General features: G+C 55.9%; 62 protein-coding genes (1 of these 62 cut by a window edge). 20 read left to right on the top strand and 42 right to left on the bottom strand.

Features of this window, described 5'->3' with window-relative positions:
* Positions 1-253: 253 nt before the first annotated feature.
* Entirely contained in the window at positions 254-727 is a 474-nt protein-coding gene (locus I6L58_RS14795; protein WP_088209519.1) for a prepilin peptidase, read from the top strand.
* Here the strand turns inward: I6L58_RS14795 and bfr are convergent.
* The 11 genes from bfr to fkpA form a co-directional block, all read right to left on the bottom strand.
* Positions 711-1,187: a bacterioferritin gene (bfr, locus tag I6L58_RS14790; RefSeq protein WP_006178925.1), complete on the bottom strand. Its 477-nt coding sequence runs from the start codon at positions 1,185-1,187 to the stop codon at positions 711-713. The genes I6L58_RS14795 and bfr overlap by 17 nt on opposite strands.
* A 72-nt stretch (positions 1,188-1,259) precedes the next feature.
* Entirely contained in the window at positions 1,260-1,454 is a 195-nt protein-coding gene (bfd, locus tag I6L58_RS14785) for a bacterioferritin-associated ferredoxin (protein WP_003863268.1), read from the bottom strand.
* A gap of 177 nt (positions 1,455-1,631) precedes the next feature.
* Positions 1,632-2,816 carry an elongation factor Tu gene (tuf, locus tag I6L58_RS14780; protein WP_039274549.1) on the bottom strand — a complete coding sequence of 395 codons (1,185 nt, stop codon included), beginning with the start codon at positions 2,814-2,816 and terminating at the stop codon, positions 1,632-1,634.
* A 69-nt stretch (positions 2,817-2,885) separates the two neighbouring features.
* Entirely contained in the window at positions 2,886-5,000 is a 2,115-nt protein-coding gene (gene fusA, locus I6L58_RS14775) for an elongation factor G (RefSeq protein ID WP_006177819.1), read from the bottom strand.
* A gap of 96 nt (positions 5,001-5,096) precedes the next feature.
* Complete coding sequence (rpsG, locus tag I6L58_RS14770; protein WP_004106370.1) at positions 5,097-5,567, bottom strand: 30S ribosomal protein S7; 471 nt, start codon at positions 5,565-5,567, stop codon at positions 5,097-5,099.
* Between the two features lie 96 nt (positions 5,568-5,663).
* On the bottom strand, positions 5,664-6,038 hold the full coding sequence (rpsL, locus tag I6L58_RS14765) for a 30S ribosomal protein S12 (protein WP_000246815.1): 375 nt from the start codon (positions 6,036-6,038) through the stop codon (positions 5,664-5,666).
* A gap of 124 nt (positions 6,039-6,162) precedes the next feature.
* Positions 6,163-6,450, bottom strand: a complete 288-nt coding sequence (gene tusB / locus I6L58_RS14760; protein ID WP_006177823.1) for a sulfurtransferase complex subunit TusB — start codon at positions 6,448-6,450, stop codon at positions 6,163-6,165.
* A gap of 7 nt (positions 6,451-6,457) precedes the next feature.
* Positions 6,458-6,817 (bottom strand): sulfurtransferase complex subunit TusC, encoded by a 360-nt coding sequence (gene tusC / locus I6L58_RS14755; RefSeq protein ID WP_088209202.1) that lies wholly within the window; start codon positions 6,815-6,817, stop codon positions 6,458-6,460.
* Positions 6,817-7,203 carry a sulfurtransferase complex subunit TusD gene (tusD, locus tag I6L58_RS14750; protein ID WP_058609455.1) on the bottom strand — a complete coding sequence of 129 codons (387 nt, stop codon included), beginning with the start codon at positions 7,201-7,203 and terminating at the stop codon, positions 6,817-6,819. Before tusD ends, tusC begins: the two co-directional genes overlap by 1 nt.
* A complete protein-coding gene (locus I6L58_RS14745) occupies positions 7,203-7,925 on the bottom strand; it encodes a helix-turn-helix transcriptional regulator (RefSeq protein WP_058609456.1) in 723 nt (240 codons plus the stop codon). Before I6L58_RS14745 ends, tusD begins: the two co-directional genes overlap by 1 nt.
* 165 nt (positions 7,926-8,090) lie before the next feature.
* Positions 8,091-8,912 carry an FKBP-type peptidyl-prolyl cis-trans isomerase gene (gene fkpA, locus I6L58_RS14740; RefSeq protein WP_006177827.1) on the bottom strand — a complete coding sequence of 274 codons (822 nt, stop codon included), beginning with the start codon at positions 8,910-8,912 and terminating at the stop codon, positions 8,091-8,093.
* Between the two features lie 236 nt (positions 8,913-9,148).
* Between fkpA and I6L58_RS14735 the strand changes: the two genes are divergently transcribed.
* Positions 9,149-9,367 (top strand): protein SlyX, encoded by a 219-nt coding sequence (locus tag I6L58_RS14735; protein WP_042321599.1) that lies wholly within the window; start codon positions 9,149-9,151, stop codon positions 9,365-9,367.
* 54 nt (positions 9,368-9,421) lie between these two features.
* Here I6L58_RS14735 and slyD read toward each other — a convergent pair whose 3' ends face one another.
* The 4 genes from slyD to kefG form a co-directional block, all read right to left on the bottom strand.
* The gene (gene slyD / locus I6L58_RS14730; protein ID WP_088209203.1) at positions 9,422-10,015 is read right to left on the bottom strand and encodes a peptidylprolyl isomerase; all 594 of its coding nucleotides are present in this window, start codon (positions 10,013-10,015) and stop codon (positions 9,422-9,424) included.
* A gap of 94 nt (positions 10,016-10,109) precedes the next feature.
* On the bottom strand, positions 10,110-10,310 hold the full coding sequence (locus I6L58_RS14725) for a YheV family putative zinc ribbon protein (RefSeq protein ID WP_003861689.1): 201 nt from the start codon (positions 10,308-10,310) through the stop codon (positions 10,110-10,112).
* A 13-nt stretch (positions 10,311-10,323) separates the two neighbouring features.
* Positions 10,324-12,129 carry a glutathione-regulated potassium-efflux system protein KefB gene (gene kefB, locus I6L58_RS14720; protein WP_006177832.1) on the bottom strand — a complete coding sequence of 602 codons (1,806 nt, stop codon included), beginning with the start codon at positions 12,127-12,129 and terminating at the stop codon, positions 10,324-10,326.
* Positions 12,129-12,680, bottom strand: a complete 552-nt coding sequence (gene kefG / locus I6L58_RS14715) for a glutathione-regulated potassium-efflux system ancillary protein KefG (protein ID WP_042322241.1) — start codon at positions 12,678-12,680, stop codon at positions 12,129-12,131. The genes kefB and kefG overlap by 1 nt, the downstream gene beginning before the upstream one ends.
* 141 nt (positions 12,681-12,821) lie before the next feature.
* Between kefG and I6L58_RS14710 the strand changes: the two genes are divergently transcribed.
* The 7 genes from I6L58_RS14710 to I6L58_RS14680 all read left to right on the top strand — a co-directional run bounded on the left by I6L58_RS14710 (position 12,822) and on the right by I6L58_RS14680 (position 18,471).
* Entirely contained in the window at positions 12,822-14,726 is a 1,905-nt protein-coding gene (locus I6L58_RS14710) for an ABC transporter ATP-binding protein (RefSeq protein ID WP_088209204.1), read from the top strand.
* Between the two features lie 15 nt (positions 14,727-14,741).
* Complete coding sequence (locus I6L58_RS14705) at positions 14,742-15,683, top strand: LysR family transcriptional regulator (protein WP_058609457.1); 942 nt, start codon at positions 14,742-14,744, stop codon at positions 15,681-15,683.
* Positions 15,684-15,796: 113 nt separating this feature from the next.
* Positions 15,797-16,918 carry a DUF6883 domain-containing protein gene (locus I6L58_RS14700; RefSeq protein ID WP_088209205.1) on the top strand — a complete coding sequence of 374 codons (1,122 nt, stop codon included), beginning with the start codon at positions 15,797-15,799 and terminating at the stop codon, positions 16,916-16,918.
* A gap of 10 nt (positions 16,919-16,928) precedes the next feature.
* Positions 16,929-17,135: a DUF4926 domain-containing protein gene (locus tag I6L58_RS14695; RefSeq protein WP_088209206.1), complete on the top strand. Its 207-nt coding sequence runs from the start codon at positions 16,929-16,931 to the stop codon at positions 17,133-17,135.
* A 136-nt stretch (positions 17,136-17,271) separates the two neighbouring features.
* Positions 17,272-17,562, top strand: coding sequence for a hypothetical protein (locus I6L58_RS14690; protein ID WP_140418824.1), 291 nt, complete (start codon positions 17,272-17,274; stop codon positions 17,560-17,562).
* Positions 17,559-18,065: a YrhA family protein gene (locus I6L58_RS14685; protein WP_088209207.1), complete on the top strand. Its 507-nt coding sequence runs from the start codon at positions 17,559-17,561 to the stop codon at positions 18,063-18,065. The genes I6L58_RS14690 and I6L58_RS14685 overlap by 4 nt, the downstream gene beginning before the upstream one ends.
* A 106-nt stretch (positions 18,066-18,171) precedes the next feature.
* Entirely contained in the window at positions 18,172-18,471 is a 300-nt protein-coding gene (locus I6L58_RS14680) for a DUF6966 domain-containing protein (RefSeq protein ID WP_088209208.1), read from the top strand.
* Positions 18,472-18,574: 103 nt separating this feature from the next.
* On the opposite strand, the gene mdcH is transcribed toward I6L58_RS14680, so the two are convergent.
* The 8 genes from mdcH to mdcA all read right to left on the bottom strand — a co-directional run bounded on the left by mdcH (position 18,575) and on the right by mdcA (position 25,619).
* Positions 18,575-19,471 carry a malonate decarboxylase subunit epsilon gene (mdcH, locus tag I6L58_RS14675; protein WP_058609461.1) on the bottom strand — a complete coding sequence of 299 codons (897 nt, stop codon included), beginning with the start codon at positions 19,469-19,471 and terminating at the stop codon, positions 18,575-18,577.
* Complete coding sequence (locus I6L58_RS14670; RefSeq protein ID WP_006177840.1) at positions 19,471-20,088, bottom strand: malonate decarboxylase holo-ACP synthase; 618 nt, start codon at positions 20,086-20,088, stop codon at positions 19,471-19,473. The genes mdcH and I6L58_RS14670 overlap by 1 nt, the downstream gene beginning before the upstream one ends.
* Before the next feature lie 2 nt (positions 20,089-20,090).
* Entirely contained in the window at positions 20,091-21,050 is a 960-nt protein-coding gene (locus I6L58_RS14665) for an AEC family transporter (protein WP_006177842.1), read from the bottom strand.
* Between the two features lie 121 nt (positions 21,051-21,171).
* A complete protein-coding gene (gene mdcE, locus I6L58_RS14660; protein ID WP_088209276.1) occupies positions 21,172-21,972 on the bottom strand; it encodes a biotin-independent malonate decarboxylase subunit gamma in 801 nt (266 codons plus the stop codon).
* Complete coding sequence (locus I6L58_RS14655) at positions 21,972-22,805, bottom strand: biotin-independent malonate decarboxylase subunit beta (protein WP_088209209.1); 834 nt, start codon at positions 22,803-22,805, stop codon at positions 21,972-21,974. The genes mdcE and I6L58_RS14655 overlap by 1 nt, the downstream gene beginning before the upstream one ends.
* Positions 22,798-23,097 (bottom strand): malonate decarboxylase acyl carrier protein, encoded by a 300-nt coding sequence (gene mdcC / locus I6L58_RS14650; RefSeq protein ID WP_006177845.1) that lies wholly within the window; start codon positions 23,095-23,097, stop codon positions 22,798-22,800. Before mdcC ends, I6L58_RS14655 begins: the two co-directional genes overlap by 8 nt.
* Before the next feature lie 9 nt (positions 23,098-23,106).
* Positions 23,107-23,964: a triphosphoribosyl-dephospho-CoA synthase gene (locus tag I6L58_RS14645; protein ID WP_006177846.1), complete on the bottom strand. Its 858-nt coding sequence runs from the start codon at positions 23,962-23,964 to the stop codon at positions 23,107-23,109.
* Entirely contained in the window at positions 23,964-25,619 is a 1,656-nt protein-coding gene (gene mdcA, locus I6L58_RS14640; RefSeq protein ID WP_040078326.1) for a malonate decarboxylase subunit alpha, read from the bottom strand. Before mdcA ends, I6L58_RS14645 begins: the two co-directional genes overlap by 1 nt.
* 227 nt (positions 25,620-25,846) lie before the next feature.
* Here mdcA and I6L58_RS14635 point away from each other — a divergent pair, with 227 nt between their 5' ends.
* From I6L58_RS14635 to I6L58_RS14625, 3 genes are read left to right on the top strand one after another with little or no spacing between them, the layout of a single operon-like run.
* Complete coding sequence (locus I6L58_RS14635) at positions 25,847-26,869, top strand: hydrolase (RefSeq protein ID WP_088209210.1); 1,023 nt, start codon at positions 25,847-25,849, stop codon at positions 26,867-26,869.
* Positions 26,866-27,084: a YheU family protein gene (locus tag I6L58_RS14630; RefSeq protein WP_006177849.1), complete on the top strand. Its 219-nt coding sequence runs from the start codon at positions 26,866-26,868 to the stop codon at positions 27,082-27,084. The genes I6L58_RS14635 and I6L58_RS14630 overlap by 4 nt, the downstream gene beginning before the upstream one ends.
* Before the next feature lie 30 nt (positions 27,085-27,114).
* On the top strand, positions 27,115-27,984 hold the full coding sequence (locus I6L58_RS14625; RefSeq protein WP_006177850.1) for a phosphoribulokinase: 870 nt from the start codon (positions 27,115-27,117) through the stop codon (positions 27,982-27,984).
* A gap of 84 nt (positions 27,985-28,068) precedes the next feature.
* Here the strand turns inward: I6L58_RS14625 and I6L58_RS14620 are convergent, their stop codons facing one another.
* A complete protein-coding gene (locus I6L58_RS14620; RefSeq protein ID WP_058609467.1) occupies positions 28,069-28,473 on the bottom strand; it encodes an OsmC family protein in 405 nt (134 codons plus the stop codon).
* A gap of 311 nt (positions 28,474-28,784) precedes the next feature.
* Here I6L58_RS14620 and crp point away from each other — a divergent pair, with 311 nt between their 5' ends.
* Positions 28,785-29,417, top strand: coding sequence for a cAMP-activated global transcriptional regulator CRP (gene crp / locus I6L58_RS14615; RefSeq protein WP_000242758.1), 633 nt, complete (start codon positions 28,785-28,787; stop codon positions 29,415-29,417).
* A gap of 57 nt (positions 29,418-29,474) precedes the next feature.
* Positions 29,475-31,562, top strand: a complete 2,088-nt coding sequence (locus I6L58_RS14610) for a YccS/YhfK family putative transporter (RefSeq protein WP_006177852.1) — start codon at positions 29,475-29,477, stop codon at positions 31,560-31,562.
* 426 nt (positions 31,563-31,988) lie between these two features.
* Here the strand turns inward: I6L58_RS14610 and argD are convergent, their stop codons facing one another.
* From argD to ppiA, 5 genes are all read right to left on the bottom strand, one after another.
* Positions 31,989-33,209 (bottom strand): bifunctional acetylornithine/succinyldiaminopimelate transaminase, encoded by a 1,221-nt coding sequence (argD, locus tag I6L58_RS14605; protein WP_171007421.1) that lies wholly within the window; start codon positions 33,207-33,209, stop codon positions 31,989-31,991.
* Between the two features lie 86 nt (positions 33,210-33,295).
* Positions 33,296-33,859 (bottom strand): aminodeoxychorismate synthase component 2, encoded by a 564-nt coding sequence (gene pabA, locus I6L58_RS14600; protein WP_058609469.1) that lies wholly within the window; start codon positions 33,857-33,859, stop codon positions 33,296-33,298.
* A 30-nt stretch (positions 33,860-33,889) separates the two neighbouring features.
* Positions 33,890-34,492 carry a putative adenosine monophosphate-protein transferase Fic gene (locus tag I6L58_RS14595; protein ID WP_058609470.1) on the bottom strand — a complete coding sequence of 201 codons (603 nt, stop codon included), beginning with the start codon at positions 34,490-34,492 and terminating at the stop codon, positions 33,890-33,892.
* The gene (locus tag I6L58_RS14590) at positions 34,482-34,649 is read right to left on the bottom strand and encodes a YhfG family protein (RefSeq protein ID WP_006177858.1); all 168 of its coding nucleotides are present in this window, start codon (positions 34,647-34,649) and stop codon (positions 34,482-34,484) included. The genes I6L58_RS14595 and I6L58_RS14590 overlap by 11 nt, the downstream gene beginning before the upstream one ends.
* A gap of 106 nt (positions 34,650-34,755) precedes the next feature.
* Positions 34,756-35,328, bottom strand: coding sequence for a peptidylprolyl isomerase A (gene ppiA, locus I6L58_RS14585; RefSeq protein ID WP_006177859.1), 573 nt, complete (start codon positions 35,326-35,328; stop codon positions 34,756-34,758).
* A 278-nt stretch (positions 35,329-35,606) separates the two neighbouring features.
* Between ppiA and tsgA the strand changes: the two genes are divergently transcribed.
* Positions 35,607-36,785: an MFS transporter TsgA gene (tsgA, locus tag I6L58_RS14580; RefSeq protein ID WP_058609471.1), complete on the top strand. Its 1,179-nt coding sequence runs from the start codon at positions 35,607-35,609 to the stop codon at positions 36,783-36,785.
* Positions 36,786-36,794: 9 nt separating this feature from the next.
* Here tsgA and I6L58_RS14575 read toward each other — a convergent pair whose 3' ends face one another.
* Positions 36,795-38,111 (bottom strand): cytosine deaminase, encoded by a 1,317-nt coding sequence (locus I6L58_RS14575; RefSeq protein WP_088209214.1) that lies wholly within the window; start codon positions 38,109-38,111, stop codon positions 36,795-36,797.
* Between the two features lie 240 nt (positions 38,112-38,351).
* Here I6L58_RS14575 and nirB point away from each other — a divergent pair, with 240 nt between their 5' ends.
* From nirB to I6L58_RS14555, 4 genes are all read left to right on the top strand, one after another.
* Positions 38,352-40,895, top strand: coding sequence for a nitrite reductase large subunit NirB (gene nirB, locus I6L58_RS14570; protein ID WP_088209215.1), 2,544 nt, complete (start codon positions 38,352-38,354; stop codon positions 40,893-40,895).
* The gene (gene nirD / locus I6L58_RS14565; RefSeq protein ID WP_006177864.1) at positions 40,892-41,218 is read left to right on the top strand and encodes a nitrite reductase small subunit NirD; all 327 of its coding nucleotides are present in this window, start codon (positions 40,892-40,894) and stop codon (positions 41,216-41,218) included. The genes nirB and nirD overlap by 4 nt, the downstream gene beginning before the upstream one ends.
* A gap of 135 nt (positions 41,219-41,353) precedes the next feature.
* Positions 41,354-42,727: a siroheme synthase CysG gene (gene cysG / locus I6L58_RS14560; protein WP_088209216.1), complete on the top strand. Its 1,374-nt coding sequence runs from the start codon at positions 41,354-41,356 to the stop codon at positions 42,725-42,727.
* A 145-nt stretch (positions 42,728-42,872) separates the two neighbouring features.
* Positions 42,873-43,043, top strand: a complete 171-nt coding sequence (locus I6L58_RS14555) for a YhfL family protein (RefSeq protein WP_020884583.1) — start codon at positions 42,873-42,875, stop codon at positions 43,041-43,043.
* 67 nt (positions 43,044-43,110) lie between these two features.
* Here I6L58_RS14555 and trpS read toward each other — a convergent pair whose 3' ends face one another.
* The 12 genes from trpS to pilM all read right to left on the bottom strand — a co-directional run bounded on the left by trpS (position 43,111) and on the right by pilM (position 53,079).
* Positions 43,111-44,115 (bottom strand): tryptophan--tRNA ligase, encoded by a 1,005-nt coding sequence (trpS, locus tag I6L58_RS14550; protein ID WP_006177867.1) that lies wholly within the window; start codon positions 44,113-44,115, stop codon positions 43,111-43,113.
* The gene (gene gph / locus I6L58_RS14545) at positions 44,108-44,869 is read right to left on the bottom strand and encodes a phosphoglycolate phosphatase (RefSeq protein WP_088209217.1); all 762 of its coding nucleotides are present in this window, start codon (positions 44,867-44,869) and stop codon (positions 44,108-44,110) included. The genes trpS and gph overlap by 8 nt, the downstream gene beginning before the upstream one ends.
* Entirely contained in the window at positions 44,862-45,539 is a 678-nt protein-coding gene (gene rpe, locus I6L58_RS14540) for a ribulose-phosphate 3-epimerase (RefSeq protein WP_006177869.1), read from the bottom strand. The genes gph and rpe overlap by 8 nt, the downstream gene beginning before the upstream one ends.
* A gap of 41 nt (positions 45,540-45,580) precedes the next feature.
* The gene (gene dam / locus I6L58_RS14535; RefSeq protein ID WP_006177870.1) at positions 45,581-46,393 is read right to left on the bottom strand and encodes an adenine-specific DNA-methyltransferase; all 813 of its coding nucleotides are present in this window, start codon (positions 46,391-46,393) and stop codon (positions 45,581-45,583) included.
* A 67-nt stretch (positions 46,394-46,460) separates the two neighbouring features.
* A complete protein-coding gene (damX, locus tag I6L58_RS14530; protein ID WP_088209218.1) occupies positions 46,461-47,762 on the bottom strand; it encodes a cell division protein DamX in 1,302 nt (433 codons plus the stop codon).
* Between the two features lie 92 nt (positions 47,763-47,854).
* Positions 47,855-48,943, bottom strand: coding sequence for a 3-dehydroquinate synthase (gene aroB, locus I6L58_RS14525; RefSeq protein ID WP_006177872.1), 1,089 nt, complete (start codon positions 48,941-48,943; stop codon positions 47,855-47,857).
* Between the two features lie 57 nt (positions 48,944-49,000).
* Positions 49,001-49,522 (bottom strand): shikimate kinase AroK, encoded by a 522-nt coding sequence (aroK, locus tag I6L58_RS14520; RefSeq protein ID WP_006177873.1) that lies wholly within the window; start codon positions 49,520-49,522, stop codon positions 49,001-49,003.
* A gap of 286 nt (positions 49,523-49,808) precedes the next feature.
* On the bottom strand, positions 49,809-51,047 hold the full coding sequence (gene hofQ / locus I6L58_RS14515; RefSeq protein WP_088209219.1) for a DNA uptake porin HofQ: 1,239 nt from the start codon (positions 51,045-51,047) through the stop codon (positions 49,809-49,811).
* Positions 50,989-51,354, bottom strand: coding sequence for a HofP DNA utilization family protein (locus I6L58_RS14510; protein WP_006177876.1), 366 nt, complete (start codon positions 51,352-51,354; stop codon positions 50,989-50,991). The genes hofQ and I6L58_RS14510 overlap by 59 nt, the downstream gene beginning before the upstream one ends.
* Positions 51,344-51,799: a HofO family protein gene (locus I6L58_RS14505; protein WP_254082120.1), complete on the bottom strand. Its 456-nt coding sequence runs from the start codon at positions 51,797-51,799 to the stop codon at positions 51,344-51,346. Before I6L58_RS14505 ends, I6L58_RS14510 begins: the two co-directional genes overlap by 11 nt.
* A 3-nt stretch (positions 51,800-51,802) precedes the next feature.
* Positions 51,803-52,306, bottom strand: coding sequence for a PilN domain-containing protein (locus I6L58_RS14500; protein ID WP_088209220.1), 504 nt, complete (start codon positions 52,304-52,306; stop codon positions 51,803-51,805).
* Complete coding sequence (gene pilM / locus I6L58_RS14495) at positions 52,303-53,079, bottom strand: pilus assembly protein PilM (protein WP_088209221.1); 777 nt, start codon at positions 53,077-53,079, stop codon at positions 52,303-52,305. The genes I6L58_RS14500 and pilM overlap by 4 nt, the downstream gene beginning before the upstream one ends.
* Positions 53,080-53,199: 120 nt before the next feature.
* Between pilM and mrcA the strand changes: the two genes are divergently transcribed.
* Positions 53,200-54,158: the beginning of a peptidoglycan glycosyltransferase/peptidoglycan DD-transpeptidase MrcA gene (mrcA, locus tag I6L58_RS14490; protein WP_088209222.1), read on the top strand. The gene runs 1,594 nt beyond the window's last position; only the first 959 of its 2,553 coding nucleotides appear in the window; its start codon is at positions 53,200-53,202; the stop codon falls past the right edge of the window.

The raw sequence follows: 54,158 nt of genomic DNA, 5'->3' as shown, positions 1-54,158 counted from the left end.
CACTCCGGTTCTGATTGAACCCGCCGTCAATTACGACAAGCCCGCGCATTATACGTAAATATGCGCAAGACGCAAGTGTCGTTTAGAAAATAAGCGCCAGAGAGTCATTATGCTCAGCCCCTCGCAAACTTTCTGGCAACGCCTCGCTTTTCAACTCTTTCCTTGAAGCCGCCACGCAGGACTCCATTTTTCAATTTGCTAGCCGTCAACGTTGTGAGGAAGATGCGCAAAACCTCTTTTCAAGGATGATGACATGCTGACTGCCCTGCCCTTTCTCCTCATCTATTTATTGCTTGCGGCTTTACTGGTACGCGAAGATGTTCGCTCCGGGTTACTACCGGACCGCTACGTGTGCCCGCTCCTCTGGACAGGACTGCTTTTCCAGCTTTGCCTTCACCCGCAGTTTCTCCCCAGCGCAGTGGCTGGCGCGATGGCAGGCTATCTGGGTTTCGCGGCAATTTACTGGGGGTATCGACTGGTTTGTCATCGCGAGGGGTTGGGCTATGGCGACGTAAAATACCTGGCAGCGCTAGGTGCATGGCATGGCTGGTGCATTTTGCCCCTTCTGGCACTCGTTGCAGCGCTGATGGCGCTCCTTTATCTTCTTATTCTCTCTTTATGGCATCCTGAAAAAGAGCCATTAAAAAACCCACTGCCTTTTGGACCATTTCTGGCAGCAGCGGGTTTATGCGTCGGCTGGCAAAGTCTGATTAACTTTCCACTTTGATCTGCGACTGAAGATAGTTCGGCAGGCCTATTTTGCTAATCAGATCCAGCTCGGTTTCAAGCCAGTCGATGTGGCCTTCTTCATCGGCAAGAATCTGAATCATCATGTCGCGGCTAACGTAATCATGGACGCTATCGGCATAGGCGATAGCTTCACGCAGGTCTTTCGCCCCTTCAAGCTCAAGATTCAGATCGGAACGGAGCATCTCCTCGACGTCTTCGCCGATGCCCAGTTTGCCGAGATCCTGCAGGTTAGGAATGCCTTCAAGGAATAAAATACGCTCGATGTACTTATCGGCGTGTTTCATCTCATCGATGGATTCGTGGTATTCAACATCGTTGAGGCGCGTCAGGCCCCAGTTTTTGAACATTCTTGCATGAAGAAAATACTGGTTGATTGCGACAAGCTCATTTCCCAATAATTTATTGAGATAACTTATGATTTTAACATCACCTTTCATTATATAGTCCCTCCGCTTCCACTCATTGAAGCGTAGAACGGGCTACAGGGATGTCAAAAAAAAGAGAGGCGCTCAGGCAATCTCTTTGAATTCTGGGATCTGCATCAGTTCATCCTGCATGATCTCACGGGCAGCACGAACGCACTTACCGCATTGATTTCCCACTGGAACAAACTTGCGCAGCTGCTGGAAGGATTGTGGCTGAAATTGACGAACGGCCTGACGAATTTTTTTATCACTCACACCATTACAAAGACAAACGTACATACACACTCCCGTTCAAAATATGCGCAAAGTGTAAGTGAGAATGGTTATGATTACAATAGCACAAGCCGCAGGATACGCGTCGGGAGAGTACAAAAAATGCGAAAATTTGTGACAGCACTAAATCGCAGAAAACAAAAAAGGACGCCGAAGCGTCCTTTTTAATTCAGGGATAATTAATTAGCCCAGAACTTTAGCAACAACGCCCGCGCCAACGGTACGGCCGCCTTCACGGATTGCGAAACGCAGACCGTCGTCCATCGCGATTGGGTGGATCAGCGTCACAACCATCTTGATGTTGTCGCCTGGCATTACCATCTCTACGCCTTCTGGCAGTTCGATGGTACCGGTCACGTCAGTTGTACGGAAGTAGAACTGTGGACGGTAGCCTTTGAAGAACGGAGTATGACGGCCGCCTTCGTCTTTGGACAGGATGTACACTTCAGATTCGAACTTGGTGTGTGGCTTGATTGAGCCTGGCTTCGCCAGAACCTGACCACGTTCGATTTCTTCACGTTTGATACCACGCAGCAGAACACCAACGTTCTCACCAGCACGGCCTTCGTCCAGCAGTTTGCGGAACATTTCAACGCCAGTACAGGTAGACTTAGCAGTCTCTTTGATACCAACGATTTCAACTTCTTCACCAACTTTGATGATACCGCGCTCTACACGACCGGTAACAACGGTACCACGACCGGAGATGGAGAATACGTCTTCGATTGGCAGCAGGAATGGCTTGTCAATCGCACGCTCTGGTTCTGGGATGTAAGAATCCAGGAAGCCAGCCAGTTCGATGATTTTCTCTTCCCACTCTGCTTCGCCTTCCAGCGCTTTCAGCGCGGAACCACGAACGATTGGGGTGTCGTCGCCTGGGAAATCGTACTGAGACAGCAGTTCACGAACTTCCATCTCTACCAGTTCCAGCAGCTCTTCGTCATCAACCATGTCGCACTTGTTCAGGAACACGATGATGAAAGGAACGCCTACCTGACGACCCAGCAGGATGTGCTCACGAGTCTGAGGCATTGGGCCGTCAGTCGCAGCAACAACCAGGATCGCGCCGTCCATCTGCGCAGCACCGGTGATCATGTTTTTAACATAGTCGGCGTGGCCTGGGCAGTCTACGTGTGCGTAGTGGCGAGTCGGGGTGTCATATTCAACGTGGGACGTGTTGATGGTGATACCACGCGCTTTTTCTTCTGGTGCGTTATCGATCTGGTCGAATGCACGAGCAGCACCGCCGTAGGTTTTAGCCAGTACGGTAGTGATTGCAGCGGTCAGGGTAGTTTTACCATGGTCAACGTGGCCGATAGTACCAACGTTGACGTGCGGTTTTGTACGTTCAAATTTTTCTTTAGACACGGCTATATTCCTTACTATAGTGCTCTCCCCTTCGGAGAGAGCACGGGACTTAGGTTTTAATCCTGTGGATTACTTACCACGGGCTTCGATAACGGCCTGAGCAACGTTGTTAGGCGCATCATCATACTTCAGGAATTCCATGGTGTATGATGCACGACCTTTGGTCAGAGAACGCAGCTGAGTTGCATATCCGAACATTTCAGACAGCGGAACTTCAGCGTGGATCTTAACGCCAGTTACTTCGGATTCCTGACCGCGCAGCATACCGCGACGACGGCTCAAGTCACCGATAACGTCACCGGTGTTCTCTTCAGGAGTCTCTACTTCAACCTTCATGATTGGCTCAAGCAGAACTGGTTTCGCTTTCTTAAAGCCTTCTTTAAAGGCAATAGACGCAGCCAGTTTAAACGCCAGTTCAGAGGAGTCAACGTCGTGGTAAGAACCGAAGTGCAGACGAACACCCATGTCAACAACCGGGTAACCAGCCAGAGGACCAGCTTTCAGCTGCTCCTGGATGCCTTTATCAACGGCAGGGATGTATTCACCAGGAATTACACCACCTTTGATGTCGTTGATGAACTCGTAACCTTTAGGGTTAGAGCCCGGCTCCAGTGGGTACATGTCGATCACAACGTGACCGTACTGACCGCGACCACCAGACTGCTTAGCGTGTTTACCTTCAACATCGGTAACTTTAGAGCGAATCGCTTCACGGTAAGCTACCTGAGGTTTACCCACGTTCGCTTCAACGTTGAATTCACGCTTCATACGGTCAACGATGATGTCCAGGTGCAGTTCACCCATACCAGCGATGATGGTCTGGTTAGATTCTTCATCAGTCCATACGCGGAATGATGGGTCTTCTTTAGCCAGACGGCCCAGAGCCAGACCCATTTTTTCCTGGTCAGCTTTGGTTTTTGGTTCAACGGCGATAGAGATTACCGGCTCTGGGAATTCCATACGCTCCAGAATGATCGGGTGATCCGGGTTACACAGTGTGTCACCAGTAGTCACGTCTTTCAGACCGATTGCTGCAGCGATGTCGCCCGCACGAACTTCTTTGATCTCTTCACGTTTGTTAGCGTGCATCTGTACGATACGGCCAAAACGTTCACGCGCCGCTTTCACGGAGTTCAGGATGGTGTCACCGGAGTTAACCACACCAGAGTAAACGCGGAAGAAGGTCAGGTTACCCACGAATGGGTCGGTAGCAATTTTGAACGCCAGTGCAGAGAACGGCTCGTCATCACTTGCGTGACGCTCAGCCGGAGTATCTTTACCGTCGTCCAGGATGCCGTTGATCGCAGGAACGTCAACCGGGGATGGCAGGTAATCAATTACCGCATCCAGCATCGCCTGAACACCTTTGTTCTTGAACGCAGAACCACAGGTTACCAGGATGATTTCGTTGTTCAGAACGCGCTGACGCAGAGCTTGCTTGATCTCTTCTTCAGTCAGTTCTTCACCACCCAGGTATTTTTCCATCAGCTCTTCAGAAGCTTCCGCTGCGGACTCGATCAGGTTCTGGTGCCATTCGTCAGCCAGGTCCTGCATGTCTGCTGGGATATCTTCGTAAGTGAAGGTAACGCCTGCGTCTTCTTCGTTCCAGTTGATGGCTTTCATTTTCACCAGGTCGATAACGCCGGTGAAAGCTTCTTCAGCACCAATTGCCAGCTGCAGCGGAACAGGGTTCGCGCCCAGACGGGTTTTGATCTGACCAACAACTTTCAGGAAGTTAGCACCCATACGGTCCATTTTGTTAACGAACGCGATGCGTGGAACTTTATATTTGTTCGCCTGACGCCATACGGTTTCAGACTGTGGCTGAACACCACCAACTGCGCAATAAACCATTACTGCGCCGTCAAGAACACGCATGGAACGTTCTACTTCGATGGTGAAGTCAACGTGCCCTGGGGTGTCGATGATGTTTACGCGATGCGGTTCGTACTGCTTAGCCATACCTGACCAGAATGCAGTAGTCGCTGCGGAGGTGATAGTAATACCACGCTCCTGCTCCTGTTCCATCCAGTCCATGGTGGCTGCGCCGTCATGAACTTCACCGATTTTATGGTTTACACCGGTGTAGAACAGAATACGTTCGGTAGTAGTGGTTTTACCGGCGTCGATGTGCGCACTGATACCGATGTTACGGTAGCGTGCGATGGGTGTTGTACGAGCCATTTGATTCCTCGTTTATATCTTTAGGCGTTCAGTTAAGTAACCCAGAGCGGGCGGCTTCTCTGAAGCGCCCGCCTGGTGACTATGACTCCGAAGGGATTACCAACGGTAGTGTGCGAACGCCTTGTTGGCTTCTGCCATACGGTGAACGTCTTCACGTTTCTTAACTGCAGTACCTTTGTTGTCTGCAGCATCAGAAAGTTCGTTCGCCAGACGCAGAGCCATGGATTTATCACCGCGTTTACGAGCAGCTTCAACGATCCAACGCATTGCCAGAGCATTACGACGAACCGGACGAACTTCAACTGGAACCTGGTAAGTAGAACCACCAACGCGGCGAGACTTAACTTCTACAGTCGGGCGCACGTTGTCGAGAGCGACTTCGAAAGCTTCCAGTTCATTTTTACCAGAACGCTGAGCCAGGGTCTCAAGCGCGCTGTATACGATTGCTTCTGCAGTAGATTTTTTACCATCTACCATCAGGATATTTACAAATTTTGCCAGCAGTTCTGATCCGAACTTCGGATCTGGAAGAATTTTACGCTGACCAATGACGCGACGACGTGGCATGGGAATACTCCGTTGTTAATTCAGGATTGTCCAAAACTCTACGAGTTTAGTTTGACATTAAGATAAATCAGTTTGGCCTTACTTAACGGAGAACCATTAAGCCTTAGGACGCTTCACGCCGTACTTGGAGCGAGCCTGCTTACGGTCTTTAACACCAGAGCAGTCAAGCGCACCACGAACGGTGTGGTAACGAACACCCGGAAGGTCTTTAACACGACCGCCACGGATCAGGATCACGGAGTGCTCCTGCAGGTTGTGACCTTCACCACCGATGTAGGAAGTCACTTCAAAACCGTTAGTCAAACGCACACGGCATACTTTACGCAGTGCGGAGTTTGGTTTCTTAGGAGTGGTGGTATATACACGAGTACATACGCCACGTTTCTGCGGGCAGGCTTCCAGCGCAGGCACGTTGCTTTTTGCAACTTTGCGAGCGCGTGGTTTGCGTACCAGCTGGTTAACTGTTGCCATTAAATAGCTCCTGGTTTTAGCTTTTGCTTCGTAAACACGTAATAAATCGACCTCATACAATATGAGGACGCGAAATTTTAGGGCCACGTCGAAAAGGTGTCAAGAAATATACAGCGATCTCAAATCACCAGTTCATTTGACTGGCATGCTTCACAGTAAGATTGACGAAATCAGTATAGCCAACCACGTCAATTTTGGCTGAAATTTGACCAGTAAGACCTCGCGCGTCCAGATCGTCTTTAAGCGCAGAGAGGGATATGGGGGCATTGCTGAGAATTTCAACGAAGCGACTGCCGTCGAGCGCTGCGATGACCCCATCCTGTATCAGCAGGAGATCATCACCTTCGCGCAGCATGCTCAGTAGCGCGTCGATATCACATTGCCAGGGTGAATGACTCAGGGTATGGAGCATGACGGCCTCAGAAAGTCAGAACAGTATCATAGTGAGAAAGGTGGTCGCGCAGCGCACCGGATGGCAGGATCGTCGCATCCAGCACAAAAGGCGTCTTATCATTGAGCCCGCGAGCGGCTAATGAATCCGCGCACACATAATATGTATCAATGTCGTAGAGCGGCAGCACCTTAAAGGTCGCGATGTAATCGCGCGCGAGGATAGCCTGCGGGTGTTGGCCTGCCAGCAGCTGGAAAACCCCGTCGCCCAAAAAGAACACGCCGATATCTTCCGTTAAGGCTGACGTCGCCAGTAACGCGTCCAGCCCTTCTCTGCCTGACGTGCTCCCGTGGGGCGCCGAGGTAAATACAAAAGCGACACGTTTCATCAGAATTGCACCACTCTGTCGCAGGTCAGCGCAGCCTGCGCCAACGCGCCCAGGCCACTGAGAGAAAATCCAGGCTGCAGGTTCGCGCCAGGTAACTCAAGACGTTCGGCTTCTGCGGCATCGGTAATGCCGCGGCGCAGCGCGGCGGCCACGCAGATGTGCAGCTCAACGCCCTGCGTTTCATTTAACGCCTGCCAGGCACGCACCAGGTCAAACTCATCATTCGCCGGCGACGTAAACCGGTTGGCGTTATAGACCCCTTCCCGATAGAAAAAGACGCTCGCCAGCTCGTGCCCGGCTTCAATGAGCGCATGGGCGAACTGCAACGCGCTGCTGGCCTGCTGGGTGCCGTATGCCGGGCCTGTCACCATTAACGCAAAACGCATTACTTATCTTGCCCTGCGAAATCACCGCTTTTGAACTGACGGATGTACAGATAAACGGTGTGCTTAGAGATATTCAGACGGTCGGCCACCTGGTTAATGGCATCTTTGATATCAAAAATCCCTTTCTCGTAGAGATTCAGCACGATCTGACGATTCTTGGCGTTGTTGGAGACGTTGCGATCGGCATTCACTTCTTCGATAGTGAACTCCAGCGTCTGGGTCACAAGATCTTCAACCGATGAGGCAAAGTTCACGGACGAGCCAACGTCTGGTGTCTCCGGCGGAACGAAGGTGCTCATAATTTGCGAGAACGGCACATCAAGGTTCATGTTGATGCACAGCAGCCCGATAACGCGGTGCTCGCGGTTGCGAATGGCGATGGTTTCAGATTTCATCAACACGCCGCTTTTGGCGCGGGTGAAATAGCATTTAGAGACGCTGCTGTCCGCGCCGGTCATATCATGCAGCATACGCAAAGCAAGGTCGGTGATGGGCGAACCAATTTTACGGCCGGTATGTTCACCGTTCGCAATACGGATGGCGGAACACTTCAAATCTTGCAAGGAGTGCAAAACGATTTCGCAGTGGGACCCAATGAGCATCGCTAACCCGTCCACCACCGCTTCGTAGGATTTCAGAATATCGAAGTCGGTCTGATCGAAAGGACGTTGATCCAGCAAATCAAGCTCACTGGTTTCGTTGGTTAAAAGCGACCTGGACATGAAAAAAACACTCCTTTTCAGGAGCCTGTCGTTACGTTGTCAGGGCAGGCTCATTATCTACACGGACAACTAAATTAATACAGCGTGTATAACGCTTTCCAGTGTTAATTATCTCTGCCCCACAATAAAAAAACCGCCGCCTTAAAGGCGGCGGCGTTTATCGCATTACTTCTTCGCGTCTGCTGCTGCTTTTTGGTCAGCTGCAGCGTCTGGTTTCGCATCCGCTTTCGGAGCCGGTTTGATGTCCAGCAGCTCTACATCAAAGACCAGCGTAGAGTTGGCAGGGATACCCGGAACGCCCGTTTTGCCGTAAGCCAGATCCGGTGGAATGACCAGCTTGATTTTGCCGCCTTTCTTGATGTTCTTCAGGCCTTCAGTCCAGCCAGGGATAACACCATCCAGACGGAAGGAGAGCGGTTCACCACGGGTATAGGAGTTATCGAACTCTTTACCATCGGTCAGCGTACCTTTGTAGTTAACCACTACGGTATCGCTGTCTTTCGGAGACGCGCCGGTACCTTCTTTCTCTACTTTATAGACCAGGCCGGTAGAGGAGGTTTTTACGCCTTTTTCTTTAGCAAAGGCATCGCGGTAGGCTTTACCTTTTGCTTCGTTATCTTTCGCATCTGCTTCCATTTTGGTCTGAGCTGCGCCTTTCACGCGTGCTTCAAACGCCTGCAGAGTTTGCTCGATTTCCTGGTCAGACAGTTTGCTCTTGTTGGCAAACGCATCCTGAACACCCGCGATCAGCTGAGTTTTGTCCAGTTTGATGCCCAGTTTTTCTTGCTCTTTCAGAGAGTTTTCCATGTAACGACCCAGAGACGCGCCGAGTGCATAGGCGGATTTCTGGTCGTCATTTTTAAACGCCGCTTTGCTGTCTGCAGTCGCAGCAGGCTTCGCAGCAGTATCAGCAGCGAAAGACAGCGGTGCGTTCAGCGCAACTGCCATCGTGGTCGCCAGCAGCGTAACTTTAAACAGTGATTTCATCCATATCTCCAGGGCCTGGGGACTCTCACCCCAGCATTAAACGTAAATGAGTGACGTACTATAAATCGTTGCGGAAGAAATCTACAGACAGACACTTCCAATTCTCGCCTCTTTTCAGACTATTTTTGTTTAAATAAGTTTCTTGCCAAGGGGATGGATACTGTACTTAAGGATAAACTCAGTTAAACTTCGCCGCCGCTGGCCCACGAAAGCGTTAGATATAAACGAGGTGAATGATGAAGGACACAATGATTGAAGCGAGACTGGCTGAACTGGAAAGCCGCCTGGCTTTTCAGGACATCACCATCGAAGAGCTTAACCAGACGGTGACTGCGCACGAACTGGAAATGGCAAAACTCAGGGACCTGATGCGACTGCTCACTGAAAAGGTGAAGGCCACGCAGTCATCGCACATTGCCTCTCAGTCTGAAGAGACGCCCCCACCTCATTATTGAGGCGTAAAAAAAGCGGGATAACAATCCCGCTTTTTTATTTTCCGCGTATCGGAATTAATGGCAGCCGCAGCCACCATTGCCGCCGCAACCACCTTTACCGTGCTCGTGACCATGGTCGTGATCGTGGCCGTGACCACCGCAGCAGCCGTCATGACCGTGATCGTGGTCATGGTCGTGACCGTTCGCACCGTGAACGTGGCCATGAGCCAGTTCTTCTTCGGTTGCTTCACGGATCGCAACAACTTCAACGTTGAACTTCAGGTTCTGGCCAGCCAGCATGTGGTTGCCGTCAACCACAACGTGGTCGTCTTCAACTTCAGTGATCTCAACCGGTACTGGACCCTGGTCAGTTTCAGCCAGGAAGCGCATGCCAACCTGCAGCTCGTCAACGCCCATGAACACGTCTTTAGGAACGCGCTGAACCAGGTTGTCGTCGTACTGGCCGTAAGCGTCGTTTGCGCCAACAGCAACGTCAAATTTATCGCCAACTTCATGACCTTCCAGCGCGGTTTCCAGGCCGGAGATCAGGGAACCGTGACCATGCAGGTAGTCCAGCGGCGCACTCACCGGAGACTCATCAACCAACACACCGTCTTCTGTACGTACCTGATAGGCCAGGCTGACCACCAGGTCTTTTGCTACTTTCATGATATCTCCTGAGCGTGGGAAAATTACTGGCGCAGATTGTAGCGGAAATCTGCACCCGTGTACCCTTTAGCTTAAAAAAACTCAGGGCATATCGCTAGTCCGGATGAAAAATGCCGATCACTTGCTCTTCTTTGCGAACGTGATCGCGGGCCTCTTTGTCAGCCTCGCGCATCTGATGGCCGCACTTAACACACTCAACAATATCGATATTATTTTCACGCCACATGGCCAGCGTATCTTGCGCCTGGCAGGATGGGCATTTTGCGCCCGCGATAAAGCGTTTACGTACAGCCATCTTTCGTTACCCTTTATTCAAATTCATCCCAGCCGTCGAGCTGGCGTCGTTCCTGCTGCATCTCGCGCTGAAAAATTTCTTCCAGCTCGCGACGCGCTTCCCGCACGCGGGAGATCTGCGCCGTATCTGAATGCACCGGCATCAGCTCGCGCAGCATGCGCATATCAAGCCTGCGGAAGTGCATCTGTGCGCGCTGGGCCTGGTGAGGATGCATCCCCAGCGACACCAGCGCTTTACGCCCCAACTCCAGGGCGCTTGAGAAGGTTTCGCGGGAGAAGTGTTTCACACCCGCCTGCAAAAGTTCGTGAGCTTCCACACGTCCGCGCGCACGCGCCAGAATGTGCAGGTGCGGGAAATGCTGCTGGCACAGTTCCACCAGCTTCATCGTGTCTTCCGGATCGTTACAGGTGATAACGATCGATTCCGCCGCTTCCGCACCGGCGGAGCGCAGCAGTTCAAGCTGCGTGGCATCGCCGTAGTAAACCTTATAGCCATATTTTCGCATCAGATTCACCGCGCTGATATCCCGCTCCAGTACGGTGATACGCTTTTTGTTGGCCATTAACAGGCGGCCAATCACCTGCCCGAAGCGACCAAAACCCACGATAATCACCTGCGGTTTATCGTCCTCCACCCACGGGGTTTCCGCTTCGTCGTCCACCGGGTTCAGTCGGCGCGACAGCAGTTTATCCACCAGCTTCATCAGCAGCGGTGTGGTCATCATCGACAGCGTCACCGTCACCAGCAGCAGCGCCATCTGGTCGTCTTTAAACAGCTTCTGCGACGATGCCGTCGAGAACAGCACAAACGCGAATTCACCGCCCTGGCTCAGCACGCTGGCGAACTGCATTCTCTCCGAACTGCGCAGCCCGTAAATGCGCGCCAGCACATACAGCACCAGCGTTTTCACCGCCACCAGCACGGCCACGCTCATTATCACCCACAGCAGATGGGTATAGAGCACGCCAAGGTTGAGCGCCATGCCCACCGAAATAAAGAACAGCCCTAACAGCAGGCCTTTGAATGGATCGATGGCCGTTTCCAGCTCGTGGCGGTACTCGCTTTCCGCCAGAAGCACGCCTGCGATAAATGTCCCGAGCGCCATCGACAGCCCCAGCGCATCCATAAACAGCGCCGAGCCAAGTACCAGCAGCAGCGTCGCGGCGGTAAATACCTCGCGCACGCCGGAGGCGGCAATAAACCGAAACACCGGGCGTAATAAAAAGCGTCCACCAATCAACATGCCCGCAAAGGCGAGCACCTTCATGGAGATTTTGACCCAGTCGAAACTGTCATCACCCGATCCCGCGAGCAGCGGCACCAGCGCCAGTGCCGGGATAACCGCCAAGTCCTGGAACAGCAGCACCGAAAAGCCCAGTTGGCCTGCTTCGTTGCGGTTCATGCCTTTATCGCGCATCAGCTGCAGTGCCATCGCGGTGGAGGACATCGCCAGCCCGATCCCGCCAATGACGGCGGCCTGCCACGAAAAGTCCGTCAGCATTAGCAGCACGGCAAGTATCGCGGCGCTGCATAACACCTGCGCGGCCCCCACGCCGAAGATCGAGCGCCGAAGCTGCCACAGCTTGGACGGGTTCAGCTCAAGGCCGATGATGAACATCAGGAACACCACGCCCAGCTCGGAGAAGTGGAGGATTTCATCCACGTCGCTGATGAATCCCAGCCCCCAGGGGCCGATGGCGATACCCGCCAGCAGATAGCCCAGCACCGCACCGATGCCGATCCGGGCAGCCAGCGGCACGGCAACGACCGCCGCAAATAAAAAGAGCACGCCGGCTAACAGTAAATTGGAACCTTCCATCAGCGTCCTCCCGCCTGAATCGGCGATGCCAGCCAGTCGCCATACGCTTTGGCATGGCTCGCCAGCGCCTTCGGATCCTGACGTCGCGCCCAGTAGACAATAATTGGGCTCAGCCAGTGCATACGGCACATCGCTGCCGTCAGCTCAAACGGGCGCAGGATATCGCTCATCGGATAGCGGTTGAGACCATCGTGACGGTAGGCGCTTTCCGGCTCCCCGGTGGTAATCACGCTACGCCAGTACTTTCCCGCCAGCTGGTTGCCCCCTACCCCACTTGAAAAGCCCCGGCTGAGCACGCGGTCCAGCCACTCTTTCAGCAGCGCCGGGCAGCTATAGGTATAAAGCGGATGCTGGAACACGATAACGTCATGCTGACGCAGCAGTTCCTGCTCGTGGGGAATATCAATAAAGAAATCAGGATAGTGCGCGTAGAGATCGTGCACTGTTACGTTGCTGAGCTGTGTCGCCGGCTTAAGCAGCACCCGGTTCGCCACCGAGTCCTGAGATTCCGGATGGGCATACAGCAGCAGCACTTTGGCTGTCTGAGACATCATTCCCCTCCCGGTCCTGTTTCTGTTTTTGTGTATCGTTGTTGTTTTGGGCTACCATGGCGGCCCGGTGCGGCGGCAAATGGTCCACACCTTACATTATCATAATGACAAATTAACATAGTCGGAACATACGGCGCTTCTATGATTGTTTTCTCCTCGTTACAAATTCGTCGCGGCGTGCGCGTCCTGCTGGACAACGCCACTGCCACCATTAACCCTGGCCAGAAGGTCGGGCTGGTCGGCAAAAACGGCTGCGGTAAATCCACCCTGCTGGCGCTGCTGAAAAACGAGATTAGCGCTGACGGCGGGAACTTTACCTACCCCGGAAACTGGCAACTCGCCTGGGTTAACCAGGAGACGCCCGCGCTGAGCGAACCGGCGCTCGACTATGTGATTGACGGCGACCGCGAATACCGCAAGCTGGAAGCGGAGCTCAATGCCGCAAACGAGCGCAACGACGGCCACGCCATCGCCACCGTTCACGGCAAGCTGGACGCCATCGACGCGTGGACCATCCGCTCCCGCGCCTCCAGCCTGCTGCACGGCCTCGGCTTTAGCAACGACCAGCTCGAACGCCCGGTGAGCGACTTCTCCGGCGGCTGGCGTATGCGCCTTAACCTGGCGCAGGCGCTGATTTGCCGCTCTGATTTACTGCTGCTTGATGAACCGACCAACCACCTCGATCTCGATGCGGTTATTTGGCTGGAGAAGTGGCTCAAGAGCTATCAGGGCACTCTGATTCTGATTTCCCACGACCGCGACTTCCTCGATCCGGTGGTGGATAAAATTATCCATATCGAACAGCAAACGATGTTCGAATACACCGGCAACTACAGCTCCTTCGAGCGCCAGCGCGCAACGCGTCTTGCCCAGCAACAATCGATGTATGAAAGCCAGCAGCAGCGCGTGGCGCACCTGCAGAGCTTTGTCGACCGTTTCAAAGCGAAAGCTTCGAAGGCCAAGCAGGCGCAAAGCCGCATTAAGATGCTGGAACGCATGGAGATGATTGCGCCTGCGCACGTCGATAACCCGTTCCACTTCAGCTTCCGCGCGCCGGAGAGCCTGCCTAACCCGCTGCTGAAGATGGAAAAGGTCAGCGCAGGCTACGGCGAGCGTACGATTCTCGACTCTATCAAGCTCAACCTGGTGCCGGGTTCACGTATTGGTCTGCTGGGGCGTAACGGTGCCGGTAAATCAACGCTGATCAAACTGCTGGCGGGCGAGCTTAACCCGGTCAGCGGCGAAATCGGTCTGGCGAAAGGCATTAAGCTTGGCTACTTCGCCCAGCACCAGCTGGAATTTTTACGCGCGGATGAATCGCCGATTCAGCACCTGGCGCGGCTGGCACCGCAGGAGATGGAGCAGAAGCTGCGCGACTACCTCGGCGGGTTTGGTTTCCAGGGTGATAAAGTCACCGAGAATACCGAGCGCTTCTCCGGGGGTGAAAAAGCCCGTCTGGTGCTGGCGCTGATCGTCTGGCAGCGTCCGAACCTGCTGCTGCTCGATGAACCGACCAACCACTTGGATCTCGACATGCGTCAGGCGCTGACCGAAGCGCTGATTGAGTTCGAAGGCGCGCTGGTGGTTGTCTCGCATGATCGTCACCTGATCCGCTCCACCACGGACGATCTCTATCTGGTGCACGACGGCAAGGTCGAACCGTTCGACGGTGACCTGGAAGACTATCAGCAGTGGCTGACGGACGTGCAGAAGCAGGAAAACCAGCCGGACGAGTCGGCAAAAGACAACGCCAACAGCGCGCAGGCGCGTAAAGACCAGAAGCGCCGGGAAGCGGAACTGCGCACCCAGACGCAACCGCTGCGTAAAGAGATCGCGCGCCTGGAAAAAGAGATGGAAAAGCTCAACGCCACGCTTGCGGCCGTTGAAGAGAAGCTGGGCGACAGCGAGCTGTACGATCAGAGCCGCAAGGCCGAGCTGACGGACTGCCTGCAAACCCAGGCCAAAACCAAATCCAGCCTCGAAGCGTGTGAGATGGCGTGGCTGGACGCCCAGGAACAGCTGGAAGCGATGCTACAGGCCGACTAAACCGCCGGGAGGAGTATGAGTTTCGATACCACGAGCGACATTACATTTCGCAAGCTCAGCATCTTCATGACGTTCATGGAGAAGGGCAATATCGCGCGTACCGCCGAAACTCTGGGCCTCAGCGGCGTCAGCGTGCACCGCGCGCTACACACCCTGGAAGAGAACGTGCGCTGCCCGCTCTTCACCCATAAGGGGCGCAACCTGATTGCGCTCCCCTCCGCCTGGACGCTGCTGGAGTATTGCCAGGAGGTGATGCAGGTCATGGCGCGCGGCGTGGAAGAGTCCCGTAAAATTGCCGGTATAGGTCAGGGGCGGCTGCGCGTCGGCACGCTTTATTCGCTAACGCTGGAGACCGTACCGCGCCTGATCATGGGCATGAAGCTGCGCCGTCCGGATCTGGAGATGGACCTGACGATGGGCTCCAACGAAACGTTGCTGCACATGCTGGACGAAGGCTCGCTGGACGCCATTTTAATCTCCATTTCCGAAAGCGATATCGATCGTAACAGTCTTGAAGTGCTTCCCCTGTTCCACGACGATATTTTCCTTGCCGCACCCGCGTCTGCGTCCCTCAACACCGGCGAGCTGGCCGACCTGCGTGATTATAAAGATCAGAAATTCGTCGCGCTGGCAGAAGGGTTCGCCACCTACGCCGGGTTCCAGGAAGCGTTCCACATCGCCGGATTCGAGCCGGAAATCGTCACGCGCGTGAACGACATTTTCTCTATGTTGAGCCTGGTGCAGGCGGGGGTCGGTTTTACGCTGATGCCGGGGAGGATGAAGAAAGTGTATGAGAACTCGGTTCAGCTACTGAAGCTGGCGCAGCCGTATCAGATGCAGCAGTTGATCGCCATCGTCTTTGCCCGCAACCGCGAGCAGGATCCCAGCCTGCGCGCACTAGCCGCCGAAGGACGGATGTATGCGCGAAGCCTCACAACAGATACCTCGGCCCCGTAGGCCTGGTGCATTCCCCCTGTTCCAGGGTTCACTAAAGCTGAACGCCACATTTGACTTATCATCCGTTATCTCTGAATATCCACAAAAATAACATGTCTTTAAGCAGGAACAGGATGTTCACACTCTACATGAAATGGGATGCTGGCTGTGATTTAGCACCGGCTGATATTCAGTTCATCCTTACGCCACGCGATGCACTGGAAATGGCGAGCGTATTTTACGAACTGGATTATCTAAAATATGCCCCTCAAACCCGTTTTCAACATTTCGCCATCCCCAAACGTCGTGACGGCGTATACCACCGCTTCGCGGCGCAACCATACAAACGCAAGCACCACACGGAATACGACGGCCTTTATGATGAAGTAAAATGGAATCTTGAGCAGGGCTGGATGGTTGGCGTAAACACCGCAGAGAAGTGGGACCGTTTCCGCAACCCCTTCTTCTTCGATGACGACGGTAATCTGGTTTATGACTGTTTCATGGACAGCTATAGCGACAGTTTCCAGCGGGAAGTACAAAATATTTACGAACATTGCCTGAACGCACACCCGGGACGAAAACCCGCTCCGACCATTAAACAGCATGATTCCGATGCTCCCATACAGCACGCACAAGCCACCAAAACCATCAACAGCAAAGCAGCCGGACGATTACTGGCGGCAGGTGGAATCTACAACGGCAACATTGAAGGCTTTAGGCAAACAGCGGAACAACTTGGTGGTGATGCACCAGCAGGTTACGATCAAGTGATGGAAAACAAAGGTATTATCATGGCCGGCGCTTCTGTTGCCGCTGGCTTTGGCCTGGGTCGGTTAGGAACAATAAGTGGATTATCAAACTACAGCAAAATACCGTCGTTTGCATCGCCATATGCCAATGGATTCACAACCGAATCAGGAGCATTAATCAATGCCGAACACGCCGTTGTAGATTACAGAAAACTATCAACTTACTCTTTAGATGTTACCCATCCAATTGGGGGGCATAAGGCGAGAGTATTTCAGTCGGCGCTGGGTTATAACCCGACAAATTCAGATGTGTTAGCCAGTAGAATCCGCGAGGGCATATTAACCACCCCAGCTAAAGTTTTGGAAGCAAACCAGTACGGGCAGCGAATGGCTGTAGACATGCCGATATTAGGCATTAACGGTGAGACGGTGATAGTGCGCAGCGGTTGGATTTATGAACCTGATGCCGTCGTTCCACGCATGACGACGATTTTTGTTAAGTGAGATACAGATTATGAGAAGAGAAGAATTTGAAGTGGTAGTGTTAGCGGAAGATTTGCCGGAGGAAGGGTTAACCAAAGGTATGCTGGGTGCCATAGTATTGATACATGAAAAACCCCATCTGGCTTATATGGTTGAATTTGTTGATGATGATGGGCGAACTATTGCGATGCCTTCACTGTTACCCAGTCAGGTGGCAGATTATATCCAACCGAAGTGAGAGGCAGGAACAATTGGGGAAGTGCTCAACAGAAACTGAACGCCACGTTTGACTTATCATCCGTTATCTCTGAATATCCACACTTATAACATGGCTTAAACCAGGAACAGGATGTTTACACTCAACAGGAATTGGGATGCTGAATATCATTTGGCGGCGGATAGTATTGACAACTGCAACATTTAGGATTCAGACAAACAGTAAAAAGATTAAAGGGCTATATGGGAAAATAAAAAACAATCTTGATGACGCAGGAACAAATATTTTTGAAAACCTAACGCTGATACAAAGTTCGCCCTATCATTACACGCTTTCAAAGGCCCAGGGCACGATAACTAAAGTTCTTCCCTATAATGAAAGCGCAAAAGTGTTATGGCCTGCTCCAAAAGATGTAATTTATCCCGCTGGCATTAAGGAGAAGAAATGAAGAATACCGATGAATTGTTAGACATATTCAAGGCCCTAATGACTGCTGATAACTACCCGATAGCCAATCCTGTCAATCCTGCCGTAATGGCAGATCTCATGCGCAATGCTCCACCCGCCGAATGGGGTCGTCAGAAAAGAACGGTTTACGAGGATATACAACGCCTGATGGTTACCCGATCTGACTACCTGAATATGTTCAACATTATGGATGGTCTGGAGTATAACGGACTGACTTTATATAACGTAGTTCAGGCAGAAAATGGTGTGCCATTATGGTCAAATATCTACATCCGCAACGTTGATACACGCACCGATGAAATCTATCTTGATCAGAATCTCACTGATAAGGTGCTCATTGGTGAGGATGGTATATCCGTTATTGTCTACAGTTTCGCTGATGACTGCTTTCAGATCCGTGATAAAGTCTCAACGGATTATGTAATAGAATCACATAACCAATTTCACGAATTGTTATCCGCACTAATTGATACGGTGAATTAATATGCGTCAAATCTCAACCTGGCAGTTTACACAAAAAACGACAAGTAGTCGTGCGTGAACCGTGGAGAATACCTGGTGTTAAAATACTGAGTAGTGGGGGTTTAAAATGATAAATGAAATAAAGAAAACGTTAACCAATATTATTAGCGTACTGCGCTCAAACAATGAGAATGCATGGGCCAAAACCTTTGAGGCTCTTGGTAGTGAACTTGACGTCGACTGTGAAACTTCAATATTCGCATTAAAAAAAGTTTATGGTGGAATGGGATCATTTAACGATATTGTTCTTCACAAAAATGGGCTACCGCTCCGTAAAGAGAATAACGAGCTGGAAGATTTGCGTCATAGGTTTTACCAGCAACTTGAGCAGGCAATCGATTTAATAAAAAAAGGGTGTTTACCCTAACACTCGTCATCAGCGTCGCTGACGCATGCTCAGGGAGATTTCCACCCTGAGCTATAAGTGCCTATCGTACCTTACGTTTTTCGAAAGCGCCGCCGGGCAAAACTCACCGCTGGAGCCGCCCCGCCAAATGTACCGCTACCTCAACCCCGCTGCGTTCCAGCGATATAGACTCCCCTTCCCACGCCGCCTGGCGCGTTAAGCAGGTCAAAATACCGCCGGGCGGCATCTCAATAGCCAGTCGCGCGTCGCGTTCGTTGGCGGAAATGACTGCCTCCTGCCAGCGCACGGTGCGGGCCATATTCATCGCCAGATCGTCGGCGATCTTCTCCGGCTGCCACAGCACGCGGCCGGTGCTGCCGCTAAGATACGCTAAGCGTGGGCGAGAGAGCGTCACTTTTTCAAACGCCGCCACAAGCTTCTGCGCCGGCTCCGCCAGCAGCGCGCAGTGCGATGGTACGCTGACCGCCAGTCGTTTGGCCTTGCTCGCCCCTTTCGCCAGCGCGCGCTCGGCTACCTGCGCCATCCCGTCATCACGTCCGGCGATCACAATCTGCGTTTCGGCGTTCAGGTTCGCAATATAGGTTCCGGTGCCTTCGATAAGCTGTTCCACCTGCGGCAGGGTCAAGCCCATAATCGCCGTCAGGCCATAGCCGTGCGGATACGCCTGCTCCATTAAATCGCCACGCAGCGCGACCAGCCTAAGCGCATCGGTGAAATCCAGCGCGCCCGCGATAACCGCCGCCGGGTATGCGCCAATGGACAGCCCGCTGACGATATCCGGCGTTACGCCGCGTCGCTCAAGCTCGCGCGCCCAGGCGACACCGGCTATCAGCAGCGAAAGCTGCACCGCGCGGGTATGGGATAACGAAGCAGCGCTATCCAGCGTATCAACCTCCGCCCCCAACACCTCGCGCGCCTGAGCCAGCTCGGTACCCGGCAGGTTTTGCAGCATGCCTTCATGCTGCGTGCCCTGCCCCGGAAAAGTAAACAGTATTTTCATCACGCCTCCCTGTGCCACGGGTCCGTCACCAGACGCGGCCCGCGGCGGGTTTTCAGCAGCGTTTTGCCGTCGCGCAGCCACTCCGCCAGCGCAAAGCCGCCCTCGGGCGTATCCACCTGCGTATCAGCCCGGCACAGCGCGCGGCTAAGCTGGGCCTGCCAGGCGGCAAACGCATCGGGGGAGAGAGGCTGCGGAGCGCGGATCAGCAGGTCGAGATCGCTGTCGGCATGGATAACCGGAATGCCGGTTGCCAGCGCGTAGCCGGTGCTGCCGGTAATGCCCCACGACCACGGCCACGGCTGCTGGGAAAGTTGCAGCGCCACCTGAACCGGCGGCTGCGTCACAAACGGCGAGCGCAGCAGATCGGCCGTTACGCTCAGTGATTCGGGCGTAACCACGCGCGTCACGCGTTCTGGCTTCACCCATCCGGCCGCCCGCTGGTCGCGGCGCAATCCGCGCACGCCAACGGGAATACGGCCTTCGCTATCAACATCACGCCGCACCACTACCGGCAGGCCGGTATGCCAGGCCGCCTCCACCCAGGATTCGGTGATGCCTTCCAGCGCGTCACGCGCGGTAAGCCAGATGAGGTCGTGGGGGCGTAATGTTGTGGTCATGATTACATTCCTGAAGTCAGCGAGATAAACAGCGGCAGCGACAGGATACACAGTACGGAGCTTAACAGCAGCACGGCTTCCGCATCCGGTGACTGCACGCCAAAGCGGTTACCGAACACCACGCCGAAGAAGCCCGCGGACAGCGCAATCATCAGGATAGCGGTGATCGCCACAGAACCGTGCAGACCGAAGATTAAGACGATACCCCAGGCAATCGCAGGCTGGATCAGCAGCTTGGCGATGGTGGAGGTGATCACCATGGTGTTGATCTGCAGCTTACGAGCAGAGAGGATCACCCCGGTCAGGAACAGCGCAGCTGCGGTGGCGGACAGCCCCAGCGGTTTAATCGCCGCGAGAACCAGTTCCGGCATTTTGATGCCGATAGCGGAGAGGATCACCCCCAGCAGCGGGCCCATAACGATCGGTTTTTTAATCGAGCGCCACATCAGCACCGGCAGCATGGAGAGGGTTGAGCCGGAGTTATTCCCTTCGGCGCGCGCTTTTTCACGCTCAAGGATCAGCAGGCAGAACGGCGTCATCAGTACGGAGCCGCAGGCGATGGAGACCGCCACGGAGAGCGAGGTAGAAGAACTTTCACCCAGCACGCTGCCCAGGATTGGCAGGCCGAGCGCCGCATAGTTCGGCAGGGCGACGGTCAGCGTCAGCACGGCCGCATCCTGCGGAGATTTTTTAAAGACTTTGGTGGCGAGGAAGTAGATGGCCGCATAGGTTATCCACATCGCCAGAGTCAGCACCAGAATCAGCGGCGACTGGGCCACGATGCCGGTCCACGGCGTTTGCACGGTGGCGCTAAACAGCGCGGCAGGCAGTGCAAAATCCATGACGAAAATATTAAGCAGGGAAACATTTTTGTTATCGACCATCTTTGCCTTACCGGCCCAGAATCCCAGCAGCATGATGACGAAAATCGGTGCAAGAGCATGAACAATTACGTAAGTCATAAATCACCTGTAGTAAAAAAGTTATAGCACTGGCGCGATGTTTATTATTTTCAGGATGCAGCCTCCCGCGTGGGCGCAACGTACGCCCACGGGGTTGTGCATCTGGCAGGTCTCTTTTTACTTACCAGCTGGCCCGCATGCGTTCGCGAACGAGTGCCGAGCTGCGGCGGTTGTCAGCGCCTAAGCGGTTTTTCAGGGTGGCGTCCTGACGCGCGTCGTTGATGGCCTGTTGCAGCGTGGTTTTCACCTGCGCCAGATCGTTATCGGTTGGGGCATCCGGGTTGCTGATGTCCAGCAGGCTGGAAAGCAGCCCCAGCGTGGCGTAGTTGCTGATGTCATACGCCATCGGCGGAATGGTGGCCGCCAGTTTTTCCAGCGCCTCCACGGTACGCAGGGTGATACGCGCCGCAGATTCTTTACCCATCGCGTGGATCAGCACGCCCTTGTCGTTGAAGGCGATCAGGCGGTTAGCCTGGTAGCCGTGCGCCAGAAACGCGCCGGACATCGCTTTGCCGACAATCAGGCCAATCACCGGATGACCGGCCAGACGCGCGTTAGCGTAGGCCGCAGCGGCACCGGCCAGCGCCTGGTGAATACCAAACGCCTCTTCACGACGACCATAGGCCTGACTTGGGACGTCAATCACTGCCACAATCGGGCGTTTAACGGCTTTATCGGCATCGGCGGCAACGGTTTCGCTGACCACTTTTGCCAGCGTCCAGCCTTCAAGCAGGCCCACTTCGCCCTGCGCGGCACGCGGATAGTGGTTGTTGTCATCCGGGACGACGGCGACAAAACGCACCGTTTCACCGTTAAGCTCACCGTCTGCGGCCTGCACGGACGGGCAAAGTCCTTCCAGACGTTTGGCGTTCGGGGCGAGGGTTTCCAGCCAGAGTTCGCCACGGCTCATTGAATTACTCATCATTTCACCTCCCGGGCAAAAAGCGCTTTAATCTGTTCGGCATCGGCCTGTTTGCGGGTGTCGAAATTGGTCAGACGGTTCAGGTAATCGTCGTAGTTATCGGTGCGGTGTTTCGCCGGCACGCCTTTCGCAATCGCGTCGTTCATTGCCGCTTTCACCGCGTTCACGCCGTCACCCACCAGCGCATCCACCAGGCCGCTTTCATAGCGCACTTCGCCGCCGGTCATGCTCCAGATAAACGGACGGTCGCGGGAGTCGTACTCTTCAATCCCCGCTTCCTGTTCGATAACCTGCGGGCCGTTCAGGCCAAGACGCGCTTCGCGGGTCACAATCAGGTAGCTGCACAGCGCTGCGGCGATGGACATCCCGCCGAAGCAGCCCACGGTCCCGGCCACAATGCCGATCACCGGCGTGTAGCGACGCAGATCGACAATCGCGGCGTGGATATCGGCAATCGCCGCCAGGCCCAGGTTGGCTTCCTGCAAGCGCACGCCGCCGGTTTCGAGGCACAGCACCGCCTGAGTCGGGATACCGTTGCGGTTATCTTCCGCCGCCAACTCCAGCGCCGCCGCCATTTTGGCACCGGACACTTCGCCCATACTGCCGCCCTGGAACGCGCCTTCGATGGCAACTACCACGGCAGGCTGACCGTTGATGGTCCCTTTCGCTACCACCATGCCGTCGTCGGCCTGCGGCACAATCCCCTGCGGCCCCAGCCACGGAGAAATAATGCCTTCAAACGGATCCAGCAGTTCACGGTAGCTGCCGTCATCCAGCAGCGCCTGCGCACGCTGGCGTGCTTTTAGTTCGATAAAGCTGCTGTCATCACGCATGGCTCACCCCCTCAAAAACCTGTTCGATACGAATGCGCGCCACGCCCGGCGTCGCGCCGAAGTCGTGAATGGTCAGTTTGCCTGCGGGCAGGCTGCTGACGGTTTGCAGGCGCGTAAACAGGGCTTCCCAGCGACCGCGGCTGTTGTCGACGGAAGTGGTGATATCAATGGTTAACGTCTGGCCCGGTTCGGCGGCGAAAAGCACCTCCATATCCCCGGAACCGACAACCCCTGCCAGCGCTTTACCGCTTAACGCGCGGCTGGCGGGCATGGTTAATGTGATTTTTTCCATAACATCCTCTTAATGCTTTGAATAAGGCGTTTCGACGCGGTCGAGAAACAGCGTGGCGGCAAGCAGGTCGGCAGCGCCGCCCGGTGAGGCGTTGAGTGCCAGCATCTGACGATCTAACGTTGCCAGCGCCAGTTGGCCTGCGGGCGTGGCACATCCTCCGGCGTTCAGCACGGCGCGGGCGCCGTCCTGCATGGCGTCCAGCCCCTCCATTCCGGCGCGCGACAGCACGCAGGTATCGGTAAGCGACGTCATGATGGCCATCAGCGCGTCGAGCCTCGCCTGCGCTTCGCTGCTGCCGTTAAGTCGGCTCAGACGAAGCTGCGGCAGCGCACGCTGCATGATGTGCGGAAACGCCTGCTGCGCCTCTTCACGCGCGCCCGGCACGCGATAGCGATGCGTGGCGCGTAGCCCTTTGCTGAACACTTTCGGTGCGGCGTCATCCGGCAGTTTTGCCAGCCGGGCGGCGGTGTCTGCGACGGTTTGCGCAGAGGCGTCGCCGCCCTGCATCGCCACCGCGCTGACCAGTAATCCCAGCGCCCAAATCGCACCCCGGTGGGTATTGACCCCGCCGGTTGCATTCATCATCTGCTGCTCGCCTTCGCGGCCAAGCCGCCCGACGGTTTGCCTGAGCGCAACGTCAGCCGGACGCTGCCAGCTTTGCTGCGCCAGCGCCTGAAACGTAGGGGTCAGGCTGTGCGCGGAGCGCTCCATCAGCGCCAGCGTAAGATCGTGGTGCGCGCCGTTCCCCCGACTGTCCACCAGACCGGGTTTCGGGCTTAATCGTGCTTCGTCAATCAGACACTGCGTGGCGGTTCGCGCCAGCCATTCGGCACCGCCTTCAACCTGAATCTGGGGCAGAAGTTTCATTACCAGCTCCGGAATTTCGCAGGTGGGTTATACAGACCGCCGGACCACTCAACGAGGTCAGACACGCTGCCCGCCGCCAGCAGTGAGCGGGTGGCATCAGTGCGGCGAATGCCCATATCTTCCGGGTAAACCACTTTTCCGCTCTGGCGAAGTTCTGCGACGCGTTTGGCGTCTACGCCCAGACCGATATCGGTGATCCCCGCCACGGCGGCAACCATCGCCCGACGCTCTTCCAGATCTTTGGCGCGGTAGAGGTAAGCAATCCCCTCTTCGGTCAGGACGTGGGTCACGTCATCGCCGTAAATCATTACCGGTGCCAGCGGCATCCCGGAGGCTTTCGCCACGTCGACGGCATCCAGTTTCTCCACAAAGGTCGGCTTCACGCCTGCCTGGAAGGTTTCCACCATCTGCACGACCAGTTTTTTACCGCGCTGCAGTGGGTCAGGCTCGGTGATCATGTTCAGCCAGGCCGGTGTGGCGTGGCGACGACCGTGCGGATCGTGGCCCATGTTTGGCGCGCCGCCGAAGCCGGAAAGACGCCCGCGGGTCACGGTTGAGGAGTTAGCGTAGCCGTCCACCTGGAGGGTGGAGCCAATAAACATATCCACCGCATACTGGCCTGCCAGCTGGCAGAAAGCGCGGTTGGAACGCATGGAGCCGTCGGCACCGGTAAAGAAGATGTCCGGACGGGCGCGGATGTACTCTTCCATCCCCAGCTCGCCGCCGAAGCAGTGCACGCTTTCCACCCAGCCGCTTTCAATCGCCGGGATCAACGTTGGATGCGGGTTCAGGGTCCAGTGCTTACAGATTTTGCCCTTCAGGCCGAGCTGTTCGCCGTAGGTCGGCAGCAGCAGCTCAATCGCTGCGGTGTTAAAGCCGATCCCGTGGTTGAGGGACTGCACCTGATGTTCCGCGTAGATGCCCTTAATCGCCATCATCGCCATCAGGATGTGTTCCTGTTTGATCAGGCGCGGGTCGCGGGTGAACAGCGGTTCAATAAAGAACGGCTTGTCGGCCACTACCACGTAGTCGATCCAGGAGCCTGGAATATCCACGCGCGGCAGATCGCATTCGTCGTCCACCAGCTCGTTCACCTGTGCGATGACGATCCCGTCGTGGAACGCGGCGGCTTCAACCAGCGCCGGGGTATCTTCGGTGCTCGCCCCGGTATACAGGTTGCCTTTGCGGTCCGCTTTGAAACCGGCGATGAGCGCAACGTTCGGAGAAAGATCGACATACAGGCGTGAATAGAGCTCGATGTAGGTGTGAATGGCGCCGATTTCGAGCTGGCCGTCTTCCAGCAGCTGCGAAATACGCAGGCTCTGGGTGCCGGAGAAAGAGAAGTCCAGCTTGCGGGCGATGCCTTTTTCAAAGATATCCAGATGTTCGCTGCGACCGACGCTTGGCATGATCATATGCAGGTCATGCACAATTTGCGGGTTGACGTCGGCGAGGGAGCGGGAAAGGAAATCGGCCTGTTTCTGGTTGTTACCTTCCAGAACGACTTTGTCGCCAGGCGCGATCAGTTTTTCCAGCATGGCGACGATATCGCCGGTGGGTAGTACCTTGCCCTGCACCGGTACGGATGCCAGACGGCGCGCTTTTTCCGTGCGTCGTGTGTTCCATTGCCGGGTAGGTGTTTGCCCAGATAACATTATTAACCTCCTGATTCAGCACATCATTCTGATTGCTTAACGTTGAGTAAAGTGTGCGCTCTGGTGAGAAAGGCATCAATTAAGCGTAGAGCGTAATCATTAGCCTGAGAGTAATAATCTCAGTAAAGAAATGTGATCGGGATCAGTTCATGTTTCGGAAAAACGGGCTAAACGGGGTACAATTCGGAAGATATCGTAAATAACAGACAATAATTAGCATCGCCGTTATGACCCAAATAATCCCGTCCGACTTTGAGATAGCCGCTGAAGAACGCGCCGAATTCGTGCCTATGCGCGGCGTGGCGAACCCTCATCTGCAAACCATGCTGCCGCGCCTGATCCGTCGCAAGGTGCAGTTCACCCCACACTGGCAACGGCTCGATTTGCCGGACGGCGACTTTCTGGATCTGGCCTGGAGCGAAGATCCCGATCAGGCGCGCCACAAGCCGCGCCTGGTGGTATTTCATGGTCTGGAAGGCAGCCTGCACAGCCCTTACGCGCACGGGTTAATCCAGGCGGCAAAAGCACGCGGCTGGCTCGGTGTGGTGATGCACTTTCGCGGATGCAGCGGCGAGCCAAACCGTCAGAAACGCATTTATCACTCCGGTGAGACCGAAGACGGCACCTGGTTTTTACACTGGCTGCGCGACAGTTTCGGCACCGTGCCGACGGCCGCCGTCGGGTATTCGCTGGGCGGTAACATGCTGGCCTGCCTGCTGGCGAAAGAGAGCGACGCGGTTCCGCTGGACGCCGCCGTCATCGTCTCCGCGCCGTTTATGCTGGAGCAGTGCAGCTACCATATGGAAAAAGGCTTTTCCCGGGTCTATCAGCGCTATCTGCTTAACCTGCTGAAGGCCAACGCCGCCCGTAAGCTGAAGGCCTACCCGGACACGCTGCCTATCAGCCTGCAGCAACTCAAGCGGGTGAAGCGTCTGCGGGAGTTTGATGATCTGATTACCTCAAAAATTCACGGCTTTGCCGACGCGATTGACTATTATCGTCAGTGCAGCGCCATGCCGCTGCTGAATCAAATTACAAAGCCGACGCTGATTATTCACGCGAAGGACGATCCGTTTATGGATCACCACTCCATTCCGTCGCCCGGGCATTTACCGGCAAACGTGCAGTATCAGCTCACCGAGTACGGCGGGCACGTCGGCTTTGTCGGCGGCACGCTGCGTCGGCCAAAAATGTGGCTTGAGACGCGCATTCCTGACTGGTTAACGACTTATCTGGACGGTATAAAATGATTATTCCCTGGCAGGATCTCTCTCCCGAAACGCTCGATAATCTGATTGAAAGCTTTGTATTGCGGGAAGGCACCGATTATGGTGAACATGAACGTTCGCTTGAACAAAAGGTCAGCGATGTGAAACGCCAGCTGAAAAGCGGCGACGTGGTGCTGGTGTGGTCCGAACTGCATGAGACGGTCAATATCATGCCCCGCAACGCGTTTCACGGCTGACCGCTAAACCTTTTCAGTCAGGGAGTTGCTATGTCTGCCAGACATCCGGTTATTGCCGTCACGGGTTCGAGCGGTGCGGGAACCACCACCACCAGCCTCGCCTTTCGCAAGATTTTCGCCCAGCTCAATCTCCGGGCAGCTGAGGTAGAGGGCGACAGCTTTCACCGCTATACGCGTCCGGAAATGGACATGGCCATCCGCAAGGCGCGCGATTTGGGGAAACACATTAGCTACTTCGGCCCGGAGGCGAATGACTTCGGCCTGCTGGAGCAGACCTTTGCGGAATATGGCTTGAGCGGTAAAGGGCAATCCCGTAAATATCTTCATACCTATGACGAAGCCGTACCCTGGAACCAGGTGCCGGGCACCTTTACGCCCTGGCAGCCGCTGCCGGAACCCACCGACGTGTTGTTTTATGAAGGGCTGCATGGCGGCGTGGTCACGCCACAGCACGACGTGGCGCGCCATGTTGACCTGCTGGTGGGCGTGGTGCCGATTGTTAACCTGGAGTGGATCCAGAAGCTGACGCGCGACATCAGCGAACGTGGTCATTCGCGCGAGGCGGTGATGGACTCGGTGGTGCGCTCGATGGAAGATTACATTAACTTCCTGACGCCGCAGTTCTCCCGCACCCATATCAACTTCCAGCGCGTGCCGACGGTAGACACCTCCAACCCGTTCGCCGCCAAAACCATTCCGTCGCTGGACGAGAGCTTTGTGGTCATCCATTTCCGCAATCTGGACGGGATTGACTACCCGTGGCTGCTGGCGATGCTGCAGGGGTCGTTTATTTCACATATCAATACGTTGGTGGTGCCGGGCGGAAAAATGGGGCTGGCGATGGAGTTAATCATGACGCCGCTGGTGCAGCGGTTGATGGAAGGCAAGCAGATCGCGTGAGTTGTTTTGCCCGGTGGCGCTGCGCTCCGGGCCTACGATCGTGCTTTTGTAGGGCGGGTCAGCGAAGCGCCACCCGCCAAAAGATTAGGCCTCAATCACTTCATACGAATGGGTAATATTCACCGCTTTCTCAAGCATTAACGCCACAGAGCAGTACTTCTCCGCAGACAGGTCAACCGCGCGCGACACCGCCGCGTCTTTCAGGTCTTTACCCGTGACAATAAAGTGCAGATTGATATGCGTGAACAGGCGTGGCGCCTCTTCGCGGCGTTCAGACGTGAGCTTCACTTCGCAATCGGTCACGTCGTGACGGCCTTTTTGCAGGATCGACACCACGTCGATAGCGCTGCATCCCCCCGCCGCCATCAGCACCATTTCCATAGGGCTTGGGGCTTTATCGCCGGAGTTACCGTCCATCAAAATTTGGTGGCCTGATGCAGACTCGCCCAGGAACGTCAGCCCTTCTACCCACTTTACACGCGCTTGCATATTCATTAACTCCAACGTTGCATTTTTGGTGACAGAGTACGCGCGCGTTACATTTCACGCAACGGAAGGCGACCTGCATCATGCTGAAGCGAGACACCAGGAGACACGCGTCAAAAGCTATGCTAAAACACTCAGGATGCTACAGTAATACATTGACGTTACACATGTATGCAGAGGACATCAAACTTTACTGGCTGCGAAACGTTACGACAGCCGACTTCCCAGGGTATGGGTAAGAATTCGATTGCAACCCCAGAGTCAGGATGCGATTTATGGCTCTGGTGACAGCTTATAACAGAGGATAACAGCGCATGGTGCTTGGCAAACCGCAAACAGACCCGACTCTCGAATGGTTCTTGTCTCATTGCCACATTCATAAGTACCCATCGAAGAGCACGCTGATTCACCAGGGTGAAAAAGCGGAAACGTTGTATTACATCGTCAAAGGCTCGGTGGCAGTGCTGATCAAAGATGAAGAAGGGAAAGAGATGATCCTTTCTTATCTGAACCAGGGCGATTTCATCGGTGAACTGGGCCTGTTTGAAGAGGGCCAGGAACGTAGCGCCTGGGTTCGTGCGAAAACCGCATGTGAAGTGGCTGAAATTTCTTACAAGAAGTTCCGTCAGCTGATTCAGGTAAACCCTGACATCCTGATGCGTCTCTCTTCCCAGATGGCTCGCCGTCTGCAGGTGACGTCTGAGAAAGTGGGCAACCTTGCCTTCCTCGACGTTACCGGCCGTATCGCGCAGACCCTGCTGAACCTGGCTAAACAGCCGGACGCGATGACCCACCCTGACGGCATGCAAATTAAAATTACCCGCCAGGAAATTGGTCAGATCGTTGGTTGCTCCCGTGAAACAGTGGGCCGTATCCTGAAAATGCTGGAAGACCAGAACCTGATCTCTGCCCACGGTAAAACCATCGTGGTCTACGGAACCCGTTAATTACGGTCAAACGGCGTGCCACCGCAAGGTGACACGCCGTTTTTGTCTCTACTCCCCATGTGGCGCAGGCTGATCTATCACCCGGAAGTTAACTACGCACTGCGGCAAACGCTGGTGTTGTGCCTTCCTGTGGCCGTGGGCCTGATCCTCGGTCATCTCCAGCAGGGTCTGCTGTTTTCCCTTGTGCCTGCCTGCTGCAACATTGCGGGCCTCGACACGCCGCATAAGCGCTTTTTCAAACGCCTGATCGTTGGCGGCTGCCTGTTTGCAGGCTGTAGCCTCGCGGTGCAGCTTCTGCTGGCCCGGGATATTCCGCTGCCGCTCATTCTGACCGTGCTGGCAATGACGCTCGGCGTGACTGCTGAAATCAGCTCGCTGCACGCCCGACTGCTGCCCGCCTCACTGATTGCCGCCATCTTTACGCTGAGCCTGGCGGGCAATATGCCGGTGTGGGAGCCGCTGCTAATCTACGCCCTCGGCACGCTGTGGTACGGCGTATTCAACTGGTTTTGGTTCTGGCTGTGGCGGGAACAGCCGCTGCGCGAATCCCTGAGCCTGCTCTACGTGCAGTTGGCGGAGTACTGCGAGGCCAAATACACCCTGCTGACCCAGCACACCGATCCGGAAAAATCACTGCCGCCGCTGCTGACGCGACAGCAAAAGGTGGTGGATCTGATTGGCCAGTGTTACCAGCAGCTGCATATGCTTGCCGCCAATAAAAACCATGATTACAAGCGGCTGCTGCGCATCTTCCAGGTGGGGCTGGATCTGCAGGAGCACATCTCGGTCAGCCTGCATCACCCGCAAGAGGTGCAAAAGCTGGTCGAGCGTAGCCATGCCGAAGCGGTGATCCGCTGGAACGCTCAGACGGTGTCCGCGCGCCTGCGGGTGCTGGCGGACGACATTCTTTATCACCGCTACCCCACGCGCTTTAACATGGATAAGCCCCTCGGCGCGCTGGAGAAGATTGCCCGCCAGCACCCGGATAACCCGGTCGGGCAGTTCGCCGCCTGGCACTTCAGCCGCATCGCGCGCGTCCTGCGCACCCAGCGTCCGCTCTACCCACGCGACCTGATGGCCGATAAACAAAAACGGCTCCCGCTGCTGCCCGCCCTTAAAAGCTACCTGTCGCTGAAATCCCCGGCGCTGCGTAACGCCGCGCGCATCAGCGTGATGCTGAGCATCGCCAGCCTGATGGGGATGGCGCTGCACCTGCCGAAGCCATACTGGATCTTAATGACCGTGCTGTTTGTTACCCAAAACGGCTACGGCGCCACGCGGGTGCGCATCCTGCACCGGGCGGGCGGCACGATTGCCGGGCTGGTCATTGCCGGGGTCACCCTGCACTTCCACGTGCCGGAGGGATATACGCTGGCGGGAATGCTGGCGATTACGCTGGTGAGCTACCTGATTATCCGCAAAAGCTACGGCTGGGCGATGGTTGGCTTTACGGTCACGGCGGTATATACCCTGCAGTTGCTCACGCTCAACGGCGAGCAGTTCATCATCGCCCGGCTGGTTGATACGCTGATTGGCTGCCTGATTGCGTTTGGCGGCATGGTCTGGCTGTGGCCGCAGTGGCAGAGCGGGCTGCTCAGGCAAAACGCCCACGACGCGCTGGAGGCAGACCAGGAGGCTATCAGGTTGATCCTCAGCGACGACCCGCAGCCCTCGCCGCTGGCCTATCAGCGCATGAAGGTCAACCAGGCGCACAACGCCCTGTTTAACTCGCTCAACCAGGCGATGCAGGAGCCAGGCTTTAACTCGCACTATCTGGCAGACATGAAACTGTGGGTGACGCACAGCCAGTTTATCGTCGAGCACATCAATGCGATGACGACCCTCGCGCGCGAGCACACGATGCTGACCCCGGATCTGGCGCAGCGCTATTTGCAGTCGTGCGAAATTGCGCTGCAGCGGTGCCAGCAGCGTCTGGAGTATGACTCACCGGGTGAGTCGGGGGATTCGAACATTCTCGAAGCGCCGGAAACATTAACCCACGGGCCGATGAGCACCCTGGAGCAGCATTTGCAGCGCGTGTTAGGGCATCTGAACACCATGCACACCATTTCGTCGGTGGCATGGCGTCAGCGACCGCATCATGGGATCTGGTTAACGCGCGTACTGAAACGCACGCCGTACTGATTATGTCGGGTGGCGCTACGCTTACCCGACCTACAAGACCTGAACACCGTACCTGCCATTTTGTCGGGTGGCGCTACGCTTACCCGACCTACAAGACCTGAACACCGTACCTGCCATTTTGTCGGGTGGCGCTACGCTTACCCGACCTACAAGATCTAAACACCGAGCCTGCCGTTTTGTCGGGTGGCGCTGCGCTTACCCGACCTACAAGACCTGAACACCGTGCATGCCGTTTTGTCGGGTGGCGCTACGCTTACCCGACCTACAAGACCTGAACGCCGTGCATGCCGTTTTGTCGGGTGGCGCTACGCTTACCCGACCTACAAGACCTGAACACCGTGCCTGCCATTTTGTCGGGTGGCGCTGCGCTTACCCGACCTACGGTTTTGTAGGCCCGTGCAAGCGCAGCGCCGCCGGGCAATGAGGTTATCCCCGGACTATTTTACCGACCGCCGCGGCAAACCGGGTTAACCCGTCTTCAATATCCTTATCTTCCACCACCAGCGACGGCGCAAAGCGCATCACGTCCGGCCCGGCGTTGAGCACCATTACCCCTTCGTGCGCGGCGGCGTGCAGGAAATCACGGGCGCGGCCTTTGTATTGCGGCTTCAGCTCGGCGCCAATCAACAGCCCCATCCCGCGGATCTCGCTGAAGACATCAAACTGTTCGTCAATCTGCTGAAGGTGCTTCACAAACTGCTCGCGTTTCGCGTTCACGCCGTTGAGAACCGTCGGCGTGTTGATGATATCGAACGCCGCACCGGCAATCGCGCAGGCCAGCGGGTTGCCGCCGTAGGTGGAACCGTGGGAGCCGACGTGGAACGCGGAAGCGATATCCTGGGTGGTCAGCACCGCACTGATCGGGAAGCCGCCGCCGAGCGCCTTGGCGCTGGTCAGGATATCCGGCGTGACGCCGTAGTGCATGTAGGCAAACAGATCCCCGGTGCGTCCCATGCCGCATTGCACCTCATCAAACACCAGCAGCGCCTTGTGCTCGTCGCACAGCGCGCGCAGCCCTTTCAGAAATTCCGGCGTGGCCGCCGTCACGCCGCCTTCGCCCTGAATCGGTTCCACCACCACCGCGCAGGTGTGGTCGTCCATCACCGCCTTCACCGCATGCAGATCGTTGAACGGCACGTGGATAATATCGGCAGGTTTCGGGCCGAAGCCGTCGGAATACTTCGGCTGGCCGCCAACGGACACGGTAAACAGCGAGCGACCGTGAAAGGCGTTATGGAAGGCGATGATTTTGGTTTTATACGGGCTGTGGCGCGTTGACGCATAATAGCGCGCCAGCTTGAACGCGGTTTCGTTGGCTTCAGTGCCGGAGTTCATGAACAGCACGCGCTCGGCAAAGGTAGCGTCGATGATCTTGCGCCCCAGGCGCAGCGCAGGCTCGTTGGTGAAGACGTTGCTGGTGTGCCACAGGGTTTCGCCCTGAGTTTTCAGGGCGTCTACCAGCGCAGGATGGCAATGGCCCAGCGCCGTCACCGCAATCCCGCCCGCGAAATCCACATACTCTTTGCCCTGCTGATCCCACACGCGGCTGCCTTTCCCTTTTACCGGGATAAACTCGGCCGGTGCATAAACCGGCAGGATCACTTCGTCGAATGTTGCGCGGGTAATTGCGGATTGTTCAGTTGCCATGTCATGCCCATCCATTTTATGTCACAGTGATTGTGAAAATATAATCACAAAATATGCATAAAAAATCACAACAAGGCAATAGATAATCAGCGATGGAGGAAATTGCCCAGCAGCGGGTGTCCCTGTTCGCTGAGAATGCTCTCGGGGTGGAACTGCACGCCTTCGAGATCCCATTCGCGATGGCGGATCCCCATAATTTCCTGCGTCTCGCTCCAGGCGGTGACCTCAAAGCAGTCGGGCAGCGTCGGCGGGTCAATTACTAAAGAGTGATAGCGGGTAACGGTTAACGGGTTATTCAGCCCGGAAAACACGCCAGCGCCTGCGTGGGTGACGGGCGAGGTTTTGCCGTGCATCACTTTTGCGGCACGCACGATGGTTGCCCCAAAGGCCTGGGCGATCGCCTGATGGCCGAGACAAACGCCCAGAATTGGCAGTTTGCCCGCGTAGTGGCGGATCGCGTCCAGAGAGATGCCGGACTCCGACGGCGTGCACGGCCCCGGCGAGATCACTATTTTCTGCGGGGCCAGCACGTCAATCTCAGCCAGGGTGATGTCGTCGTTACGGCGGACAACCACCTCTGCACCCAGTTCGCAAAAATACTGGTAAAGGTTCCAGGTGAAGGAATCGTAGTTATCAATCAGCAGGATCATGGCGGCTCCGGAAAAAAATGCCGCCCTATTCTACTCAGTTTCCCGCGCTTCGCTCACTACTTTGGCAAAGATGGCGTTAAGCGCCGTGAGATCGCCCATCGCGCCGTTCTGGTTGGCGGTGGCCCAGTCGTCCGGGTCGATGCCTTCCCAGCTCAGCTGATAGCCCGCGTGGAGCGCCAGCTGCTCAAAGAAGATGCGCTGCGCGATGCCGTTACCGATGCGGAACGGATGCAGAACGTTAATCTCGCAGTAGTAATGGCTGAGACGAGCGATAAATTCGTCTTTCTCCAGCCCCGCCAGATAGCCCTCCTCTTCGAGATCCTGCATCAGCGCGTTGCCCTCTTTCTCGATATAGGCAAAGTGGCAGAAGCGGGTATCGCCCTGATAAATATCGACTTCGCGGATATCCCCCGCCCACTCGAAAATATCCTGGTAAAGATGGCGATGAATAGCGCACAGGTGCGGAAGCCCCGGCGCGGACGGCCCCAACGGTAGCGTGGCCGCACGCAGCGCGGTGATTTCGTACGCCGCTTGCGCCAGTCGGTCCGCCTGCCGCATGTTAAGACGGTTGCGCATGACGTTCAGGCCGGGGTAGAGATACGGGTCGCGGTCGTCACCGATTTTATCGCTCATAGTGCCTCCTGAGTTCATCAAGGCGGCGCTGGGCATCCTCGGCGTTTAGCGTGACAAGGGGACTTTCGACGCCTTCAAGGCGGCGGCTGGCCTGAAAATTAACGTTGCGCTGCTGTTCCCAGAGTCGGGACTTTTGCCTGTCGGTGAGTTTTTTCACTTAACGCCTCCCTGAATATGTCCGTTTGCCACAAGTATAAGCAGCAAAACGCGCTTTCGCAGGGAGGGCTAAACAACACGGGCAGGGATGCCCGTGTTAAAGAGGATTACGGCAGAACTTTTGCGGAGAGGATAACAACCGGCTTGGTCGGCACATTCTGGTACGGACCGACGTCATGGGTTGGCACCTGAGAAATCTTGTCAGCCACGTCCATGCCTTTCACAATTTTACCAAACACGGCGTACCCGAAGTCGCGCTGGCCGTGGTCGAGGAAGGCGTTATCGGCGACGTTCAGGAAGAACTGGCTGGTCGCGCTGTCTTTATCCGCGGTACGCGCCATCGAGATAGTGCCGCGCTTGTTCAGCAGGCCGTTGTCCGCTTCGTTCTTGATGGGCGGATTAGGTTTCTTTTGCTGCATCTGCTCGTTAAAGCCACCGCCCTGCACCATAAAGCCCGGGATCACGCGGTGGAACGTGGTGTTGTTATAGAAACCGCTGTTCACGTAGTCGAGGAAGTTTTTCACAGAGACAGGAGCTTTCTGGCTGTTCAGTTCCAGCTCAATATTGCCGGCGGAGGTGGTCAGCAGGACGTGAGGGTCTCCTTTGGCTGCCAGCGCAGCAGGGGAAACGGCAGAAAGAGCAAACACAGCTGCAACAGCCGCCAGTGTTGATTTGAGCATGAGAATTCCTTAACAAAGCGCAGTAGAGAAAGCGAATGGCTTGATTCTAAAGAGCAGTATGAACGGAGACCAGCCTTTTACCTAATTTTACGAATTTGAAACAGTTGTAACCGCGCAAACGATTGGCTTTCACGCCCGTTAACGTGACTTAGATCACATTAAATCGTGCAATAACCTGCAAATTAATCCTTAAAGATAGGAATAGATCACTTTCGCGACTAAAATCTGCCCGCTCAAACGCAGTCAATGCGTTTTACTTTACTTTGAACAGGCCAGACATGACTAACAGCAATCGCATCAAGCTCACATGGATCAGCTTCTTCTCCTACGCCCTGACCGGCGCGTTGGTGATCGTCACCGGGATGGTGATGGGAAATATCGCAGACTATTTCCAGCTGCCCGTTTCCAGCATGAGTAACACCTTCACCTTCCTCAACGCGGGGATCCTGATCTCCATCTTCCTTAACGCCTGGCTGATGGAAATCGTGCCGCTGAAAACGCAGCTGCGCTTTGGCTTTGTGCTGATGGTCGCCGCCGTGGCTGGCCTGATGCTTAGCCACAGCATTGCCCTGTTCTCTGCCGCCATGTTCGTGCTGGGGCTGGTGAGCGGTATTACCATGTCCATCGGTACGTTCCTGATTACCCATATGTATGAAGGCCGCCAGCGCGGCGCGCGTCTGCTGTTTACCGACTCCTTCTTCAGCATGGCCGGGATGATTTTCCCGATGGTTGCCGCCTGGCTGCTGGCCCGCAGCATTGAATGGTACTGGGTGTACGCCTGTATCGGCCTGGTCTATGTGGCGATCTTTATCCTGACCTTCGGCTGTGAATTCCCGGTTCTGGGCAAAAAGTCGCAAGATACCGCTGAGCCGGTTGCGAAAGAGAAATGGGGGATCGGCGTGCTGTTCCTCTCTATCGCCGCGCTGTGCTACATCCTCGGCCAGCTGGGCTTTATCTCCTGGGTGCCGGAATACGCCAAAGGCCTGGGCATGAGCCTGAACGACGCGGGCAAGCTGGTGAGCGATTTCTGGATGTCTTACATGTTTGGCATGTGGGCGTTTAGCTTCATTCTGCGCTTCTTCGATCTGCAGCGCATTTTGACCGTGCTGGCTGGCCTGGCTACCGTGCTGATGTATCTGTTCATCAACGGCTCGCCTGAGCATATGCCGTGGTTCATCCTGACACTCGGCTTCTTCTCCAGCGCCATTTACACCTCAATCATCACGCTGGGATCGCTGCAGACCAAAGTGGCCTCGCCGAAGCTGGTTAACTTTGTGCTGACCTGCGGCACCATCGGTACCATGCTGACCTTCGTGGTCACCGGCCCGATTGTGGCCCACAGCGGCCCACTGGCGGCGCTGCACACCGCAAACGGTCTGTATGCCGTGGTGTTCATCATGTGCTTCGTTCTGGGCTTCGTGACCCGCCACCGCCAGCATAATACGGCGGCAGCGTAACAGGTTTCCCTACGCCCCTTTGCGCCCGGCAAAGGGGCTATTCTTCGTAAAGAACAGCTCCTCTCCTCCGTTATCCATCTGGATCCACGTCTGCGCCAGCTGCGTTGACGCAATCACCCTGCCCTGACGAATCGACCAGCGCACCGGCACCTGGCAGCGCACCGCCTCAAACCCGCTCTCTGCGGGCAGAATAATCAGGTTCGCCGGATTCCCCTTCTCGATACCGTAGCCGTTCAGCCCAAAGGTTCGGGCGCTATTGTGGGTGATCAGGTTCAGGCCGCTGTCGATTTGTGAATATCCCATCATCTGACACACGTGTAGCCCCATATGCAGCACCTGGAGCATATTACCGGTGCCGAGCGGGTACCACGGGTCAAAGACATCGTCATGGCCGAAGCAGACGTTGATCCCCGCTTCCTGTAGCTCTTTCACGCGCGTGATGCCGCGTCGTTTCGGGTAGTCGTCAAAACGCCCCTGCAAATGGATGTTCACCAGCGGGTTAGCCACAAAGTTTATGCCTGACATCTTCAGCAGGCGGAACAGCCTTGACGTGTATGCGCCGTTGTAGGAGTGCATGGCCGTGGTATGGCTGGCCGTCACGCGCGGGCCAATGCCTGCCTCATAGGCCAGGGTTGCCACCGTCTCCACAAACCGGGACTGCTCATCGTCGATCTCGTCGCAGTGGATATCGAGCGGACGGTCATATTTCTTTGCCAGCTCAAAGGCGATGTGCAGCGACTGTACGCCGTACTCGCGGGTGAATTCGAAATGGGGAATGGCCCCGACCACATCAGCCCCGAGCCTTAACGCCTCTTCCAGGAGTGCCGCACCGTTCGGGTAAGAGAGTATCCCTTCTTGCGGAAACGCGACTATTTGCAGCGTGATCCACGGCGCGACTTCCTGCCTGACCTCCAGCATCGCCCTGAGGGCCGTCAGCGACGGGTCGGAGACATCGACGTGGGTACGCACAAACTGAATACCGTTGGCGATCTGCCATTTAAGCGTTTTCCACGCCCGCGCTTTGACATCCTCATGGCTGAGCAGCGCTTTACGTTCGGCCCAGCGCTCTATTCCCTCAAACAGCGTGCCGGACTCATTCCAGGCAGGCTCCCCCGCCGTCTGGGTGGTATCAAGGTGGATATGCGGCTCAATAAAGGGAGGTATGGCCAGGCCGCCGCGCCCGTTTAATATCTCATGGCTTTCATCATGGGAGCCGTCCATCGGCATGATGTCACCGAACCGACCTTCTTCGATGGCGATTTGCCACAGCCCTTCCCGACCCGGTAAACGGACATTCTGAACCAGCCATAGTGGTGTCGTTGACATACCTTTCCCCCGAAAAACGCTGCTGAAATTTAGGAGTACAAAAATTTACGGAATAGTACCCATTTTTGTACATAAAACCGACGACCGTGAAAAGCCTGCGATTTCCATAACTTATAAAAAACCTGACAAATCAGCGATCTACCCACTAGGTGGTAGGTTAAGGCGTATTTGATTTGCATCAATAAGTGCCCCTGCTGAATCGTTAAGGTAGGCAGTAATAGAAAAGAAATCGAGGCAAAAATGAGCAAAGTCAGACTCGCTATCATCGGTAACGGCATGGTCGGTCACCGCTTTATTGAGGATCTACTCGATAAAGCTGACGCTGACCGTTTCGACATTACCGTGTTCTGTGAAGAACCCCGCAAGGCGTACGACCGTGTGCACTTGTCTTCCTACTTCTCCCATCATACCGCCGAAGAGCTCTCTCTGGTGCGTGAAGGTTTCTACGAGAAGCATGGCGTGAAAGTGCTGGTGGGCGAACGCGCTATCACCATCAACCGTCAGGAAAAAGTGATCCACTCCAGCGCCGGACGCACGGTTTTTTACGACAAGCTGATTATGGCGACTGGCTCGTATCCGTGGATCCCGCCAATCAAAGGCTCGGAAACACAGGATTGCTTCGTTTACCGTACCATTGAAGACCTCAAGGCTATCGAAGCCTGCGCGCGTCGCAGCAAACGCGGTGCGGTCGTTGGCGGCGGTCTGCTCGGCCTTGAAGCCGCGGGCGCGCTGAAAAACCTCGGCGTTGAAACCCACGTCATCGAATTTGCCCCGATGCTGATGGCAGAACAGCTGGACCACATGGGTGGTGACCAGCTGCGCCGTAAAATCGAAAGTATGGGTGTGAAGGTTCACACCAGCAAAAACACCAAAGAGATCGTTCAGGAAGGGACCGAAGCGCGCAAAACCATGCGCTTTGCCGACGGCAGCGAGCTGGAAGTGGACTTTATCGTCTTCTCCACCGGTATTCGCCCGCGCGACAAAATGGCGACCCAGTGTGGTCTGGCCGTGGCACAGCGCGGCGGGATCATGATCAACGACTCCTGCCAGACTTCTGACCCGGATATTTACGCCATCGGCGAATGCGCCAGCTGGAATAACCGCGTGTATGGCCTGGTCGCACCTGGCTACAAAATGGCGCAGGTCGCCGTTGACCATATCCTCGGTAATGAAAACGCCTTCGAAGGCGCAGACATGAGCGCCAAGCTGAAGCTGCTGGGTGTGGACGTGGGCGGTATCGGCGATGCGCACGGCCGCACCCCGAACTCCCGCAGCTATGTGTACCTCGACGAAAGCAAAGAGGTCTACAAACGCCTGATCGTAAGCCAGGACAACAAAACCCTGCTCGGCGCGGTGCTGGTGGGTGACACCAGCGATTACGGTAACCTGCTGCAGCTGGTGCTGAACGCCATTGAACTGCCGGAAAACCCGGACGCGCTGATCCTCCCGGCTCACGCCTCCAGCGGTAAGCCGTCCATCGGCGTGGATAAACTCCCGGACAGCGCGCAGATTTGCTCCTGCTTCGACGTCACCAAAGGCATGCTGGTTGCAGCCATCAACAAGGGCTGCCACACCGTCGCCGCGCTGAAAGCTGAAACCAAAGCCGGTACCGGCTGCGGCGGCTGTATTCCACTGGTGACGCAGGTTCTGAACGCAGAGCTGGCGAAACAGGGTATCGAAGTAAATAACAACCTATGCGAGCACTTCGCTTACTCTCGCCAGGAGATTTATCACCTGATCCGCGTGGAAGGCATTAAGTCCTTCGACGAGCTGCTGGCAAAACACGGCCAGGGTTACGGCTGTGAAGTGTGTAAACCGACCGTCGGTTCCCTGCTGGCCTCCTGCTGGAACGAATACGTTCTGAAGCCGGAACATACTCCGCTGCAGGACACCAACGACAACTTCCTGGCGAACATCCAGAAAGACGGCACCTACTCGGTGATCCCACGTTCAGCCGGGGGCGAAATTACACCGGAAGGGCTGGTCGCCGTGGGCCGTATCGCCCGCGAATTCAACCTCTACACCAAAATCACCGGCTCTCAGCGTATTGGCCTGTTCGGTGTGCAGAAAGACGACCTGCCGGAAATCTGGCGTCAGCTGATTGAAGCGGGCTTCGAAACCGGTCACGCGTATGCTAAAGCGCTGCGTATGGCGAAAACCTGCGTGGGCAGCACCTGGTGCCGCTACGGCGTGGGCGACAGCGTGGGCTTCGGCGTGGAACTGGAAAACCGCTATAAAGGTATTCGTACCCCGCACAAAATGAAATTCGGCGTCTCCGGCTGTACCCGTGAATGTGCGGAAGCGCAGGGTAAAGACGTAGGTATCATCGCCACAGAGAAAGGCTGGAACCTGTACGTCTGCGGTAACGGCGGGATGAAACCTCGTCATGCGGACCTGCTGGCAGCGGATCTCGACCACGACACGCTGATTAAGTACCTCGATCGCTTCATGATGTTCTACATCCGCACTGCCGACAAGCTGACCCGTACCGCCTCCTGGCTGGACAATCTGGAAGGTGGCATCGACTACCTGAAGTCGGTCATCATCGACGACAAGCTGGGCCTGAACGACCATCTGGAAGAAGAGATGGCGCGCCTGCGCGAAGCGGTGATCTGCGAGTGGACCGAAACCGTGAATACCCCGGCGGCGCAGACGCGCTTCAGACACTTTATCAACAGCACCCAGCGCGATCCGAACGTACAGGTCGTTCCTGAGCGTGAACAGCATCGTCCGGCAACGCCGTACGAACGTATTCCGGTGACTCTGGTGGAGGAAAACGCATGAGCCAGTGGGTAAATATCTGCAGCATTAACGACATTCTGCCAGCAACCGGCGTCTGTGCGCTGTTAGGTCACGAGCAGGTCGCCATTTTCCGTCCTCGCCACGATGAACAGGTTTTTGCCATCAGCAATATTGACCCGTTCTTTGAGGCCAGCGTCCTGTCCCGCGGTATCATCGCGGAACATCAGGGCGAACTGTGGGTCGCCAGCCCGTTGAAAAAGCAGCGCTTCAACTTAAAAGATGGACGCTGCATGGAAGATGAGAGCCATTCTGTGAAGCACTACGACGCCCGCGTGAAGGACGGCATGGTGCAGCTAAGAGCCTAACCTCCAGCCTTTTCAATAGGAAAGGCTTATGACCCCTTATGGGTAACGGCAGGAAAAACCGTATGTTCTGTACGATCCCTGCTGTTATCCTGACCTCAAATTCTCCTCCTCCCCTGAATGCTGCGAGGTAATGTCGTGGATCACCTGCCGATTTTCTGTCAATTACGCCATCGCGACTGCCTGCTTGTCGGCGGCGGTGACGTGGCCGAGCGCAAAGCGCGCCTGCTGTTAGAGGCCGGTGCCCGGCTGACCGTCAACGCCCTCGCCTTTGCGCCGCAGTTCGACGTCTGGGCGCAAGAAGGCATGCTCACCCTTGTCGAGGGCGAGTTCGACGAATCCCTGCTTGATACCTGCTGGCTCACCATTGCCGCAACCGACGATGACGCCGTTAACCAGCGCGTCAGTGATGCCTGCGAAACGCGTCGAATTTTCTGTAACGTGGTGGATGCGCCGAAAGAAGCCAGCTTTATCATGCCGTCGATCATTGACCGTTCCCCGCTGATGGTGGCCGTGTCGTCCGGTGGCACCTCCCCGGTTTTAGCGCGTCTGCTGCGTGAAAAGCTCGAGTCGATTCTGCCCCAGCATCTCGGCCAGGTGGCGCAATATGCAGGCCAGCTGCGCGCCCGCGTGAAGAAAACCTTCGCGACCGTAGGCGAGCGCCGCCGTTTCTGGGAAAAGTTCTTTGTGAATGACAGGCTGGCGCAGTCGCTGGCTAATCAGGATCGCCAGGCCGTTGAAGAGACCACTGAAACGCTGCTTGCCGAGCCGCTGGATCATCGCGGTGAAGTGGTGTTGGTAGGCGCAGGGCCGGGCGATGCAGGCTTGCTGACGCTCAAGGGTTTGCAGCAGATCCAGCAGGCGGACATTGTGGTGTACGACCGTCTGGTCTCGGATGACATCATGAACCTGGTGCGCCGCGACGCCGATCGCGTGTTTGTCGGCAAACGCGCGGGCTACCACTGCGTACCTCAGGAAGAGATTAACCAGATCCTGCTGCGCGAGGCGCAAAAAGGCAAACGCGTGGTGCGTCTTAAGGGCGGCGATCCGTTTATCTTTGGCCGCGGCGGCGAGGAGCTGGAAACGTTGTGCAACGCGGGCATTCCGTTCTCCGTGGTGCCGGGCATTACGGCAGCATCGGGCTGTTCGGCCTATTCCGGTATTCCCCTGACCCACCGTGACTACGCCCAGAGCGTGCGGCTGGTGACAGGCCATCTGAAGACCGGCAGCGAGCTGGACTGGCACAACCTGGCCGCAGAGAAACAGACGCTGGTGTTCTATATGGGCCTGAATCAGGCCGCGACCATTCAGGCCAAACTGCTGGAGCATGGCATGGATGAAGACATGTCCGTGGCGCTGGTGGAAAATGGCACCTCCACGAAGCAGCGCGTGGTGAATGGCGTCCTGACGCAGCTTGGCGAGCTGGCGCAGCAGGTTGAAAGCCCGGCGCTGATTATCGTTGGTCGGGTGGTTGAGCTACGCGACAAGCTGAACTGGTTCTCAAATCACTGACGCACACTCCCCCTTTACTGAGTAGTCCTTAACCGGACTACTCCCCTCTTACCGCTATCGATAACATACCGCCCGCAAAATGGAACTTTTCCATTTATTCCCTCGTTTCACTTCAATTTATCGTTTTTGAGCACAAGGAATAAGTATGTTTAAGCTGGCAAAGGCCGCCGTTCTGGTAGGCATGTTATCGACGCTGACCGCCTGCACAGGTCACGTTCAAAATACCAAAAATAACTGCAGCTATGATTACCTGCTGCACCCGGCGATCTCTATTTCCAAGATCATCGGTGGCTGTGGCCCGGCGGCACAGCAGTAAGCATTTTTCAGGCGTAAAAAAACCGGGAATTTCCCGGTTTTTTTGTTTGGATCCCGGCACGACAGGATTAAGGCTTACCTACAAATCCAATCGCCTGATACACCGCTTTCAGCGTCTCTGACGCGCGCGCGCTGGCTTTTTCCGCGCCATCCTTCATCACCTTCTGCAGGAAGGCTTCATCGTTGCGGTAGCGGTTATAGCGCTCCTGCAGCTCGGTCAGCATGCCGGAGACCGCGTCCGCCACTTCGCCTTTCAGGTGGCCGTACATCTTGCCTTCGAAGTGCTTCTCCAGTTCAGGGATGCTTTGACCGGTCACGCCGGAGAGAATATCCAGCAGGTTAGACACGCCCGCTTTGTTCTGCACGTCGTAGCGCACAACAGGTGGCTCGTCGGAGTCGGTCACCGCACGCTTGAGCTTTTTCACCACCGATTTTGGATCTTCCAGCAGGCCGATAACGTTGTTGCGGTTATCGTCAGACTTGGACATCTTCTTGGTTGGCTCCAGCAGCGACATCACGCGCGCGCCGGATTTCGGAATAAACGGCTCTGGCACTTTGAACACGTCGCCATAAAGCGCGTTGAAGCGCTGGGCGATATCGCGGCTCAGCTCCAGGTGCTGCTTCTGGTCTTCACCTACCGGAACCTGATTGGTCTGATACAGCAGAATGTCGGCCGCCATCAGTACCGGATAGTCAAACAGGCCGGCGTTGATGTTTTCAGAATAGCGGGCAGATTTGTCCTTGAACTGCGTCATACGGCTCAGTTCGCCGAAATAGGTGTAACAGTTCAGCGCCCAGCCCAGCTGCGCGTGCTCCGGCACGTGAGACTGCACGAAGATGGTGCTTTTCTCCGGATCGATACCGCATGCCAGATAGAGTGCCAGCGTATCCAGCGTGGCTTTGCGCAGCTTCTCAGGATCCTGACGCGCCGTGATGGCATGGAGATCCACGATGCAATAGATGCAATGGTAGTCATCCTGCATGCTCACCCACTGACGTAACGCACCCATGTAGTTACCAATGGTCAATTCACCGGACGGCTGTGCGCCGCTAAAAACGATGGGCTTAGTCATTTTTCAATTCCTGATGTTCACTGTGCGAAAGCCCGAGTGCGGGCAATAAATCTTTGAAACGATCGAATACAACGTCCGGCTCACTCAGCGTAATCGCCTCACCGTAGTTGTAGCCATAGGTTAATCCGACGCACGGACAGCCTGCCGCTTTGGCGGCCAGAATATCATTGCGCGAATCACCGACAAAGAGCAGCTCCGCAGGTGTTAAGGATAATTTTCCTGCCACCAGCAAAAGCGGTTCCGGATGCGGTTTTTTGTTCTGCACGTCATCGCCGCCGACAATTACCGAGAAATACTTCGCGATATCCAGCGCCTCAAGCAGAGGTGCGACAAACGGCGTAGGCTTGTTGGTTACCAGCCCCAGCGGAATGCCTTTAGCATGCAGCACACTCAGCGTTTCCGCGACGTCCGGGAACAGGAAGCTGCCCTCTTCGACGGTCTCTTCGTAGAAACGATCGAACAGTTTGCGCAGAATACGCTGCTGCTCTTCCTGCGGAATATCAGTGTGATCGACGCTCGGTTTACCCTGTGCGGAACGCTGTGACGCACGCTCCTGGCGCGCCCAGATCAGGGCGCGTTCCATCAGCACGTCTGCGCCGTTGCCAATCCACGTCACAACGCGATCTTCGCCCGCAACGGGTAATTCAAGGGCATACAGCGCCCGATCAACCGCGCTGCTTAAGCCCGGCGCGCTGTCGACCAGCGTGCCGTCGAGGTCAAATGCTACACCCCGGGTTGCCTGCAATTTATCCATGACTTACCTTCGCCAGTTCACTGCGCATTTCATCAATGACTTTTTTGTAATCCGGCTGGTCGAAGATGGCCGAGCCTGCAACGAACATATCCGCACCCGCCGCCGCGATTTCACCGATATTATTCACCTTCACGCCACCGTCCACTTCCAGGCGAATGTCATAGCCCGACTCATCAATACGGCGGCGCACTTCACGCAGCTTGTCGAGCGTGTGCGGAATGAACGACTGACCGCCGAAACCCGGGTTAACGGACATCAGCAAAATCACGTCCAGCTTGTCCATTACATGGTCGAGATAGCTCAGCGGCGTGGCCGGGTTAAACACCAGACCGGCTTTACAGCCGTTCTCTTTAATGAGCTGGAGCGTGCGGTCAACGTGTTCAGAGGCTTCAGGGTGGAACGTAATGATGCTGGCACCCGCGGCCGCGAAATCAGGCACGATGCGGTCGACCGGCTTTACCATCAGATGCACGTCAATCGGCGCGGTAATGCCGTAGTTGCGCAGCGCCTTAAGCACCATCGGGCCGATGGTCAGATTGGGAACGTAGTGGTTATCCATAACGTCGAAATGGACGACATCCGCGCCGGCCGCAAGGGCGCTGGCGGTATCTTCACCCAGGCGGGCAAAATCGGCCGACAGAATTGAGGGAGCAATCAAAAACTGTTTCATCCGCTTCTCCTTGAAATGTGTTTACCGGCGGGCAAAACGGCTCAGGGTCGATACAGAGCCAGGAGTTCGTCCACCTTTTTACGCGTGCCGCCATTGCTGCTAATGCTGCGCCGCACCTTAACCTGAAAATGTTTCGCGGCTTTGTACCATTCGCGCGTATCAGGCGTGTCGTGATTCGAAATTAACACCGGAATTCTTTTGCTGACCAGTTTTTCCGCCATCTCCGCCAGACGAGCCTGTTCAGCCGGGCTGAAGCTGTTGGTGTGATAGGCGGTGAAGTTTGCGGTGGCAGACAGCGGCGCATAAGGCGGATCGCAATAGACCACCGAATTGACGTCAGCGCGATCCATACACTCCTCATAAGAGAGGCAGTGGAACTCCGCGTTCTGCGCTTTTTCAGCAAAGTGGTACAACTCAGCCTGCGGGAAATAAGGACGCTTATAGCGGCCAAACGGCACGTTGAATTCACCACGAAGATTATACCGGCACAGGCCGTTGTAGCCATGACGGTTGAGATAGAGGAACAACAGGGCGCGACGGAACGGCTCCTGACACTGGTTAAACTCAGCGCGGAACTGGTAGTAGACATCCGGGTTGTTGTTTTCAGGCGTAAACAGTTTACGCGCCTCATCCACGTACTCGTCGGTACGCAGTTTTACGATGTTATAGAGACTGATCAGGTCGCTGTTGATATCCGCCAGGATATAACGCGAAAAATCGGTATTCAGGAACACCGATCCCGCCCCCACAAAGGGCTCGATAAGACACTCGCCTTTTGGCAGGTGTTTTTTAATATCGTCGAGCAGGGGGTATTTCCCCCCTGCCCATTTCAGAAAAGCGCGATTTTTTTTCATGCTGACTAACTGGTTACACCTTCTCCGGCTGTGGAGAAAGCTCCGACAGCATCCTGCGCTTTAAACATTACTTCAGATCGGCCTGGACCTGATGAATTGGCTTCGCCCATGGGTTTTTCGCCTGAACATCGGCTGGCAGTGATGCAACGGCACGTTTCGCTTCATCTTTCGATGCGTAAACACCGCTCACCAGGACATACCATGGCTGGCCATTACGGGTCGTCTGATAAACCACGTAGTTTTTCAGATTTGATTTTTTCGCCCAACCGTTGAGGTTGTCGTAGTTCGACGAGCTGCTCAGCTGCAGGGTGTAATTGCTGGAAGGCGCAGATTTCAGAGAACCCACATTACCCGCCGTTTTACCCGATGCACCCGTAGACGCTGTCGCAGCCGGTGCGGCTGTCGCCGCAGGTGCCGTGGTCGTCGCCGTCGCTTTCGGTGCAGTCTGCGTCACTGGCGCTTTTGCCGGTTCGCTTGCCGCTGCCGTTTCTGTGCGTTTTGGCTGAGCCGGTGCCTTCACTTCAGGCGCTTTTGCAACGGTCTGAGGCTTAGTTTCACGTTTTGGCTCAATCACCGCCTGCTTACGTTCCTGACGCGGCGCGGTCTGCGTTTGCGTATGCGTCTGCGTCTGGCGCGGTTTGGTTTCCGTCGCCGCAGTCTGCTGCTGAGCATTACCGCCGCGAACAGGTGCAACGGTCGCAGGCTCGGTTGGCAGCGTAGAGTTAACCACTACGTTGTTCACCTGCTCCTGATTCTGAGGTTGCGTCAGCGCATTATTCAGGTCGCCCTGAACCTCAACACGCTGCTGGCCTTCCGGCGCAATGACCGTCTGGCCCTGAGTCGGCGTCGAAGAGACCGGCGGCAGAGAGACATCCTGCGGATTACCCGCAGTCTGCTCGGCAGACGTCGTGCCCGGAGCAGGCTGCGCGCCATTGGCCTGATCGGCAGCATCATTGCCTGAAAGGTTGATGCTCTTCTCAGTGGACGCGGTTTGCTCGCCTGAGTGGGTAGACGGTGATTTTAGCGCGGAGCCGATGCCGATAATCAGCAGCAAGAGCACCAGTACGCCAAGTCCCATCATGATGTACTGACGGGAAGCGGGTTTTGCCGCCGCCGCTTTTTTACGTTTACGCGGGCGACGCTCTACAGGCTCTTCGTCCATTGAATCTTCTTCAGACTCGTAATCTTCTTCTTCTCGCTCATCGCGTGCGTTGCGGCTGCGCGAAGGACGACGATCGTCTGCATCCAGATCGACATCGTCAAAATTGATCTGCGGCTCGTTATCACGTTCTGAAGATTGACGAGAACGACCAGTACGACGATCGCTGGGATCGGGTTTCAGCTCGTCTTCTGGTTTGAATTCATCCATTTAACACCCCACTCAAAGGCTTATGCCAACGTCTTTGCATTTCACCTGAAGCTAAACGACCACCTGTTACGGCGGCCTGACCTTTCTAGTTGTTAGGCCTGCTGGCAATCAGCCACAGCGCCAAGAACCACGTCGTGCGACACTCCGCCGCGTACTTCACTCTTCCCTATTGCAAGCGGGAGTACAAGACGCATCTCGCCTGCCAATACTTTTTTATCGCGCATCATGTGGGGTAAATACGCCTGTGCAGACATCTCCTGCGGACCGGTTACCGGTAAGCCTGCGCGTTCAAGCAGTGCGATGATACGCGCCGTCTCTTCCGGTTTGAACTGGCCCAGACGTTCAGATGCCCGCGCGGCCATCACCATTCCGGCAGCCACCGCTTCGCCGTGAAGCCAGTTGCCATAGCCCATTTCGGCTTCAATGGCGTGACCAAACGTATGCCCCAGATTCAGTAAAGCACGTAAGCCGGTTTCACGCTCGTCTGCTGCCACCACTTCTGCTTTCAGCTCACAACAACGGCGGATACAGTACGCCAGTGCCTGCCCGTCAAGGCGTAGCAAGGCGTCCATATTCTCTTCCAGCCAGTTAAAGAACTCGCCATCAAGAATAATGCCGTATTTGATCACTTCTGCAAGGCCAGACGCCAGTTCACGTGCAGGCAGCGTTTTCAGACAGTCGAGATCCACCACCACCGAGGCCGGCTGGTAAAACGCACCGATCATGTTTTTGCCGAGCGGATGGTTAACGGCCGTTTTGCCGCCAACGGAGGAGTCGACCTGAGACAATAACGTGGTGGGGATCTGAATAAAGCGCACGCCACGCTGATAGCTGGCGGCCGCAAACCCCGTAAGATCACCGACAACACCGCCGCCCAGGGCAAGCAGTGTGGTGTCGCGACCGTGCGGTTTTTGCAGTAATGCGGTAAAGACGGTATCGAGCACCGCCAGGCTTTTATACTGCTCGCCATCGGGCAGAATCACACTGTCGACCTTTACGCCCGCCTGCTCAAGCAGGTGACGCACACGGTCGAGATAAAGCGGAGCCAGCGTCTCATTGGTGACCAGCATCGCCTGATCACCCGCTTTCAGTGGCAAGAAGGAAGCTGGGTCGTTAAACAAACCAGCCGCGATGGTGATAGGGTAACTACGTTCCCCGAGAGTAACTGTAATCCTCTCCATGACGCGACATCCACCTTAAATGCTTTTACCCGCAGGCGAGTGTATATAAAGCCAGAATCAGTTGCTTTCCAGCATATTAATAATCTGGTTTGCAACCACTTTAGCGCTCTGATCGTCAGTACGAATGGTAACATCCGCAATCTCTTCGTACAGAGGATTGCGCTCACCGGCCAGGGCTTCCAGAACTTCGCGTGGCGGCGTTTCAACCTGCAGCAACGGGCGCTTTTTATCGCGCTGCGTACGTGCCAGCTGTTTTTCGATGGTCGTCTCAAGATAGACCACAACGCCACGGGCGGAGAGACGGTTACGGGTTTCGCGAGATTTCACAGAGCCGCCGCCAGTCGCCAGCACGATGCCCTGTTTTTCCGTGAGTTCGTTGATCACTTTTTCTTCTCGGTCACGGAAACCTTCTTCGCCTTCTACATCGAAGACCCAGCCCACATCCGCTCCGGTTCGTTTCTCAATCTCTTGATCAGAATCGTAGAATTCCATATTGAGTTGTTGAGCTAACTGACGCCCAATAGTGCTTTTGCCGGCACCCATAGGCCCAACCAGAAAGATATTGCGTTTCTCTGCCATTTTTTCGGTACTACTAAGACTATTCGTTAATGGTAATCCCCGCTTCGAAGACACCCAGCGTAGCGGGACATGAACTGAAACCTCATATGCAATAGAGCGAGAGTCAGACTAAAAATTATCTCAATACTCCGGCTTGTTTGGCAACTGATTAAATCACCGTTCCAAACGCATAAGGTAATAAGACGTAAGTCCGATTCAAATCGGTACTCCTTGTATGCTAATTCATGCCCCACGTCAAACATCTGCAACAATCTGTATGCAAAATCATTGCGGGGATCGTCGCCCATCAGTGAATGCCAACCAGCCGTGGCGTAATAAACACCACCAGCTCCCGCCGCTCGTTATCCTTCCCGTCATGGCGAAAAAGTTGTCCAAGCCAGGGGATGCGCCCCAGCCCCGGCACGCTATCGCTGCCGGTTTTATTTTTTTGCGAGAAAATGCCGCCCAGCGCCAGGGTTTCACCGCTTTTGACCTCAACCTGAGTTTCAATCTCCTGTTTATCGATAGCCAGCGTTTCGCCATCAGCCTGCTGCAGCACTTGCCCTGGCATATTTTCGCTGATGTGTAATTTCAGCCGCACGCGTCCTCCCGGCAGCACCACCGGCGTGACCTCCATCCCGAGCACCGCCTCTTTAAACTCCACCGACGTTGCCCCGCTTTCACCGCTGGAAACCTGATAGGGGATCTCACTGCCCTGCTTGATGCTGGCTGGCTGCATGTGCGACGCGAGCAGGCGTGGGCTGGCGATAATATCGACCTGCTGTTTCTGCTCGAGTGCCGACAGCTCCAGATCCAAAAGCCTGCCGTCGATGCGCCCGATATTAAACCCCACGTGCGTCGTGGCGTTGGCAACCGACAGGTCCGCGCCCAGCGCCGTCACCTGCCCGACCCGCCCCGCCTCTGACGCCTCAGCAAGGTTCCACTTCACGCCCAGCTCGCGAAGGCTTTTTTCATTGATGGTCACAATGTGTGCCGCCAGTTCCACCTGGTCGATCGGCAGGTCCATCTGCTCGGCCCAGCGCACGAGCGTATCCAGTACCGTCTGGTTATCCCTTACCAGCAAGCGGTTGGTTCGCTTGTCCACGGAAAGGCTGCCCTTCGGGCTGAGCAGCTTTTCCGCGGCTTTCTGTAGCTCCCCGGCATCCGCATAGGAAAAAGAGATGCCGTGAGAGACCAGCGGCGCGTCGAGCTGTCTCTGGGCCTGCTCTTGCGCCTTACGCGTTTGCTGTGCCTGCTGCCAGGCTGCCGTATGGACATACAAAATCCCGCCCTCCTCCCGCAGGACAAGCCCGGCGCTATTCACCACGGTTTGCAGCGCCTTGCGCCAGGGGACGCGCGTTAAGCTGAGCGAAAGCGAGCCATTTACATCAGGCGACACCACCAGATTGCGGTTCTCCTGCGTCGCTAGCGCCTGCAGCACCTGAACCACAGGAACCTCATCCACCACCAGCGTGACCGGTTTTGGCTCAGCGGCCCACAGCGACGCGCTGAGGGCCATTAACAGCAGGGCTGTCCTTATCTTCATGCTTTTTCGTTCCTTCTCGTTGCCATGTCCATTGCCGAGGGTCACACGTTTCGCCAACCTCAACAGTCAGCTGCTGTTCATCCATTGCCATCACGCGCCATCCGGGAAGCAATCGCTGATCCTGCTTCACACGATGCCAGCGCTGTTGTCCGTCCTGCATAAAACCCACGTCGTTCACCTTTCCCTGATAGCGCCATTGCGGCAGTTGCCCGGTAAGACAGGTGTCTGCCGGGGGCTGGAACGGATCGCGCATGCCCGTGAGGCACACCAGCGAGGCGACAATCATTAACCGCATGCTATGCCCCATGTTGCAGCTCCATCCGCAGGCGCAACCGGCCTGATTCGGCCATTATCACGAAGGTGCCGATCCTGACGTTGCACTGTTCCAGCTGCGCAAAGATGCCGGGGATCGCCGCCCAGTCGGCATCAAGCTCCAGCTCCCCGCCGTGCGAAAGGGGCTTCCAGTGGACCAGCCGGGTGCCGTTGGCCTGAAAATCCAGCGGTGAAAATGACCTGACCACAGGGGCAACCAGCTTCTCTGTTTCGGTCGGGATTTTTCTCACAGCAGCCCACAGCGAGGCGTTGGTACGCCCCGCGACACTCACCTGATGTTGTGCTTCGGCGATCTGTTCCGCCACTGGCCGCAGCAACGCGGCCCAGCCGATCGCCACAAGCGCAGTACTGCACAGCCCCCAGCAGAGCACACGCAACCACGCAGGGCTTGTACACCAGCGTTCAACCAGCCTCTCCACGCGCTACCCCTGATGTTTCAGCTGAAAGGTAAACGCCCAGCGGCCCTGCTTATCCTGCTGCAACGCCCCCACGGTGCCGGGGCTAAACCCGTCCACGCGCCCGAGCGCATCCCGCATCGCCGTCAGGGCCGGAGCCGTAGTGGCATAACCGGTCAGCACCAGCCCCGGCGGCTGATAGCGCAGCTCCGTGAGCCACGCCTGCTCCGGGATCTGCGCCGACAGCGAGGTCAGTGCCGGTCGCCACGCCACCCGGGGCGCGGCTTCCGGTACCGCCGTGCGTTTTTGCGCAGCCTGCCACGCCAGCTGGCGGGCTTTCAGCGTCTGTTCAACCGCGTGTATACCCGCCCATTCACTTTGCCACGCGCGCAGGGCCAGGAGCTTATCCACCCGCAGGGCTGACAATGCCGTCAGGATCATCACCAGCGAGCCCGTAAACATCACGCCCCATAAGCGCAGGCAGCGCGTCCGGCGATACTGTCGCCAGGGTAAAAGGTTTGCCGGGATCATGCGGGCACCTCACTCATCGCCAGCGCCAGGGCGACGGTAAAATCCGCACCGTTTTCGGGTAAGGGGGGCTGGCAGCGCGTTAGCGTTTCCCAGGGATCGCGCGTCGCATCAAAGAGCGCGATATCCGATGCAGAAAGCGCCAGCAGCGCCGCCAGCCCGGAGATGTCGGCCGCGTCATCAATCGGACGTCGTCCCCACTGGTGGCGCATCGCCCACAGCCACTGGCTTTCATCCCGCCAGGCCACGCACGAAGCGGGGGCCACCGCCGGGAGAAAGTTTGCCAGCGCGCCCGCATCGGGCGTAATGGCCACCAGGCGCAGCTGTAGCGCCTTCGCCAGCGCCAGGAGCGTTGCCACCTCTTTGTTTTGTGCCGCCGTGACATGCCAGGTGCTGCTGAAAGTGTCCTGAGAATAATCGAAGCACAGCGCGTCGGCTGGCATCTCCAGCTCGCGCGACAGGGCAGAGCTAACCCAGGAGACCTGCTCGCTGTCGCAAAGCGTCAGGGTGGGCCGGGGAAACGACCGTTGCAGCGTTCGCGTTGCGGGAAAGGCGAGAAAAACCCGGTGGTAATGCGGTAACGTTCGCCGCCAGTCGCGCAGCGCGTCAATCAGCTGGTCAGGCTTGTGAATTTTGCCCTCGCTGATGATGCCTTGCGCCAGTGGAACGGCCCACCAGCGCCGTAAACGCCAGGCCGTTTTCTCGCGCACCAGTGCAACAATCATCACCTTATCTTGTTGAATATGAACGCCCGTTTGCCATGTATTGAAAGCCATGCTTCACGATCTCCTTATCGCCCGTCAGGTTGACGGCTATATCAATGAATCAGGCTTGCCTTTATACTACCGCGCGATTGTTTAGAAACTGCCCAAGTGAAACCAAATGGGAAATCTCCGGTGAAGTTCGTAAAGTATTTATTGATCCTTGCAGTCTGTTGCATTCTGCTGGGAGCAGGCTCGATTTATGGTTTGTACAAATTTATTGAGCCGCAGCTGCCTGATGTCGCCACGCTTCGCGATGTGCGTCTCCAGATCCCAATGCAGGTCTATAGCGCCGATGGCGAGCTCATGGCGCAATATGGCGAAAAACGCCGTATCCCGTTGACCTTAAACCAAATTCCGCCCGTCATGGTGAAGGCCTTTATTGCCACCGAGGACAGCCGTTTTTACGAGCACCACGGTGTCGATCCGGTGGGGATTTTCCGCGCCGCCAGCGTCGCGCTGTTCTCCGGCCATGCGTCGCAGGGGGCGAGTACCATTACGCAGCAGTTGGCGCGTAACTTCTTCCTCAGCCCTGAAAAGACGCTGATGCGTAAGATTAAAGAGGTGTTCCTCGCCATCCGCATTGAGCAACTGCTGAGCAAAGATGAGATCCTTGAGCTTTACCTCAACAAGATCTATCTGGGCTACCGCGCCTATGGCGTGGGGGCGGCGGCGCAGGTCTATTTCGGTAAGCCTATCGAGCAGCTTACCTTAAGCGAAATGGCGACTATCGCGGGCCTGCCGAAAGCGCCTTCAACGTTTAACCCGCTGTACTCGCTGGAACGTGCCACGGCGCGTCGTAACGTTGTGTTGTCGCGTATGTTGAGCGAAGGCTATATCAGCCAGAACGAGTATGACCAGGCGCGCAGCGATGCTATCGATGCCAACTACCATGCCCCGGAGATCGCGTTTTCCGCGCCGTATCTCACGGAAATGGTTCGCCAGGAAATGGTCAGGCGTTACGGTGAGAAAGCCTATGAAGATGGCTATCGCGTTTACACCACGGTGACCCGCAAAGGTCAGCAGGCGGGGCAGCAGGCGGTGCGTAACAACGTGATGGATTATGACATGCGCCACGGCTATCGCGGTCCGTC

The sequence above is a fragment of the Enterobacter cancerogenus genome, from assembly GCF_019047785.1.
Classification (GTDB): domain Bacteria; phylum Pseudomonadota; class Gammaproteobacteria; order Enterobacterales; family Enterobacteriaceae; genus Enterobacter; species Enterobacter cancerogenus.
Note: the sequence above shows the minus strand (reverse complement) of the source record. Positions and strands in the feature narration are given on the sequence as shown.

Excerpts from the sequence above, each read along its gene's own strand:
- I6L58_RS14625 (WP_006177850.1), top strand. The coding sequence starts at position 27,115 with ATGTCTGCCAGACATCCGGTTATTGCCGTCACGGGTTCGAGCGGTGCG.
- I6L58_RS14655 (WP_088209209.1), bottom strand. The coding sequence starts at position 22,805 with ATGCGTGATGACAGCAGCTTTATCGAACTAAAAGCACGCCAGCGTGCG.
- I6L58_RS14610 (WP_006177852.1), top strand. The coding sequence starts at position 29,475 with ATGTGGCGCAGGCTGATCTATCACCCGGAAGTTAACTACGCACTGCGG.
- damX (WP_088209218.1), bottom strand. The coding sequence starts at position 47,762 with ATGGATGAATTCAAACCAGAAGACGAGCTGAAACCCGATCCCAGCGAT.
- I6L58_RS14620 (WP_058609467.1), bottom strand. The coding sequence starts at position 28,473 with ATGCAAGCGCGTGTAAAGTGGGTAGAAGGGCTGACGTTCCTGGGCGAG.
- dam (WP_006177870.1), bottom strand. The coding sequence starts at position 46,393 with ATGAAAAAAAATCGCGCTTTTCTGAAATGGGCAGGGGGGAAATACCCC.
- kefG (WP_042322241.1), bottom strand. The coding sequence starts at position 12,680 with ATGTCTCAGACAGCCAAAGTGCTGCTGCTGTATGCCCATCCGGAATCT.
- I6L58_RS14595 (WP_058609470.1), bottom strand. The coding sequence starts at position 34,492 with ATGAGCGATAAAATCGGTGACGACCGCGACCCGTATCTCTACCCCGGC.
- I6L58_RS14635 (WP_088209210.1), top strand. The coding sequence starts at position 25,847 with ATGACCCAAATAATCCCGTCCGACTTTGAGATAGCCGCTGAAGAACGC.
- fkpA (WP_006177827.1), bottom strand. The coding sequence starts at position 8,912 with ATGAAATCACTGTTTAAAGTTACGCTGCTGGCGACCACGATGGCAGTT.
- I6L58_RS14745 (WP_058609456.1), bottom strand. The coding sequence starts at position 7,925 with ATGTCCAGGTCGCTTTTAACCAACGAAACCAGTGAGCTTGATTTGCTG.
- I6L58_RS14695 (WP_088209206.1), top strand. The coding sequence starts at position 16,929 with ATGAGAAGAGAAGAATTTGAAGTGGTAGTGTTAGCGGAAGATTTGCCG.
- rpe (WP_006177869.1), bottom strand. The coding sequence starts at position 45,539 with ATGAAACAGTTTTTGATTGCTCCCTCAATTCTGTCGGCCGATTTTGCC.
- I6L58_RS14725 (WP_003861689.1), bottom strand. The coding sequence starts at position 10,310 with ATGGCTGTACGTAAACGCTTTATCGCGGGCGCAAAATGCCCATCCTGC.
- kefB (WP_006177832.1), bottom strand. The coding sequence starts at position 12,129 with ATGGAAGGTTCCAATTTACTGTTAGCCGGCGTGCTCTTTTTATTTGCG.
- fusA (WP_006177819.1), bottom strand. The coding sequence starts at position 5,000 with ATGGCTCGTACAACACCCATCGCACGCTACCGTAACATCGGTATCAGT.
- I6L58_RS14670 (WP_006177840.1), bottom strand. The coding sequence starts at position 20,088 with ATGACCACAACATTACGCCCCCACGACCTCATCTGGCTTACCGCGCGT.
- I6L58_RS14700 (WP_088209205.1), top strand. The coding sequence starts at position 15,797 with ATGTTCACACTCTACATGAAATGGGATGCTGGCTGTGATTTAGCACCG.
- mdcC (WP_006177845.1), bottom strand. The coding sequence starts at position 23,097 with ATGGAAAAAATCACATTAACCATGCCCGCCAGCCGCGCGTTAAGCGGT.
- tsgA (WP_058609471.1), top strand. The coding sequence starts at position 35,607 with ATGACTAACAGCAATCGCATCAAGCTCACATGGATCAGCTTCTTCTCC.
- mdcH (WP_058609461.1), bottom strand. The coding sequence starts at position 19,471 with ATGAAAATACTGTTTACTTTTCCGGGGCAGGGCACGCAGCATGAAGGC.
- trpS (WP_006177867.1), bottom strand. The coding sequence starts at position 44,115 with ATGACTAAGCCCATCGTTTTTAGCGGCGCACAGCCGTCCGGTGAATTG.
- I6L58_RS14735 (WP_042321599.1), top strand. The coding sequence starts at position 9,149 with ATGAAGGACACAATGATTGAAGCGAGACTGGCTGAACTGGAAAGCCGC.
- I6L58_RS14795 (WP_088209519.1), top strand. The coding sequence starts at position 254 with ATGCTGACTGCCCTGCCCTTTCTCCTCATCTATTTATTGCTTGCGGCT.
- pabA (WP_058609469.1), bottom strand. The coding sequence starts at position 33,859 with ATGATCCTGCTGATTGATAACTACGATTCCTTCACCTGGAACCTTTAC.
- I6L58_RS14665 (WP_006177842.1), bottom strand. The coding sequence starts at position 21,050 with ATGACTTACGTAATTGTTCATGCTCTTGCACCGATTTTCGTCATCATG.
- pilM (WP_088209221.1), bottom strand. The coding sequence starts at position 53,079 with ATGGCTTTCAATACATGGCAAACGGGCGTTCATATTCAACAAGATAAG.
- tusC (WP_088209202.1), bottom strand. The coding sequence starts at position 6,817 with ATGAAACGTGTCGCTTTTGTATTTACCTCGGCGCCCCACGGGAGCACG.
- nirD (WP_006177864.1), top strand. The coding sequence starts at position 40,892 with ATGAGCCAGTGGGTAAATATCTGCAGCATTAACGACATTCTGCCAGCA.
- hofQ (WP_088209219.1), bottom strand. The coding sequence starts at position 51,047 with ATGAAGATAAGGACAGCCCTGCTGTTAATGGCCCTCAGCGCGTCGCTG.
- aroK (WP_006177873.1), bottom strand. The coding sequence starts at position 49,522 with ATGGCAGAGAAACGCAATATCTTTCTGGTTGGGCCTATGGGTGCCGGC.
- tusB (WP_006177823.1), bottom strand. The coding sequence starts at position 6,450 with ATGCTCCATACCCTGAGTCATTCACCCTGGCAATGTGATATCGACGCG.
- crp (WP_000242758.1), top strand. The coding sequence starts at position 28,785 with ATGGTGCTTGGCAAACCGCAAACAGACCCGACTCTCGAATGGTTCTTG.
- I6L58_RS14680 (WP_088209208.1), top strand. The coding sequence starts at position 18,172 with ATGATAAATGAAATAAAGAAAACGTTAACCAATATTATTAGCGTACTG.
- I6L58_RS14500 (WP_088209220.1), bottom strand. The coding sequence starts at position 52,306 with ATGATCCCGGCAAACCTTTTACCCTGGCGACAGTATCGCCGGACGCGC.
- I6L58_RS14645 (WP_006177846.1), bottom strand. The coding sequence starts at position 23,964 with ATGAAACTTCTGCCCCAGATTCAGGTTGAAGGCGGTGCCGAATGGCTG.
- nirB (WP_088209215.1), top strand. The coding sequence starts at position 38,352 with ATGAGCAAAGTCAGACTCGCTATCATCGGTAACGGCATGGTCGGTCAC.
- bfd (WP_003863268.1), bottom strand. The coding sequence starts at position 1,454 with ATGTACGTTTGTCTTTGTAATGGTGTGAGTGATAAAAAAATTCGTCAG.
- I6L58_RS14690 (WP_140418824.1), top strand. The coding sequence starts at position 17,272 with ATGCTGAATATCATTTGGCGGCGGATAGTATTGACAACTGCAACATTT.
- ppiA (WP_006177859.1), bottom strand. The coding sequence starts at position 35,328 with ATGCTCAAATCAACACTGGCGGCTGTTGCAGCTGTGTTTGCTCTTTCT.
- rpsL (WP_000246815.1), bottom strand. The coding sequence starts at position 6,038 with ATGGCAACAGTTAACCAGCTGGTACGCAAACCACGCGCTCGCAAAGTT.
- I6L58_RS14510 (WP_006177876.1), bottom strand. The coding sequence starts at position 51,354 with ATGGGGCATAGCATGCGGTTAATGATTGTCGCCTCGCTGGTGTGCCTC.
- argD (WP_171007421.1), bottom strand. The coding sequence starts at position 33,209 with ATGGCAACTGAACAATCCGCAATTACCCGCGCAACATTCGACGAAGTG.
- tusD (WP_058609455.1), bottom strand. The coding sequence starts at position 7,203 with ATGCGTTTTGCGTTAATGGTGACAGGCCCGGCATACGGCACCCAGCAG.
- I6L58_RS14555 (WP_020884583.1), top strand. The coding sequence starts at position 42,873 with ATGTTTAAGCTGGCAAAGGCCGCCGTTCTGGTAGGCATGTTATCGACG.
- gph (WP_088209217.1), bottom strand. The coding sequence starts at position 44,869 with ATGGATAAATTGCAGGCAACCCGGGGTGTAGCATTTGACCTCGACGGC.
- mdcE (WP_088209276.1), bottom strand. The coding sequence starts at position 21,972 with ATGAGTAATTCAATGAGCCGTGGCGAACTCTGGCTGGAAACCCTCGCC.
- I6L58_RS14705 (WP_058609457.1), top strand. The coding sequence starts at position 14,742 with ATGAGTTTCGATACCACGAGCGACATTACATTTCGCAAGCTCAGCATC.
- aroB (WP_006177872.1), bottom strand. The coding sequence starts at position 48,943 with ATGGAGAGGATTACAGTTACTCTCGGGGAACGTAGTTACCCTATCACC.
- I6L58_RS14710 (WP_088209204.1), top strand. The coding sequence starts at position 12,822 with ATGATTGTTTTCTCCTCGTTACAAATTCGTCGCGGCGTGCGCGTCCTG.
- bfr (WP_006178925.1), bottom strand. The coding sequence starts at position 1,187 with ATGAAAGGTGATGTTAAAATCATAAGTTATCTCAATAAATTATTGGGA.
- mdcA (WP_040078326.1), bottom strand. The coding sequence starts at position 25,619 with ATGTTATCTGGGCAAACACCTACCCGGCAATGGAACACACGACGCACG.
- I6L58_RS14630 (WP_006177849.1), top strand. The coding sequence starts at position 26,866 with ATGATTATTCCCTGGCAGGATCTCTCTCCCGAAACGCTCGATAATCTG.
- rpsG (WP_004106370.1), bottom strand. The coding sequence starts at position 5,567 with ATGCCACGTCGTCGCGTCATTGGTCAGCGTAAAATTCTTCCAGATCCG.
- I6L58_RS14575 (WP_088209214.1), bottom strand. The coding sequence starts at position 38,111 with ATGTCAACGACACCACTATGGCTGGTTCAGAATGTCCGTTTACCGGGT.
- I6L58_RS14685 (WP_088209207.1), top strand. The coding sequence starts at position 17,559 with ATGAAGAATACCGATGAATTGTTAGACATATTCAAGGCCCTAATGACT.
- slyD (WP_088209203.1), bottom strand. The coding sequence starts at position 10,015 with ATGAAAGTAGCAAAAGACCTGGTGGTCAGCCTGGCCTATCAGGTACGT.